Source organism: Candidatus Chlorohelix allophototropha, assembly GCF_030389965.1.
In the GTDB taxonomy this organism is placed as follows: Bacteria; Chloroflexota; Chloroflexia; order Chloroheliales; family Chloroheliaceae; genus Chlorohelix; species Chlorohelix allophototropha.
In genome coordinates, this window is the sequence record NZ_CP128399.1 from 1,499,459 (window position 1) to 1,556,620 (window position 57,162).

General features: G+C 47.9%; 58 protein-coding genes (2 of these 58 only partly in view). 24 read left to right on the forward strand and 34 right to left on the reverse strand.

All coding sequences use genetic code 11. The annotated features are described in order from the left end of the window. From OZ401_RS06255 to OZ401_RS06265, 3 genes are all read left to right on the forward strand, one after another. A protein-coding gene (locus OZ401_RS06255; RefSeq protein ID WP_341467365.1) for a hypothetical protein crosses the window boundary here: on the forward strand, positions 1-764 show its 3' portion. 145 nt of this gene lie to the left of the window's left edge; the window shows 764 of its 909 coding nt (coding positions 146-909); its start codon lies off the left edge, out of view; the stop codon is at positions 762-764. A gap of 130 nt (positions 765-894) precedes the next feature. Then, positions 895-2,202 carry a M23 family metallopeptidase gene (locus tag OZ401_RS06260; protein WP_341467366.1) on the forward strand — a complete coding sequence of 436 codons (1,308 nt, stop codon included), beginning with the start codon at positions 895-897 and terminating at the stop codon, positions 2,200-2,202. A gap of 99 nt (positions 2,203-2,301) precedes the next feature. After that, on the forward strand, positions 2,302-2,748 hold the full coding sequence (locus OZ401_RS06265; protein ID WP_341467367.1) for a bactofilin family protein: 447 nt from the start codon (positions 2,302-2,304) through the stop codon (positions 2,746-2,748). 145 nt (positions 2,749-2,893) lie between these two features. On the opposite strand, the gene OZ401_RS06270 is transcribed toward OZ401_RS06265, so the two are convergent. From OZ401_RS06270 to gyrA, 4 genes are all read right to left on the reverse strand, one after another. Continuing rightward, the gene (locus OZ401_RS06270; protein WP_341467368.1) at positions 2,894-3,340 is read right to left on the reverse strand and encodes a hypothetical protein; all 447 of its coding nucleotides are present in this window, start codon (positions 3,338-3,340) and stop codon (positions 2,894-2,896) included. A gap of 162 nt (positions 3,341-3,502) precedes the next feature. Beyond that, positions 3,503-4,396, reverse strand: coding sequence for a bifunctional DNA-formamidopyrimidine glycosylase/DNA-(apurinic or apyrimidinic site) lyase (mutM, locus tag OZ401_RS06275; protein WP_341467369.1), 894 nt, complete (start codon positions 4,394-4,396; stop codon positions 3,503-3,505). 2 nt (positions 4,397-4,398) lie between these two features. Then, positions 4,399-5,412, reverse strand: coding sequence for a GDP-mannose 4,6-dehydratase (locus OZ401_RS06280; RefSeq protein ID WP_341467370.1), 1,014 nt, complete (start codon positions 5,410-5,412; stop codon positions 4,399-4,401). A gap of 203 nt (positions 5,413-5,615) precedes the next feature. Further along, complete coding sequence (gene gyrA / locus OZ401_RS06285) at positions 5,616-8,177, reverse strand: DNA gyrase subunit A (RefSeq protein ID WP_341467371.1); 2,562 nt, start codon at positions 8,175-8,177, stop codon at positions 5,616-5,618. A gap of 343 nt (positions 8,178-8,520) precedes the next feature. Between gyrA and OZ401_RS06290 the strand changes: the two genes are divergently transcribed. The 3 genes from OZ401_RS06290 (at position 8,521) to OZ401_RS06300 (ending at position 10,539) form a co-directional block, all read left to right on the forward strand. Continuing rightward, a complete protein-coding gene (locus OZ401_RS06290) occupies positions 8,521-8,979 on the forward strand; it encodes a TM2 domain-containing protein (protein ID WP_341467372.1) in 459 nt (152 codons plus the stop codon). Positions 8,980-9,098: 119 nt separating this feature from the next. Further along, entirely contained in the window at positions 9,099-9,545 is a 447-nt protein-coding gene (locus tag OZ401_RS06295; RefSeq protein ID WP_341467373.1) for a DUF2752 domain-containing protein, read from the forward strand. Positions 9,546-9,612: 67 nt separating this feature from the next. After that, on the forward strand, positions 9,613-10,539 hold the full coding sequence (locus OZ401_RS06300; protein WP_341467374.1) for a cytidylate kinase-like family protein: 927 nt from the start codon (positions 9,613-9,615) through the stop codon (positions 10,537-10,539). Between the two features lie 89 nt (positions 10,540-10,628). Here the strand turns inward: OZ401_RS06300 and OZ401_RS06305 are convergent, their stop codons facing one another. Then, a complete protein-coding gene (locus tag OZ401_RS06305; protein WP_341467375.1) occupies positions 10,629-10,916 on the reverse strand; it encodes a DUF1330 domain-containing protein in 288 nt (95 codons plus the stop codon). A gap of 228 nt (positions 10,917-11,144) precedes the next feature. Here OZ401_RS06305 and OZ401_RS06310 point away from each other — a divergent pair, with 228 nt between their 5' ends. From OZ401_RS06310 to OZ401_RS06355, 10 genes are all read left to right on the forward strand, one after another. Beyond that, positions 11,145-12,356 (forward strand): aminotransferase-like domain-containing protein, encoded by a 1,212-nt coding sequence (locus tag OZ401_RS06310; protein WP_341467376.1) that lies wholly within the window; start codon positions 11,145-11,147, stop codon positions 12,354-12,356. A gap of 147 nt (positions 12,357-12,503) precedes the next feature. Next, positions 12,504-13,055: a LabA-like NYN domain-containing protein gene (locus tag OZ401_RS06315; protein WP_341467377.1), complete on the forward strand. Its 552-nt coding sequence runs from the start codon at positions 12,504-12,506 to the stop codon at positions 13,053-13,055. Beyond that, positions 13,056-14,162 (forward strand): lipid II:glycine glycyltransferase FemX, encoded by a 1,107-nt coding sequence (locus tag OZ401_RS06320; RefSeq protein ID WP_341467378.1) that lies wholly within the window; start codon positions 13,056-13,058, stop codon positions 14,160-14,162. 23 nt (positions 14,163-14,185) lie between these two features. Continuing rightward, positions 14,186-14,692: a GrpB family protein gene (locus tag OZ401_RS06325; protein ID WP_341467379.1), complete on the forward strand. Its 507-nt coding sequence runs from the start codon at positions 14,186-14,188 to the stop codon at positions 14,690-14,692. Positions 14,693-14,794: 102 nt separating this feature from the next. Continuing rightward, positions 14,795-15,715 (forward strand): DNA-methyltransferase, encoded by a 921-nt coding sequence (locus tag OZ401_RS06330; RefSeq protein WP_341467380.1) that lies wholly within the window; start codon positions 14,795-14,797, stop codon positions 15,713-15,715. Between the two features lie 8 nt (positions 15,716-15,723). Next, the gene (locus OZ401_RS06335) at positions 15,724-16,527 is read left to right on the forward strand and encodes a PmeII family type II restriction endonuclease (RefSeq protein WP_341467381.1); all 804 of its coding nucleotides are present in this window, start codon (positions 15,724-15,726) and stop codon (positions 16,525-16,527) included. A 46-nt stretch (positions 16,528-16,573) separates the two neighbouring features. Further along, positions 16,574-17,425, forward strand: coding sequence for a hypothetical protein (locus OZ401_RS06340; protein WP_341467382.1), 852 nt, complete (start codon positions 16,574-16,576; stop codon positions 17,423-17,425). Between the two features lie 279 nt (positions 17,426-17,704). Continuing rightward, positions 17,705-18,703 (forward strand): transposase, encoded by a 999-nt coding sequence (locus tag OZ401_RS06345; RefSeq protein ID WP_341467383.1) that lies wholly within the window; start codon positions 17,705-17,707, stop codon positions 18,701-18,703. Positions 18,704-19,009: 306 nt separating this feature from the next. Then, positions 19,010-19,453, forward strand: coding sequence for a response regulator (locus tag OZ401_RS06350; protein WP_341467384.1), 444 nt, complete (start codon positions 19,010-19,012; stop codon positions 19,451-19,453). Between the two features lie 229 nt (positions 19,454-19,682). Continuing rightward, positions 19,683-20,495: a hypothetical protein gene (locus OZ401_RS06355; RefSeq protein WP_341467385.1), complete on the forward strand. Its 813-nt coding sequence runs from the start codon at positions 19,683-19,685 to the stop codon at positions 20,493-20,495. On the opposite strand, the gene OZ401_RS06360 is transcribed toward OZ401_RS06355, so the two are convergent. Further along, on the reverse strand, positions 20,487-21,056 hold the full coding sequence (locus OZ401_RS06360) for a cysteine hydrolase family protein (protein ID WP_341467386.1): 570 nt from the start codon (positions 21,054-21,056) through the stop codon (positions 20,487-20,489). The two genes, OZ401_RS06355 and OZ401_RS06360, sit on opposite strands and share 9 nt — an antisense overlap. Positions 21,057-21,250: 194 nt before the next feature. Between OZ401_RS06360 and OZ401_RS06365 the strand changes: the two genes are divergently transcribed. Then, on the forward strand, positions 21,251-21,709 hold the full coding sequence (locus tag OZ401_RS06365) for a hypothetical protein (protein WP_341467387.1): 459 nt from the start codon (positions 21,251-21,253) through the stop codon (positions 21,707-21,709). A gap of 14 nt (positions 21,710-21,723) precedes the next feature. Here the strand turns inward: OZ401_RS06365 and OZ401_RS06370 are convergent, their stop codons facing one another. From OZ401_RS06370 to OZ401_RS06385, 4 genes are all read right to left on the reverse strand, one after another. Beyond that, positions 21,724-23,019, reverse strand: coding sequence for a hypothetical protein (locus OZ401_RS06370; protein ID WP_341467388.1), 1,296 nt, complete (start codon positions 23,017-23,019; stop codon positions 21,724-21,726). Between the two features lie 2 nt (positions 23,020-23,021). Continuing rightward, positions 23,022-24,485, reverse strand: a complete 1,464-nt coding sequence (locus OZ401_RS06375) for an MFS transporter (protein ID WP_341467389.1) — start codon at positions 24,483-24,485, stop codon at positions 23,022-23,024. A 12-nt stretch (positions 24,486-24,497) separates the two neighbouring features. Next, positions 24,498-24,737 (reverse strand): DUF951 domain-containing protein, encoded by a 240-nt coding sequence (locus tag OZ401_RS06380; RefSeq protein ID WP_341467390.1) that lies wholly within the window; start codon positions 24,735-24,737, stop codon positions 24,498-24,500. Between the two features lie 165 nt (positions 24,738-24,902). Continuing rightward, positions 24,903-27,143, reverse strand: coding sequence for a GAF domain-containing hybrid sensor histidine kinase/response regulator (locus OZ401_RS06385; RefSeq protein ID WP_341467391.1), 2,241 nt, complete (start codon positions 27,141-27,143; stop codon positions 24,903-24,905). Positions 27,144-27,429: 286 nt separating this feature from the next. Here OZ401_RS06385 and OZ401_RS06390 point away from each other — a divergent pair, with 286 nt between their 5' ends. Further along, complete coding sequence (locus OZ401_RS06390; protein ID WP_341469856.1) at positions 27,430-28,743, forward strand: replication-associated recombination protein A; 1,314 nt, start codon at positions 27,430-27,432, stop codon at positions 28,741-28,743. 25 nt (positions 28,744-28,768) lie between these two features. On the opposite strand, the gene OZ401_RS06395 is transcribed toward OZ401_RS06390, so the two are convergent. The 14 genes from OZ401_RS06395 to hisB all read right to left on the reverse strand — a co-directional run bounded on the left by OZ401_RS06395 (position 28,769) and on the right by hisB (position 38,172). Continuing rightward, positions 28,769-29,113: a hypothetical protein gene (locus OZ401_RS06395; RefSeq protein ID WP_341467392.1), complete on the reverse strand. Its 345-nt coding sequence runs from the start codon at positions 29,111-29,113 to the stop codon at positions 28,769-28,771. A gap of 24 nt (positions 29,114-29,137) precedes the next feature. Next, positions 29,138-30,169 (reverse strand): phospholipase D-like domain-containing protein, encoded by a 1,032-nt coding sequence (locus OZ401_RS06400; protein ID WP_341467393.1) that lies wholly within the window; start codon positions 30,167-30,169, stop codon positions 29,138-29,140. 21 nt (positions 30,170-30,190) lie between these two features. Beyond that, positions 30,191-30,991, reverse strand: coding sequence for a hypothetical protein (locus OZ401_RS06405; RefSeq protein WP_341467394.1), 801 nt, complete (start codon positions 30,989-30,991; stop codon positions 30,191-30,193). Between the two features lie 100 nt (positions 30,992-31,091). Continuing rightward, complete coding sequence (locus OZ401_RS06410; protein ID WP_341467395.1) at positions 31,092-31,703, reverse strand: DUF2721 domain-containing protein; 612 nt, start codon at positions 31,701-31,703, stop codon at positions 31,092-31,094. Then, entirely contained in the window at positions 31,595-32,122 is a 528-nt protein-coding gene (locus tag OZ401_RS06415; protein ID WP_341467396.1) for a hypothetical protein, read from the reverse strand. Before OZ401_RS06415 ends, OZ401_RS06410 begins: the two co-directional genes overlap by 109 nt. A 66-nt stretch (positions 32,123-32,188) precedes the next feature. Further along, on the reverse strand, positions 32,189-32,818 hold the full coding sequence (locus tag OZ401_RS06420; RefSeq protein WP_341467397.1) for a class I SAM-dependent methyltransferase: 630 nt from the start codon (positions 32,816-32,818) through the stop codon (positions 32,189-32,191). Then, the gene (gene hisI / locus OZ401_RS06425) at positions 32,815-33,201 is read right to left on the reverse strand and encodes a phosphoribosyl-AMP cyclohydrolase (RefSeq protein ID WP_341467398.1); all 387 of its coding nucleotides are present in this window, start codon (positions 33,199-33,201) and stop codon (positions 32,815-32,817) included. The genes OZ401_RS06420 and hisI overlap by 4 nt, the downstream gene beginning before the upstream one ends. Continuing rightward, positions 33,198-33,584: a hypothetical protein gene (locus OZ401_RS06430; RefSeq protein WP_341467399.1), complete on the reverse strand. Its 387-nt coding sequence runs from the start codon at positions 33,582-33,584 to the stop codon at positions 33,198-33,200. Before OZ401_RS06430 ends, hisI begins: the two co-directional genes overlap by 4 nt. 68 nt (positions 33,585-33,652) lie before the next feature. Then, complete coding sequence (gene hisF / locus OZ401_RS06435; protein WP_341467400.1) at positions 33,653-34,411, reverse strand: imidazole glycerol phosphate synthase subunit HisF; 759 nt, start codon at positions 34,409-34,411, stop codon at positions 33,653-33,655. Between the two features lie 17 nt (positions 34,412-34,428). Continuing rightward, positions 34,429-35,130, reverse strand: coding sequence for a 1-(5-phosphoribosyl)-5-[(5-phosphoribosylamino)methylideneamino]imidazole-4-carboxamide isomerase (gene hisA / locus OZ401_RS06440; protein WP_341467401.1), 702 nt, complete (start codon positions 35,128-35,130; stop codon positions 34,429-34,431). Further along, the gene (hisH, locus tag OZ401_RS06445; RefSeq protein WP_341467402.1) at positions 35,124-35,771 is read right to left on the reverse strand and encodes an imidazole glycerol phosphate synthase subunit HisH; all 648 of its coding nucleotides are present in this window, start codon (positions 35,769-35,771) and stop codon (positions 35,124-35,126) included. The genes hisA and hisH overlap by 7 nt, the downstream gene beginning before the upstream one ends. A gap of 103 nt (positions 35,772-35,874) precedes the next feature. Beyond that, positions 35,875-36,288 carry a RidA family protein gene (locus OZ401_RS06450; protein WP_341467403.1) on the reverse strand — a complete coding sequence of 138 codons (414 nt, stop codon included), beginning with the start codon at positions 36,286-36,288 and terminating at the stop codon, positions 35,875-35,877. Positions 36,289-36,336: 48 nt separating this feature from the next. Further along, entirely contained in the window at positions 36,337-37,509 is a 1,173-nt protein-coding gene (locus OZ401_RS06455; RefSeq protein WP_341467404.1) for a hypothetical protein, read from the reverse strand. Positions 37,510-37,569: 60 nt separating this feature from the next. Beyond that, positions 37,570-38,172 carry an imidazoleglycerol-phosphate dehydratase HisB gene (hisB, locus tag OZ401_RS06460; protein WP_341467405.1) on the reverse strand — a complete coding sequence of 201 codons (603 nt, stop codon included), beginning with the start codon at positions 38,170-38,172 and terminating at the stop codon, positions 37,570-37,572. Between the two features lie 143 nt (positions 38,173-38,315). Between hisB and OZ401_RS06465 the strand changes: the two genes are divergently transcribed. Continuing rightward, positions 38,316-38,744 (forward strand): response regulator, encoded by a 429-nt coding sequence (locus tag OZ401_RS06465; protein ID WP_341467406.1) that lies wholly within the window; start codon positions 38,316-38,318, stop codon positions 38,742-38,744. 60 nt (positions 38,745-38,804) lie between these two features. On the opposite strand, the gene OZ401_RS06470 is transcribed toward OZ401_RS06465, so the two are convergent. From OZ401_RS06470 to OZ401_RS06505, 8 genes are all read right to left on the reverse strand, one after another. Continuing rightward, complete coding sequence (locus OZ401_RS06470; RefSeq protein WP_341467407.1) at positions 38,805-39,515, reverse strand: pentapeptide repeat-containing protein; 711 nt, start codon at positions 39,513-39,515, stop codon at positions 38,805-38,807. 34 nt (positions 39,516-39,549) lie between these two features. Further along, the gene (locus OZ401_RS06475) at positions 39,550-39,996 is read right to left on the reverse strand and encodes a PaaI family thioesterase (protein ID WP_341467408.1); all 447 of its coding nucleotides are present in this window, start codon (positions 39,994-39,996) and stop codon (positions 39,550-39,552) included. 59 nt (positions 39,997-40,055) lie between these two features. Next, positions 40,056-41,171, reverse strand: coding sequence for a histidinol-phosphate transaminase (hisC, locus tag OZ401_RS06480; RefSeq protein ID WP_341467409.1), 1,116 nt, complete (start codon positions 41,169-41,171; stop codon positions 40,056-40,058). Between the two features lie 52 nt (positions 41,172-41,223). Then, the gene (locus OZ401_RS06485; protein ID WP_341467410.1) at positions 41,224-41,997 is read right to left on the reverse strand and encodes a class I SAM-dependent methyltransferase; all 774 of its coding nucleotides are present in this window, start codon (positions 41,995-41,997) and stop codon (positions 41,224-41,226) included. Then, a complete protein-coding gene (gene hisD, locus OZ401_RS06490) occupies positions 41,997-43,304 on the reverse strand; it encodes a histidinol dehydrogenase (RefSeq protein WP_341467411.1) in 1,308 nt (435 codons plus the stop codon). Before hisD ends, OZ401_RS06485 begins: the two co-directional genes overlap by 1 nt. Positions 43,305-43,378: 74 nt before the next feature. Continuing rightward, on the reverse strand, positions 43,379-43,894 hold the full coding sequence (locus tag OZ401_RS06495) for a hypothetical protein (protein ID WP_341467412.1): 516 nt from the start codon (positions 43,892-43,894) through the stop codon (positions 43,379-43,381). Between the two features lie 10 nt (positions 43,895-43,904). Beyond that, positions 43,905-44,870 carry an ATP phosphoribosyltransferase gene (gene hisG / locus OZ401_RS06500; protein WP_341467413.1) on the reverse strand — a complete coding sequence of 322 codons (966 nt, stop codon included), beginning with the start codon at positions 44,868-44,870 and terminating at the stop codon, positions 43,905-43,907. A 151-nt stretch (positions 44,871-45,021) separates the two neighbouring features. Then, positions 45,022-45,825 carry a DUF169 domain-containing protein gene (locus OZ401_RS06505; RefSeq protein ID WP_341467414.1) on the reverse strand — a complete coding sequence of 268 codons (804 nt, stop codon included), beginning with the start codon at positions 45,823-45,825 and terminating at the stop codon, positions 45,022-45,024. Between the two features lie 198 nt (positions 45,826-46,023). On the opposite strand from OZ401_RS06505, the gene pgi reads away from it, so the two are divergent. The 4 genes from pgi to OZ401_RS06525 all read left to right on the forward strand — a co-directional run bounded on the left by pgi (position 46,024) and on the right by OZ401_RS06525 (position 53,604). Beyond that, on the forward strand, positions 46,024-47,652 hold the full coding sequence (gene pgi, locus OZ401_RS06510; RefSeq protein ID WP_341467415.1) for a glucose-6-phosphate isomerase: 1,629 nt from the start codon (positions 46,024-46,026) through the stop codon (positions 47,650-47,652). A 252-nt stretch (positions 47,653-47,904) separates the two neighbouring features. After that, the gene (locus OZ401_RS06515; RefSeq protein WP_341467416.1) at positions 47,905-49,878 is read left to right on the forward strand and encodes a Vgb family protein; all 1,974 of its coding nucleotides are present in this window, start codon (positions 47,905-47,907) and stop codon (positions 49,876-49,878) included. 263 nt (positions 49,879-50,141) lie between these two features. Further along, a complete protein-coding gene (locus OZ401_RS06520; protein WP_341467417.1) occupies positions 50,142-51,860 on the forward strand; it encodes a Vgb family protein in 1,719 nt (572 codons plus the stop codon). Between the two features lie 175 nt (positions 51,861-52,035). Further along, complete coding sequence (locus OZ401_RS06525) at positions 52,036-53,604, forward strand: YifB family Mg chelatase-like AAA ATPase (protein ID WP_341467418.1); 1,569 nt, start codon at positions 52,036-52,038, stop codon at positions 53,602-53,604. 629 nt (positions 53,605-54,233) lie between these two features. Here OZ401_RS06525 and OZ401_RS06530 read toward each other — a convergent pair. Both OZ401_RS06530 and OZ401_RS06535 read right to left on the reverse strand, forming a co-directional pair. Next, on the reverse strand, positions 54,234-55,976 hold the full coding sequence (locus OZ401_RS06530) for an MDR family MFS transporter (RefSeq protein ID WP_341467419.1): 1,743 nt from the start codon (positions 55,974-55,976) through the stop codon (positions 54,234-54,236). Between the two features lie 17 nt (positions 55,977-55,993). Further along, complete coding sequence (locus OZ401_RS06535; protein ID WP_341467420.1) at positions 55,994-56,476, reverse strand: MarR family winged helix-turn-helix transcriptional regulator; 483 nt, start codon at positions 56,474-56,476, stop codon at positions 55,994-55,996. A 269-nt stretch (positions 56,477-56,745) separates the two neighbouring features. On the opposite strand from OZ401_RS06535, the gene OZ401_RS06540 reads away from it, so the two are divergent. Next, on the forward strand, positions 56,746-57,162 hold the 5' portion of the coding sequence (locus OZ401_RS06540; protein WP_341467421.1) for a hypothetical protein. The gene runs 36 nt beyond the window's last position; 417 of the gene's 453 nt are visible here — the first part of the coding sequence; the start codon lies at positions 56,746-56,748; the stop codon falls past the right edge of the window.

The window sequence follows — 57,162 nt, forward strand, 5'->3', positions numbered from 1 at the left end:
CGACCAGCGTTACACTAGCACAAAGCATGCTTGACAGGGTTGCACAGGTAGAGCCGTCTAACTCCAACCTAGCAGGCGCGCGTAGTTGGTTGCACTCGCTTGAGGCTGCCACAAATGCTGCAACTAGCGCAGTGGCAGTGGTTCAAGCTGAGCCAGTTGCGCCCGAGCCAGAAGCAAAATCGGAGACTGATGTTGTTGCAACAGCGCATGTTCCGACTAAGGTTACGGAGCCTGAAGGAAAAAAGAAAGCAAATCTTCTTTTCAGCACTGCTTTTATCATTATTGTGGTAGCGCTGGTCGGTGTAGTGCTGGTTGTCCTCTTTACTTTCTTTATCGGAGACCGCCTTGCCGCGCAGGGATTGCCGGTTTACGGCAATGCTACCCGCCTTGATTTGAAATCCAACGACCGTGATGTATTAGATGGCAGCATCAAGGTTTTAACCAGCATGACCAACGGTGCTATTAACAATGTCCAAGTTGAGGTGTACCGAATCAAACGCTCCGAACTTAACACTGCTTTGAAATATTACGAAACTGAACTGAAAAAGAACGGCTGGACTTCTACCACGGCTAACCGGGCTATTAACAGTAGTGGATATGCCTACACCAAAGACAATAACAAGATGTTTACCGTTTCCTCCGGCTCTGCCGTTCCAACTTTCAGTATTAGTTCCGATAATTACAATATCAAGTCGGATGAAGCGGTACTGACGGTTATGTATATGGAATTAGACATGGGCAAAATAACGTCGTTGGGCAAATAACGCTCTGAAAGGCAATACAAACACTGGGGATACAAGCCGAACGGTACTATTGACAGTACCGGCTTTATCCCCTATATTCTATTTATGTGAAGTAGGCGGGGACATTTAGTTGCCAAAGTGGGAGTAAATTGTGTCGGAGACTTCAAAAAATAAAGCGTCCGAAACTCAAACTACCTCAAACAGCCGAAATAAACCTTCTAATGGGCGTGCCATCGAACTGGTACGCGCTAATCCACCTGCGCCTCGCCCGGAAGTGATGATTGGGGAAGAAGAAGTGCGCCGGGGGTCACGTCGTGTCCCGTTGACTACTACTTCTGCACCGCTTCGTACCTCTCGCCGTGATTGGTTTTCCATTTCAATTGCCACTTCCCCCGATAAACCACCCTTGCGTCTGCGTCTCGGCAAAATAACAGGCACCTTGTTTTTATTAGTCGTTCTGACCCTATTGACAGGGGCTGCCTTTGGCATTTTCTCGGCGGTATCCGGCACTATCACGGACAATGGAGATAGCCTCGCTTGGCAAAATAGCGCTTCGGTACGTGAACAGCAACGCCAGCGGGTAATTGATTTGCAGGAACGCCGCTTGAACGATTTGCAGGAAGAAAATCAGAAACGGCTGATTGAAATTGGTCAGCTTGAAGGACAACTTCAGGATTTGGGAGATAGCATTAATAGCCTCAAAACAGTGGCGCGTCAATTGCAAGACCTGTTAGGTTTGTCGAGCAGTAGTCAGATTCCTTTAGTACCTTCTACCGTTCGTCCGCAAGGTAGCGATAGTTCCCAATATATTCCTCCTGTTCGCCTTAATGGCGGATATCTTGACCCTGTACAAGGACAGCAATACCTTGCCCAATTTAACGGTTTGTTGAGCAAGCTCGATTCCTTCAGCCAACTTCTGCAAAATCGCAAGCAAAGCCTGACCGATTACACTCTCACTTTGAATAATTACAGGCAAGACCTGTCGCAACAACGCGCCGATCTTAATTCGGCTTCTGCCAGCCTGTCACAGTTAAGTAAATTGGGCGATACCGATGCTGCCCCCGATGTTTTACCTTGGTACGGGCAAATTACCAGCCCCTACGGTTGGCGCATGAGTCCTTTCCGTCCCGGTGTAAGGGAATTTCACTATGGGCTGGATATTAACGCCAGCGAAGGTACTCCGGTTCAGGTGACTAAATCGGGTATTGTAACTTACATCGGCTACGACTCCAGCTACGGCAATATGGTTGAAGTAACCCATGCGGGTGGTTGGCTCACCAGATATGCGCATAATTCCAAAATACTGGTAAAATTGGGACAAACCGTGCGGCGTGGTGATATTCTTGCCCTGTCCGGCAATACCGGCGCTAGTACCGGACCTCACATTCATTATGAAGTCCATCGCAACGGTATGCCGATTGACCCCGCTACCCTTGTACCAACTTTGACACGTCGCTAACTAAAGAAATTTGCAGTTTTAGTCGTATTTCTGTTATGATGCATACAAGCGATTTTTTCGCAACCCTTTTTTCGTTAGTGAAGGAGTCAATTTAATACAATGGCTAGGATGTTTGGTGGTAATCAATCGCGCACAGGGAATGAACTTTCCGTTCCGCAAGGTAGCAATATCAAACCTGATGAGCATATCGAAACCTCGATTGGTTCCACTGCCAGTCTCAAAGGTGAGCTAAAAGCCGAAGGTTCTATCCGTATTGACGGGTTTTTCGAAGGACATATCGAAACTGCCGCAAACGTTATTATCGGACCTACCGGCAAGGTAATGGCTGATATTAAAGCCCGCAATGTGCTGGTAGCTGGTCGTATAAAAGGTAATATCGAGGCGTTGGAGCGCGTAGAAGTGCTTAACGCGGGCGGTGTATTGGGTGATATTGATTGCCCAAAGGTTTTTCTGGAAGAAGGCGCGATATTCAAGGGGCAGGTACGTATGCCTCAAATACCCGACGAGGAAGAAGCGCGTTTCTTGTTAGAAAGTCCTAACGAGTAACAACAAACTGAAAATGATGCTTAAACGACGGCTAACAGCCGTCTTTTTATTATTTATTTCCAAAATAAAATGCGACATCCTCACAAGGAATGCCGCAATAAGCGATGAAACAGAAGGGTTGGCAGGTAATTTCGTCCAAAACTTATTAAAGGCTGGGAGTCTCCCAAATGGTTTTGTACATCACGCTTTGTCCTTTAATAAGATCTGCCCATTGATTGCGTTCTATTTCTTGAAGTTTATTGAAAGCTTCTTCGCAAACCTGTTTCGACTCAAAAGGTTGTAAACCGGAGAGTTGCAGCCTTTTTTCAAGCCTACTTATAATTTCATTTTCTTTTAAAGAACGGATAGACTTTGTCCAAGGAATACCCGCAATACTACGCACTCGACCAAGAGTAGGGCGCATTTTTTCAAGGATGCCCATACGCTCTTCCATCGAATTTACTTGGTTCATAACCCGAACCAATGGTTTGTCACTCAATCCCACTCGTGTATCTACTACTAAAGCTTTAGACAGATTTGGGAAGAAGATAGTCATAACTTCTGCTTCATCTATAGTAGAAAGAACTTGGGATATAAACTCATCCCGTTCCACTGTTTTACTTCCTCCTGCCCCGACAAGTTTGAAATTTATAGATGGGCATAAAATTCTTGTATAAGAAATGTGAAATTCCAATTTAAACTTTGTACTATTCTATGATAGCATAAAAAAAAGTAGCTTAAATTTCGGAAAAGAGAATTATTTGGATATGCTGTGTTAAGGAGTGGGATGGTTGTTCCGGTGAGTGCGTAATTTGTTTGGGAGTCGCATTATCACGCCGGGAGGGGTAGGCTGACAATTAAAGCACAGGTAAGTACCGCGCTGCCCAACGAAAATATAGTTAATTAGCTGTCCGCAATTCGGGCAGGCTTTGCCCTCACGTTCATGTACAAATAATAAATCTTGATTGCGTCCGCGCTGTCCTTCCCCGTCAAGATAATCGCTGAGGGTTGTGCCTCGATTTTCCACCGCTTTTGCCAGCACTTCGCGGATGGCGTGGTAAAGCCGCTTGCGTTCTTCAGCGGTTAGGCTTTCGGCGCGGCGTTGCGGGTGAAGGCGGCTGACCCATAACGCCTCGTTTACATAGATATTTCCAAGCCCTACTAACACACTTTGATTTAAGAGTAGCGGTTTCAACATGCCTTTGCGTTTAGCCAATAAGCTCTCGAATACTTCCTCAGTAAAACTATCCGTTAGCGGCTCAGGTCCTAGATGGGCAAGATACTGCTGTAATTCTTCATCGCTGGTAAATAAATAAATCCTACCGAATTTACGCAAATCGGCAAAACGCAATTCTGTATCATCCTCGAAGGCGATGATAAAGCGGGTATAGCGGTCGGTAAGGTCATTACCTGCCCGGAAGAATAGATTGCCGGTCATCTTGCGGTGAAAGACCAGATGCTTTGAGTTGGTAAGCGCCACCAGCACGTACTTAGCGCGGCGGCTCACTTCGATAACCTTCTCGCCTGCAATAAGCTGGCTTAGTACCGTCACTGGATGAGTTTGCACCATTCGTTCCCAATCTGCGTAAGTTACTGCACGAATGGTTTTGCCGGGCAATACCCGTTGTAAATCGCGTACTGTTGTTTCTACTTCGGGTAATTCGGGCATTGCTAGTCCTTAACCTCGTTTCGCCAGTAATTCAGCAAATCCTCGATGCTTTGCTCTAGTGGGATTTGCGGTTGCCAGCCTGTTGCTTCCCTAAAACGGCTAGAGTCCCCGCGTACCGCCGGGACATCGCTAGGACGCATACGAGTGGGATCGCTTTCCACTTTTATGGGGCACTTGGCATGCTCCACCAGCATCTGTAACACGTAGCTTATTTTCCAGTCCTTACCGCTACAGATATTGTACGGCTTACCCGGCTCGCATTTGCTGCTGTTCAGTGCCATCCAGTAGCCTCTTACCATATCACGCACGTCGGTATAATCCCGGCTGCTGTCCAGATTTCCTACCCGCAAAGGGGCTATAGCCTGCCCATGTTGGTGGGCGAGTTCCAATAGTGCGATCTGGTGCGCAAAAGCGGCAGTTGCCAATTCTGGGTTCTGGCGAGGACCTAGCTGGTTAAAGGCACGGGTATTAAAAATGCGCAAGCCGAAACTGCGCCAGTATTGGTAGCCTAGCATCTCCTGCGTAATTTTACTGACCGCATAAGGGCTTCCCGGTCTGAAGGGTTGACTCTCCTGCACCGGCAATTCTTCCGGTAGAATAAAGCCATATTGGTCGCCTGAGCCGGTATTCAGGATTGCGGGATTGTAACCATCCTGCTGATTGAGCCGCTTGACTGTCTCGAACAGATTCAGGGTAGCGGTTAGGTTATTTTGTAGGGTTTCGGCGGGGTTGGCAAAACTGGGCGCAATATGGCTGCGTGCCGCCAGATGAAAGATATAATCCGGACGTATTTCCGAAACGAGTTTCGATAGTGCCTCTATTTCGGACAAATCCAATTCATACAACTTGAGTTGTTTATTACCTTCAAGGTGCGCTAGATTCGGTTGTGCCTGTGTATTTGGGTCTGAAATTACGATTCCATGTATGGTGTAGCTGCCCGGTTGTGTCAGTATCAGGTCTGCCAGATGGCTACCAACAAATCCGGCGACACCTGTAATAATAATATTTTGTGTCATTTGACTTTGATTAAACGCCTAGCCTCGTTAAACGAGTATTTATTTTAGCTTACCCACTCGATCAGCGTAAGCTGCCCTTGAAGCTACTGCTATGATATTAGCTTAGCTTATGCCTGTCAATTTAATTGTTCCCTGACTAAAATTAAAGTATGAAAAAAGACCCTTGCCGCTACTGGAAGGGTCTTTTTATTTTTGATCAGGTCTTAATTCTTATGACCGTTGCCGTTATGATTCTCTGGTTCTTCGGGATTAACCTCCCCGTCCAGCAGTTGGAGCGCCCCGTTACCGTTGCCTCCCTTCAATTCATTAATGTTCTCATCCTGCCGGAAGCGGGTTCTCTCCTCGGTAACTACCGCAACCGAAGCGATTGAATCTCCTGCTCTACCGAGGCTCATCACGGTGACACCCTGAGCAGCGCGACCCTGCCGGGATATTTCGCGCACTGGAATGCGTACTAGCATTCCGCTGGTAGTCATCAGCATCACATCATCGCTTTCGCTTACAACGCGGGTTGCCACGATTCGCCCGGTTTTAGGAGTTAGACGCATAGCGATAACGCCCTGACCGTAGCGCCCATGCACCGGAAATTCATCCATCGGGGTACGTTTGCCAAAGCCATGTGAGGTGATGATTAACAAGTCGGCTTCCAGATCAACCAAATCCATCCCCACCACGTAATCGCCCTCATTTACCAACTTGATTGCGTTTACGCCCATTGCATCGCGCCCGATAGGACGCACCTCTTCTTCTTTAAACCGGATGGCTTTACCTTCGGCGGTAGTCAAAATGACCTCGCCCAACCCATTGCTAATCCAAACGAAACCTAGTTCGTCTTTTTCCTCTAGGCGAATCGCGATAAGCCCGTTGCTACGCACGCTTGAGAACTCACTCAGGTTGGTGCGTTTGATTTTGCCCTGTCGGGTAGCCATAACAAGGTATTTGGCGTTTTCGAAATTATTAATGGCGATAACCGAAGTTACCTGCTCATTCTGGTCTATCGAGATTAGGTTGATGAGCGGCAAGCCCTTAGCGGTGCGTCCGGCATCTGGCACTTCATGGACTTTAAGCTGGAAAACGCGCCCTTTATTGGTAAAGAAGAGCAGGCTATCCATCGTATTGCAGATAATGGTATGCTGTACCACATCCTGCTCACGGGTAGTCATTCCGTTAACGCCCTTGCCGCCGCGCCGTTGGGTTTTGTAGGTATCGTGGGGGAGGCGCTTGACATAGCCTTTGTTGGTAATCGAAACTAGCACCACCTCATCCGGTATCAGGTCTTCCACCGAGAGGTCACCATCGGCATCCTCGATAATTAGGGTGCGGCGCACATCTCCGTATTTTTCCTTGAGGAATTGCAGATCTTTTTTAATTATTCCCAGAATTTTCTTGGGGTGGTCGAGGAGGTCTTGCAAAGCGGCAATGGTCTTTTGCAGTTCATTGAACTCGTCCTCAATTCGCTGTCGTTCCAACGCTGCCAGCCTGCCGAGTTGCATATCCAGAATTGCTTGCGCTTGCTCCGCGCTTAACTGGAAAGTTTCAATCAGGGAGGTTTTAGCAGCATCCCTGTTTTTGGATTCGCGGATAGTCTGGATTACTTTGTCGATATTGGCAATCGCTTTCAGTAAACCTTCGAGGATATGGGCGCGTTGCTGTGCTTTGTTCAGGTCATAGCGGGTGCGTCGGGTAATTACTTCCTGCCGCCACTCGATGTAAGATTGCAGGATGCGCCTTAAGGGCAACACTCTCGGAACAAGCCCGTTTTCAACCAACGCCAGCATATTGATGCTAAAGCTCGTTTGAAGCTGCGTATATTTGAAAAGCTGGTTCATAATCTTTTGGGGCTGTGCATCGCGCTTGAGATCGACTACTAGGCGAATACCGTTGCGATCGCTCTCGTCATTCATGTCCGAGATACCGTCAATTTTGCCGTCCTTGACCAGTTCGGCGATGCGTTCTTGGAGGGTACGTTTGTTGCACATATAGGGCAGTTCGGTCACAATTATGCTGAAACGCCCTTTATTTTCTTCCACATGAGCTTTGGCGCGAATAATCATTCTGCCGCGTCCGGTGGCGTAAGCTTCTCGGATTCCGGCTTTTCCTAGAATGATGCCTCCGGTGGGGAAATCGGGTCCCACTAATCTTTCAGAGAGGTCTTCGGTGCTGGCTTCCGGGTTATCAACTAGGTAGATAATTGCGTCGGCAAGCTCGTTGAGGTTGTGTGGCGGGATATTGGTTGCCATACCAACAGCGATACCCTGCACTCCGTTCAGCAGCAAGTTGGGCAGTTTGGCGGGCAGTACTTTCGGCTCAAGTTCTAGCCCGTCATAGTTTGGCTGAAACTCGACCGTATCTTTATCAATATCCTGCAATAGCTCATCGGCAATACCTGCCATACGGGCTTCGGTATAGCGCATTGCAGCGGGTGGGTCACCGTCAACCGAGCCAAAGTTACCCTGACCATCGATAAGCATGTAGCGCATGCTGAAGTCCTGCCCGAAGCGCACCAGCGTTTCGTATACCGCATCCTGCCCGTGTGGATGGTATTTACCTAACACATCACCGACAATACGGGCGCATTTCTTGTAAGGCGTAGTGGAACGAATCCCGTTTTCGTTCATTGAGTGCAAGATGCGCCGATGCACCGGCTTAAGCCCGTCACGCACGTCGGGCAAAGCGCGCTGTACGATTACGCTCATGGCGTAATCAAGGTAGGCGGTACGCATCTCATCTTCGATGTTTATCGAGCGAACGTTTCCAATTTCCATTCGGGGATTATCTCCATATTGCCTTGAGAACTACTATTGTCAACCTATATATTATAGACCTTTTGAGGCTGAAAGTCAATTTATTAGAACATGCGCTAATATGAAAATATCCTATTGCAAAGCCATAAACATAAATAATACCGAGCGGTTTAGTTCTAAACATATTGAAATCAACTTTAAAATCAAGCGGTTGATTTAATTACTCTATCTTCAGAGATATTGCTATAGAGTTGAACCTAACCTATAATTGCTCTAGCATTTTACTTATTCGCGTTTGTGTTTAACTTACCTTCATTGAACTAAGTGTTGGCATTTTTATTTAGCGACTGAGAGGAAAGCCTGAATGAGCAATCCACAGAATCCTAACCCTTGGGATAATCCCAATCAACCCCCTCCGGGCAACCAACCCCCTCCGGGCTATGGTGCGCCCCCTCCGGGTTATGGCGCGCCTCCCCCCCCTCCGGGCTATGGCGCTCCCCCTCCGGATGCTTACGGTGCGCCTCCTCCGGGTTATGGTGCGCCTCCCCCTCCGGGAATGTACGGCGCTCCACCTCCGGGCTATTATCCCGGTGCGCCGATGTACGCCGGACCTGTTTCCGATAAGGAATGGATGGTGGCTTTAATCCTGAGCATTTTCCTAGGTGGTCTTGGTGTTGACCGTTTCTATCTGGGTTATACCGGCTTGGGTATTGTGAAGCTGTTAACCTGTGGGGGTTTAGGTATCTGGTCGTTGATAGATATTATTCTGATCGCTACCAAGAAACTGCCTGATTCTAACGGCTTGCCGCTACGAGCAAACTAATCCTGTTCAAATGGTGGTTGTAGGACTTCCGCTTAAAACAGTAGAAATGAGCCTGCAATAGAGACAAGGGGTTTAAACCCCTTGTCTGAATTTCTCCGAAGCGAAAGCCCTAAAATAATATGCAGTTCAGCTTTTTTCAAAAACTTGAGCGTTTGGTAAAAAAAGAGAAGTTGAAACTTGCAACTGTGGCGGGTGTTGCTTCTGTCGCCTTACCTGTGCTGTATTTTGCCGACCCTGCCAGCGCACACTTTTACCCGCGCTGCCCCTTTCACTTGCTGACGGGCTTATATTGCCCTGCTTGTGGTTCAACCCGCGCTGCTTACCACTTGCTACATGGGAATTTCAAATCGGCTATAAAGCTGAATGCTCTGTTTGTGCTTGGCGCGCCTGTGTTGGTTCTGCCCGCTTATCGCTATCTTCAACAATCTCTCGAAAAAGGTCGCCTCGAACCGGATTTCAAACTAGACTCGCGCTGGCAGAAAGCAATTATCGCTATCGCCTTCGGGTTTGCCTTCTTGCGAAACCTGCCCTTCGCTCCTTTCACGCGACTTTCTCCGAGGTCTTGATACCTTGCCCTAACAGTTGTACACTAGAATTAAGGTGAAACAACCAATTGTAGAAGGGAGGCTCACTATGACAGTGACCCGAATGGTTATCACCATTTCCCATGAAGAAGGTAGTGGTGGAAGGGCGATTGCTCAAGAATTAGCAAAAACCTTAAAACTTTCTTATGTGGATAGTCATGCTATTAAAACCGCTGCTACCCATCTCCAAATCCCCGAAGAAGATTTAGCCGAGTTCGATGAAAAAATCTTGCCTCGTATGAAAGAGTTACGTAAGCTTATCGTTAAAGGTGACGTACCACTCAGCAAGGTACTTGCGCCGGATCGTGATTCTTTTGGACTGGTTCAAGAAGAAAAGCCTATTCTTGAAAACCTTTCAATGGTTGAAGAGGATAAGCGAATGAAAATCCTAAGTGGCTATCATGTGCTGGTTGAGCGATTGATAAAAGAAGCCGCCACTGCCGGACATGTGGTCATTATGGGGCGGGGCGCAAACTTTATTCTTAAAGACTGGAAAGGTGTGACCAATATTCACCTTCATGCGCCTTTACAGGATAGAATCGAGCGTATCGCTTTCCTGCACCACATTGATAAAGATATTGCCGCTCAGGAGATTGCCCGTGAAGATGGAATGCGCTTCCAGTACATACGCCAGTATTTTAATGCCGATTGGCTCGACCCGGATAATTATCATCTCGTGATTAACACTGCCGGAATGTCGCTTTCGGCGGCGGCTACTACTATCGCGCAATTTGTCAAAGAGTCGCAGCAAACTCAGGTAAACGATCCGTTGCAAATTCATCGCACCTACGACCGCTTAAAAGATCAGGAAAGCTATAGCTTGAAAGAAGCTGCTGAGGTGTTGTTAACCGACCCCGACCTGTTGCAGCAAGCGGTATATCGTGGCGAACTCAAGGCTACAGTTATGAACCATAACGTAACTCGCATCAGTCGCGAGGCGTTGGCAGACTGGTCACGGCGTTATCGCGCAAGCTGACGTTTGCTTTGTACCCTTAAAACTTGCTTGATTTTGAACCTGACTAGGTGAAGAGTGCCGCTCTGGGTCAGGTTCTTTTATTGCTACACTCAGACTCCATTCAATATGATCAAGTTTGTAATTGCGGATCGGTGGCGAATTGCCATTTGTTCGGCGTATTCGGGCGAGTCATACCAGAGTTTGGCTTGCTCGTAACTTTCAAATTCCAGCACTACAACACGTTTTGGTTGCCAATTGCCCTCCAATGTTTCGGAATTACCCCCGCGCACAATATATTTGCCGCCGTATTTTTCAATGGTGGCGGGCACTACCCGACGATATTCCTCATAAAGCTCAGGGTCTGTAATTTCAAGGTCAACAATCACATATGCAGCCATCTATTTAAAACCTCCCACACTACTATAAATGTTGCTTTATTCCACATGACAAGACAGGCTGAATTAATAAAAAAGGACATGTTAGCATTTTAGCACCATCCTGAAATAGCGGTGGGCAAAAATGCAATTTGAAGGATAGGCGAAAAGACGGTTGTACTCTACCTGCCTCATTAGCATAATGAAGCAAAATAAAACAACACCCATATTTAAAATGAGGAGGTCTCTCGCGTGACCGATACAACAATCAAACAGGCTTCTTTCGCCTCATCCTTGCTGGCAAACCGCGCTGCGCAACTTAAAGCCGGTGCGGCACCTGCGGCAGCTCGTGATATGATTGCTTTTACCTATGGCTTGCCAGCCGAGGAAAGCTTTCCGGCTAAGGAAATTGCCGAAGCAACTGCTTGGGTAATGCAGCATCAGGCGGCTTCTGCGCTTCAATACAACAGCCCTGAACCCCTCAGCGAATTTCTGATTGACTACATTCGCAAAGAACAGGGGATAGAATTAGCCACCCAAAATTTGCTGGTAACTGCCGGTTCCGGTCAGGCGCTCAGTTTGGTGTGCCGTTTGTTGATAGACAAGGGTGATTATATCGTGGTAGAAGCGCCCACCTTCCTCGGAGCGGTCACCACCTTCCGCAAAGCTGAAGCGGAAATCGTAGAGGTGCCGCTGGACGAGAATGGCATGGATATTGACGCGCTGGATAAAACCCTTACGGACTTACGCACACAGGGCAAGTCCGTCAAATTTATTTACACCATCCCAACCTTCCAAAATCCTACCGGGGTTACCATGAGCCTCGAACGGCGCAAACACTTGCTGGAAGTGGCGGAACGACATCAAGTGCTGGTATTAGAGGATGATGCTTATCACGGTTTGCTATTCGAAGGTGAAGTGCCACCTTGGCTGTGGACGTTGGATGATAAAGGTATCGTGCTGCATTGCGGAACTTTCTCCAAAACCCTTGCGGCGGGAATGCGTTTGGGTTGGCTTGGCGGTTCTGCTGATTTGGTATCTCGCACCGCTGGTTTGAAGGATGAAGGCGGTACAAACCCCTTTGCCGGATATATCGCCGCTAAATTTGCTGAGAACGGGCGGCTGGAACGCCACACCAACGAACTTTCCAATCTCTATCGCCGCAAACGCGATCGCATGCTGTCAGGGTTGGAACGTTATATGCCCGATGGCGCACGCTGGAATATACCGCATGGCGGTTTCTTCATCTGGGTAGAATTGCCAGAAGGATTAGATACTGTTAAAATGTTGAGTAAAGCTGTAAAATCAGGCGTAAATTATTTACCTGGAACTGCTTGCTTTGCCAGTGGCAAGGGCAATAACACGCTCCGCTTGGCTTTTAGCTTTGTGAAACTCGACCAGATTGAGCAAGGGATGCGCATTCTAGGCGAAATCATCAGGGAAGAGATGGAATCGGACGCTTAGTCGTCACTTTTCAAATTAGGAAACAAAAAGGACGCTCCCCGTTCGGGCAATTATAACCGGGCGGGGCGCTTATAAAAACAAATCTCGGCGCAAATTTCATTAAATAACATTACATTATATTCGGTTACAGTAAAGGGAGTAAGTAGTATGTCTGCAAATGTGGGCGTTTTCGTGGACGTATCTAATCTGTTTTATAGCGCCAAAAGCGCCGGCGTGGAAGTAAACTATTGCCGCTTGCTGGAATTTGCCAGCAGAGGGCGCACTCTTATCCGCTCAATCGCTTACACCGGAATTGACCCTGAAAATAACAGCCAACGCAAGTTCATAGATTTTCTCGCTTCCAACGGATACAAGGTAGTCTGCAAGGACATCCACAAATACGATACTGGGCGTATCAAAGCTAATCTCGATATTGAGATAGCGGTGGATATGATGCTCATGGCACAAAATCTTGATATTGTGGTGCTGGTCAGCGGGGATGGCGATTTTGCGCGTTTGGTCAAAGCCATACAGGATAAAGGAGTGCGCTTCGAGGTAATCAGCTTTGGCATTAGCACCTCAAATGAACTTATTACCCTAGTGGATCGCTTTACCGAGATTTCCAGTATTCCGGATATTTTCAGGAACGGTGGTTGCGGCGGGAGTGTAATGGCTGCTCATCCCGGCGCTGCGCTTGGCACAAACGATTACCGCAACTAGATGCTGAAAGAAGCCTCATTACAAAACCTTTATCTGGTAGGTCCGACACAGCGCCGCCGTTGGGATGAATTTGTGGCGGCTCATCCTACTGGACATTTATTGCAATGCTACAGTTGGGGCGAGTTCAAAAAACTGCACCAGTGGCAACCCCTACGTGTAGCTATTACCGAAGAGGGTAGCGAGCGTATTCTTGCAGGCGCACAAATTTTGTTCCGCCAGATGGCTGGACTCTCGGTGGCTTACATTCCCAGAGGTCCGGTGGTAGATTGGTCGGACAAGCGGTTGGTGAACGCGCTGCTCGAATTGCTGCGAAAGGCTGCTCGTCGCCGTCGTGCCATTTACCTAAAAATCGAGCCAAATCTTTTTGATAACGCTACGTTGGATAAATATCTTACCACCGAATTAAGCTTTCGTCCTTCTTCTGAACCGGTGCAACCTGCTGCTACTATTCGTCTCGACCTCTCGCAAACACCTGCTCAATTGCTAGAGCGCATGAAGCCCAAGACTCGCTATAATATTCGTTTGGCAGAGCGTCGGGGCGTAACCTGTCGCCTCGCTGACCCCACTAACCCTGCTGATTTCGAGGCTTTCTATCGGCTGATGGAAGCTACCGGGCAACGCGATAGCTTTGGCATCCACTCCTCTAGCTACTACCTTGATGCTTGGCGCATTTTTCAAGAAGCCTCACCGGAGGGTGGGAAGGGTGCGTTGTGGCTGGCAGAGTTCGGGGGCGAAATCGTTGCCGGAGTTATGGTATTCGTTTTCGGGGCGGAATCGGCTTATTTCTACGGGGCAAGCAGTAACGAGCATCGCCGCGAAATGCCCACCTACCTGCTGCAATGGCGTGCCATCCAATGGGCGCAGCAACAGGGCGCACTCTGGTACGATTTCTGGGGTATCCCCGAAAACATCGGTGAAGACAGCGATGAGCGCGAAGAGCTTGAGCAAAAGAATGTGCGCGATGGGTTGTGGGGTGTGTATCGCTTCAAGCTCGGCTTCGGTGGCGATGTAGTGCGCTATCCCGGCGCATATGACCTAGTTTACAATCGCCCCATGTATCTCATCTGGCAACGCATGCGCCGTTATCGCGGTGGCATCGGGGGGTAAACTTCAACTCCAGTTCAAAAGCTATGGAAGAACCGATTGTAATTGAAGAATACGACCCCACTTGGTCAGCCAAATTTGAAGCCGAGAAGCATGCGTTGAAACAAGCTCTGACAGGTCGTTTTGTTGCTATCGAGCATATCGGTAGCACGGCAGTGCCGGGACTGCCCTCCAAGCCTATTATTGACATTATGGTGGCAGTGACTCAACTCGAAGCGGGAGAGCTTTACGCCCGGTTGCTAGAACCCCTCGGCTATTTGTACAAGCCCGATTCTTCTAATGAGCAATCCGATCGCTTATTTCTCCGCAAAGGCACGCCCCGGAGTCACCACCTGCATATAGTCATAAAGGGTAGCGCAGAGCAAAAACGCCATCTAGCCTTTCGCGATTATCTGCTTGCTCACCCGGAGACGGTGACAGAATATGCTGCGCTCAAGCTCGAACTGGCGCAAAAATATCGCCTTGACCGCGAAGCCTACACCAACGCCAAAACTGCTTTTATTACCGACATCGAGCGCAAAGCTGGAGAGTAGTATCGACTCACTACCTTTTAAAACTAGAACCTATGTTATAATATGTTTGGATTTCACCCTCACTTCAAAAGAAATGTACTCAAAATAAGGCGTATAGTATAAATGACCAGTGACGCAGATTGGCAAAATAAAATCTATCAAGGAGACTCTTTAACTCTGCTTCCTACTCTTCCCGATAATAGCATTGATTTGATTGTCACTTCTCCTCCTTATGCTGACCAGCGTAGCAATACCTATGGTGGCATACATCCTGACAAATATGTGGAATGGTTTCTGCCGATTGCTGCACAATTAAAGCGTGTCCTGAAGCCTGAAGGCTCATTTATTTTGAATATCAAAGAGCGGGTAGTTGATGGCGAACGCCATACCTATGTTCTGGAATTGATAATCGCGCTACGCAAGCAAGGTTGGTTCTGGACTGAGGAATATATGTGGCACAAAAAGAACAGCTATCCAGGCAAATGGCCAAATCGCTTTCGGGATGGGTGGGAACGCTGTTTGCATTTCACAAAATCGAAGCACTTTAAAATGTATCAGGATGCTGTTCGAGTACCGATGGGAGATTGGGCGCAAAGTCGCTTAAAAAAGCTCAGTGAAACCGACAAGATACGCGATGAATCTCGCGTGAACAGTGGTTTTGGCAAGAATATTTCCAAATGGATTGACCGTGATATGGCTTATCCTGACAATGTTTTACACTTAGCTACTGAATGCGGAAACAAGAGCCACAGCGCGGTCTTTCCGCTAGAATTACCAAGTTGGTTTATTAAGCTATTTACACAGCCGGGAGATGTGGTGTTAGACCCATTTCTTGGCTCTGGTACATCTGCGGTTGCTGCCATACAACTTGGTCGCTCTTATGTAGGTCTAGAAGTAAAAAGCGAATATGTTGAAATTGCTAACCAACGGGTGAAAAGTACCAAGTTGCCTGTATCTGCTATCCAACCGACTTTGTTCCTATTAGACGATGACAATTTGACCAGTGAGTCGGATGGTGAAAAAGAACAAAAGCTGTTCGGATAAATAATACTATGGTAGGCTCAATCACTTATGATGAAATCGCTGCATTTGTTGAAAACAACATCAGCATTTTCCACGACAAACAATTAGAAGACCTGAAAAGATTATCATTGGTGGCGGTTCTCGGTAGGAAGAACCCTTATTTGTTTAGGGCTAAAAACTTGAATGTTGCAGGTGATTTAGTCAAATATGTATTGGATGCTTTTCTTATCTCTCAAGAAGAAACCAACTTTGGGGAATTTCTGGAACGGCTCGCAATTTTCATAAATAGCAAAGTTTATGGTGGTTGGAAATCTACCAACACGGGTATGGATTTAGAATTCGTTAGGGACGGTGTATATTACATAGTCTCTATCAAATCCGGTCCGAATTGGGGTAATAGCGACCAACAAAATCGAATGTATCTCAATTTTGAACATCTTATCAAAGCTCTAACCGAGAAAACACCGGGCTTGCTTGTTATACCGGTCAATGGTTGTTGCTATGGTAAAGACCAAAAACCAAAGAAATATGCCAAAATCAAGATTAACAAGGAAGTTGTTAGTGCAGTGGTATTTTATAAACTCTGTGGGCAACGTTTCTGGGAATTTATTTCAGGCAATCCGGCTCTGTATATTGATATTGTTGAGCCGCTTGGACACCAAGCTAAAGAAAAAAATGAATTATTCTTGGAAGAGTATGCCAAGATTATCAACCTTTTCACCCTACAATTTGGCAAAGAATTTTGTGACCCTACAACTGGCGCAATTCGTTGGGAGGAAATAGTAAAGCTTTCATCAGCGGCAAGCGGGAGTGGAAGTCAGGATTTATCGTGAATACCTCGGCATAAAACCACTAGCAGATAGGGGAAGCAAACTATAAATGAAACTAATCGTAATCGGGGGTGGTTGTTACGGCATCTACCATAGTGAGCAGCTTTACAAGGCTATTCTCAAAGGCAAACTACCCGCCGATACTCGGCTTATTATCGTAGATCGCAATGCCCGCCCGCCCGCGTTGGAAAAGTTTGGAAACGCGCCCCAATTTGAGTTTGTGCAAAGCGATTGGCAAGAATATTTGCAAAAATTCTTCGCCGACTCCCAAAATTACAGTCCCGAAATCCACGCCGACTCGGTTCAAATAGTGCCTGCCCCCTTTGCGCCACATCTGCTGTTCGACTGGCTGCAATTCGCCACTACCCAACGTTTGCTGGAACTTGGTCACCCCGGAATTGTCATAGAGCGCAATGGCTTTGAAGAGCGCACTATGCTGCCCTACGAATATTTCGACCCCAAAAGTGGCAATCGTTATATTAGTCGCGCCGGGTGGAAATGCCCGACTGCCTGTATCGAGCCGCACAAATGCCCTGCCATCAAAGATGTACGTGATTGGGATTTGGAAGAAGATGTGAAGCGGGCGGCGAGCGGAAAATTGCCTGTGCCTTCATCTACTGCTGCCCAACGTCTGAACGCAGAAAACAAACCTAATTGTCAGCCCTTACCTAATACCGCTTCTAATCCGCTCACTTTTGATGCGGCAATAACCTTCACTTGCCGCCACTTTTCGCATGGTATCGGCACAACCCCGGCTCATCAGTTGTTTGAGGCACGTAAGCGAGCGGTAGCCTTGGCTCTTTCCCTTACCGCTGAACATCCGGTTGCTCACCTTGCCATTGCCACTGTCTCGCACTGTCATGGGGTGCTAGCTACTCTGAAAATCAGTTTCCACGCCTGATCGAGAACCCTTTTCACATAAGTGCATATTCTCGGTGGTTTATTACGATTCGAATCACACTCCTAATAGTTAATTAATTATCAAAAAAACTCCCGCTACTTTTAACTCTCTACGGAGTTATGATATATATACAAGAAAATTTACAGCCCGTATTCGATTCCGGATTCTTATTTATACTCGAGTTAGAACCTGATAGTTAGCAAGAATACTTTTGTTGATTGCTAGTTTACAAGTAGAAAAACAGGTTACTTCTATTTACTTCACAATAGGAGCCATTGTATGTCCTTTCTAGCCCAGCCAATTAGCACAATCCCGGAATTGACTGATCAGGTTACTAAACAGGCTTTTCCTGAAGGCAATCTTTACATGCGTATTCGCAATGAACTGGGCTGTATTTACTCCGAACGGGACTTTGCTACTTTATTTCCTCCTCGTGCGCGACTCTCTTTTGCGGCTTGGCGACTGGTTTTGATTACTATCATGCAATATATTGAAAATCTTACCGATCGCCAAGCTGCTGAGATGGTGCGTGGACGAATTGACTGGAAATACGTTTTAGGGCTGGAACTTACCGACAGTGGCTTCGATTCCCATGTTCTGTCAGAATTTCGTACTCGCTTACTCGAAGGTAGCCCTGAAAAACGTTTATTTGAACTGGTACTGGAACGCCTCAAGCAATGCAGGTTGTTAATGAGCGGGGCTAAACAGCATACCGACTCTTCCTATGTACTGGCAACGTTACGCTCCCTCAATCGAACCGAAAAGGTCGCCGAAATGTTGCGTGCCACTATTCATGCTCTTGCTATAGTAGCTCCCACTTGGTTGCGTCAGCACCTGACTCCCGAATGGTTCGAGCGTTACTTCCCTCAGATTGAAGAATACCGTGTTCCCAAAACCGAAGAAGCTCGCAATACCTACATCGAAACGGTAGGAACCGATGGTATCAAGTTACTTCAAGCGATCTATGCTGAAACTACCCCACCGGGAGAAACGTTAAGAGCAGTTGAAGAGGTCGAGACTTTAAAACAGCTTTGGGTGCAACATTTTTACTTTGAAGCGGGTCAGCTATGCTGGCGCGAGGTCAAAGATATTCCGACTGTGCCCTTGCGTCACAACTTACCTTGTGCTGGCGAAGCGTGCTACGTTGAGAAACGGGGCATCAAAAAACAAGGCTATGAGGAGCATATGTCCGAAGGCTATACACAGCAGCAGGTACGCTTACTTACTCATGAATTAATTAAAAACTCCACAAAAGTTTGTTCGCTTCAATTTAAGTGATTCTAAGATGCTTTCCGCAACGTTTGGGATTCTAGTTATCCTCAAAACCGCGCTTCCCAAGACCTCATAATATTCAATCACAATTAATAAAAAATTCGATTAAATAGTGAGAAAATGCCCGCTACTTTTGGCAATTGCTGGTGTTCTATTAGTTATACAGGGAGAATCACAGCACAAATCCAATTCTGGATTTTCGCTTATTACTGGTTTAGAACTTAATATTCAGCAAGGGTTTGAAACCCGCGTTCTTGCAGCGTTTCTAAGCCAAAGTTCTATTTGTTTGTAGTTATGCCGGGAGGGTATTCAATGCTCACTGAGGATGAATTCAATAATGACAAGATTCGGGTGCTATTAGTAGAAGAAAGTCCTTCTTACAAGTTAGAATTGCGCCTAACCCTAAGCAACCAGCCTGATTTTGAGGTAGTAGCCGAAGCAACTGCCGGGTGGCAGGCACTCGATTTGGTAAAGTTGCACCAACCCGCTCTGGTTTTATGCTGCCTCACGCTGCCCGATCAATATGGAATTAGCCTTACCCGCCAACTTGTCCACCAAAATTCTGGTTTGCAAGTAATCATTCTTGGCGACAATGATGATTATGAATTCGTAAGCAGCGCTTTTCAGGCGCATGCTGCTGCCTATTGTTCAAGGTCGGCTGGAATCGAGAAAATTCTGGCGATGCTACGATTAGTGGCGCAAAAACCTTATGGTAGGGTTTCTTCTATCAAGAATAAAATCCTTGCCAACAAATAAGTTACAGCTATACAAATTTGTAATCAAAAATCGGGGCAGTTAAAGCAGAAAATTAATACAAAGGTGTTATTTATATACATGTAAAATATCCGTAGCTCTCATAATTGCGGAAAATGTAAAGTTGGAGTTCCCCGTATTATTAATCAGGGTCTGAAAGCGGTGCAAGGTCGTTTGCTCACGATATGCTTGCCATTACGTTCGCTGAATAGCCCTGCTGGACTGAGGTATTATGCTTAAAGATAGCGAAGTAATGGATTGGTGCCAAGAATTAGTTGAAAAAGGTCGATTCCGCCAAGAGTATCACCAGTTGCGGAAAATAGCCTCCGGTCAACATGTCGATATAAACCGCGTGAACGATACACATGTGAGTTTTAGTTTTGTTACCCAAGCCCCTATTCCTCGCAAAGCGATTATTCTGGTAGATGCCCTTTATCCCGATACGCCCCCACAGCTTTTTTTGCAGGATGGCGAAGATTTTAAGCGCATTGATGTTCTAAAACGTTGGGAATGGCATTCCTACTATTACTTGAGCGAATTAGTGCAGGGTATTATCACATCCACCAAACGTAAAATCGTTACAATAGCTGTTGGTTTAACTTGGGCTGCGCTCCTCTTGTTGGTTTCTCTGATAATACTTATACCACCGATGTTCCAATCACCTGCCGTGCTTGTTTCGGAGTCTAGCCCTTCATCTGTTACCCAGACTCTGGATAATCGTAGCCAATCTCTGTCGGATCATATTGCCTATCTAGAAGAATTAATTAAAACTCACCCACTTGATCTGGCAATTAGCCTTGAGCTTACCAGTAGCAAGTTGGCGCAAGTGCAGCTTGATCTAGAAAAAACGATAATTCAACAAAATTCTGAAGATAATATTACTAGCGGGGCTGATACTACTGCTCCACTACTGGCGCAGGTAGTAACCACTAATCCGGTGAAAGCTATTACGACAATTGCCACTACTACCCCCCCACCCGACAGTAATAATGATGCTACTCAGCAATATGTCGAATTAGCGAAAACTCCTGCGCCTTCAAATTAACCCGGTTTCGGAGTTATCTAGGCTTGCCAGCCACTCTGCGGTGGTTAGTACCTTACTGAAGCGCATAGCCTGAGTTACCAGAATAGCGCGGTGCAATTCCTCATCTGTCACCGCGCCAGCCCCGTTCTTAATACTTAGCGTGCCGGTAGCGTCAGAGAGAAATTCCACGTTTAAACCCATGTGCATTGCCTGTCGCGCCGTAGTGTCACAACACATTTGGGTCATATAACCGCTGATGGTTAGTGTATCCACTCCGTGTTCTGTCAGCCATTCCTCTAGAGTAGTACCCGTAAAACTCCCCGGCAAATTTTTTTCAATTAGGGTAGCACGCGGACGACTCGCTACTTCGGAGTGTAATTCCCATTCATGACTGCCCTTGCGAAAAGTGGCTGAGTTAGGTTGTGGGGCAGTGTGCTGAATAACCACTACTACCACCCCGTGAGCATTAGCCTCATCCATCGCTTTCAGTATATTTTCAAAACTGCCGGGCGGATAAGTGACCGGTAACTTACCTGTAAAATATTCATATTGCACATCAATCACCAGCAAGGCTCTTTTCATCAGTAACACCTCAATACATTTTTTTAATAAACTTGTATAATAATTTCAATAATCTTTTATCAGGAAACGGTATTATCTAGAATACACAGATAAGATATAATTGTAAAATAACGTACATCTCGTCGCCGCTCAAGTGTTACACATACAATAAAGCTACGCTTCAGGGATACTACTATAGAAGTAGAGGTTCTAAAATGTTCAATCAATTATCCCGGTTGATAAAAAGAATAGTTTTGTTTTGGCTGGCGTTTGTACTTACGATTATCTGGTTTGGAATCTCTGCCATAGGTAATTGGTATCCCACCGATCCAAATTACGAAGACAGGTTTTTATATCTAAATGTAGCGATAGCGGTCGGTGTCATCTGGTTAGTTTTTTTGACCAGTTTTCTAACGACAAGAGCCGAATCATTCAAACATTGGTTTGGCATAATACCCGGTTTAGTATTCGGTATTATCCTTACCGTTTTTACTTTTATTTCCGCCGAATGTGCCATGCTTATCTACATGACTACCCGCAAAGATATCCTGACTATAACTCAGGCGGAATTTTGGTTTGGGTCGGCGATTGCCAGCGGGCTATTGGGTTTGCCGGTGCTTTTCAGCGTGGCAATACTAAGTATTAAAGGGTTGGTCAATTTGGTAATTGCATAACGCCGCCAAATTTTTTACTTGCCCCATGCCGTATAATCGGCAAACCAGCGCCGCATTTGTCCATTCCGCTCTATTCCAACCGCTTCCTGAAAATAGCCGTTAGAAGCTGCCAACCACACCGCTATCGCATGTGCCGCGCCTGGTGTATCATAAGCCGCGCCCGAACACTGTTCTATAAAGTAGCGCACCTCTTGCTCGAAGCGCACCCCTTCAATTGTATCATCCTGTGTGGGCGAGGCAACCGGGATAGGACCGAGCCAACTCCAGATAGGACCACGCCATAACTGATAAAGCTGTTGCTGTTCTTCGGTAAGAACAGGATTCATAACGCCGGGTGTCCAACCGCTTTCGGTGATAACGGAAAACAACGTGCTGGATACAATCGCCTGTTTCAGCCAATCGGGGAAGTGCACAATAGCGCGATCTTCCCAAGCGTGTCCCGGTCGCCAGTAATTGTGCCAGCTAAAGCCCGGAAAACGCTCAATTGCCGGGCGCAACCGATCATATTTGTTTCCGGTGGGCTTTCCGTTGTCGTAAAAATAGAAACCGCCGAAATAATCGGGATGCCCATCTTGCCCCAAGGGCGGGAAGTATAGTTGCACGTCCCTAAACGGCGCAGCATCGGGTTGGCTCAAGCGTTGTTCCCAAACATCATACAGTTGCAAATAAAAGCGATTGATGGCATCGTATTTGGTGGGGTCATCGTTGCTTTGCCACGATAGCACGTTTTGGTAATATGTGCCATTGCTCCATTCTAGGTTAGGCTCGTTGCCCGGAATCAGGCGGGTTAAATGTCTACCCAACCGCGCCTGTTGCCCCTTCAGCACATTTATCATATCTTCTACTGCATCTTTAGGCTCACCGCTGATGGTATTCCTTTCGCCGCCGAATGGCTCGGTCAAACCGCCGGGAAATCGTTGCGGATAAATACGCAGGTAAATTTCGCTGCCCTGCTTTTGAAATGCCAGCAAATCCTGTTCCATGCTCACCCCCGCGCTGTTCCCGGCGGCTTCAAGGTCGGCGCTGAGCGCTAGAATCATACCCGGTGGGCGATTCAACCCGTTTATATCGCGGAAGGATTGGAAAGAGCTTCGGTCGGTATCTGTCCAGTGAAACCCTACCGGAGCATGAATACCTCGTTGTGGGTTGAGTCGGGCGCGCGGAATTGCTGAATTGACCCTTTCAATATTCTTAATGAGGGATTGCAAAGGAGGCTGCGGCGGTTCGTTCGATCCGGTCAGTAGTAGAAATAGCTCTAACGCCAATATTGGAACCAGCAGCAAAGGGAGGAATTTTAGGTATTTTCGCAAGCCTATACCTTAGCGCGTCTGTGTCCGTAAAATGCTACCAGCACAACGCAAGCGCCGAAGAGGAAGAATACCGGCACAATGCCATTGCCTACACCCAGAACCGCTCCAAAAATGTCGCCCAATGCACCTGCAAAGAGAATCGGTATAATTGAAACGGCATTGGCAAAAGTGAAATACGCTGCGAATACACGCCCTACCAACTCTTTAGGAGAGCGTTCCTGTAGAATTGTCAGCGCGGGGATATTCAATAGACCGATAGCAAAGCCAAAGGGTATAGATAGGGACACCAGCAAGAGAATAAGTCCCGGGCCACCGAGCGGTACACCCGGTGCGGTTATCAGCACCCACAGGTCGGCAATCGGTTTTACAAGACCGACTAATGCCAGAATAATACCCAATGCGCCACAGGCATACTTGAGAGCAGTCAGGCGGTTGGCAGGGGTTACAACCCGATTGACCAGCACAACCGCAACGCCAAGTCCAATCGAAAGCGGGGCAAGTACGAAAATAATGCTATTACTCGATTGCTTCAACCCCTTCTCGCCGACAAAAGGGATACCGATTGCGGTCATAGTGAACAGGGCGGTTTGCACGGTAGAGAGATAAACTATCGCCAGCCATATCTGGGTATCTTTGCGAATAAATTGCCACGCCTCGTACACACCAAGAAATATATCCTTAATAGTCTGCCAAATAGTTTTATCACCCGGTCGTTTGTGAACTTGTTCGCTTTTTGGCAATGCCCACACCAGCCATATACAAATGAAATATAGAATCCCAATTACCAGAAAAACCTTGTCGGGACCGATTAGGTCGGGCAGAAGTGGACCTAGCAGCGAAGTACCAAGAAAGAGGGTGGCGAAAAGGGTTATCTGGAAGAGCGAATTGGCTTTGGTAAGTTGGTGAGGCTTGACCAATAGCGGAATCGCGGCAGCTTCTGCCGGATTAAAAAACTGGCTGATGGTCGAAAAGATAATGGTTATCAAATAAATGATAGGTAACGCCAACCCCAAAGGCAAGGCAGTCATGAAAAAGAGCCAGGGAACCAGTAAAGCGCGAGTGATGTTAGTAACAAGCAGGGTAGTGCGCTTGCGAAACCAATCTACAAATACTCCGGCAATTGCGCTGAAGAAAACACCCGGCAGCAAGAAACAAGCGGTAACAATAGAAGTTTGGGTGGGCGAGTCTTTGGTGAGTTTACCTACGTACACTATCAGCGAAATATTCAGAGTGTGTTGCGCGGTTTGGGAGAGGGCTTGCGCAATCCACAGGTACATAAAGTAGCGATTACGCCAGACCGGAATATTGTCTGTCCCATTTGGATCAAGCTTCCGCGCTTCCTCATTCGAGGCTTCAACCTCAGAATAATCGTAGGCTAGTGCGAATTCTTTATCAGCCACATTTTTATGATATTTTTCCGCCTGTCCCGCCGGATTGTGTTCATCTTCGCGTGGACTAATCGACATCTTACCTCAGTATCAGGGCTGACGGTTAATAAATGCCTTGAAACGCCGCTCAAATTCACTGCGGGGTAATAACACCCTACGATCACAGCCGAGACAACGCATACCGATATCTGCACCTACTCGTACCACCCTCCAGTCGTAACTACCGCATGGGTGAGGTTTGCGTAAGCGTACCTCATGCCCTACTTCTACCTCGCGGGCAGGGTTTGACTTGGGAGGTTGGGGAGAAACCGAGTCCGGTTGTTCTGGCATTGCTATAAACCGCTAAAATATTTAGAAAGATGATCCCTTAAAATGCTACTCGTCCCTAATAGCAAGAAAACCCCACTCTAGGGTTATATTATTATATCTGGCGCATTATAGCATAGATACGTAGTAAGCGATAACTTCAACAGCCAGTGGCGAACTGGAGGAGGTTTATTTATTATCCAGAATTTGCCTTACCTTTTCGCTCAAACTTTGGATATTATACGGTTTTTCGAGGAAGTTAATTTCGATGACGGGCGTTTGTTCTTTAAAGATAGTGGTTTGTGTGTAACCGGAAGTATAAAGCACCTTAATATTCGGTCTGTCTTTTAGCAAAAGTTGGCTGAATTCCCACCCGTTCATTTCCGGCATTAACATGTCGGTTATTAACAGGTGAATCGGGGCATTGTAGTCCTTTGCTAATATTAATGCTTCTTGCGGATTTGAGGCCTCCAACACATTATAACCCTTTTTACACAAAATCCGACCAGTCAATTTTCGAATGGTATTATCATCTTCTGCCAGTAATATTGTTTCAACTCCTTTTGTATGGGTCAATGTAACGCTTTTATCTTGGGTTAAAACACCGATTTTCTCGTTTGAGACTGGCAGGTATATTCTAAAAGTAGTGCCATACCCAAGGCTGGTTTCCAGTGCAATATGACCTCCAGTCTGTTTGACAATACCATAGACTGTAGATAAACCCAGTCCTGTACCTTGCCCTTTGTCTTTGGTAGTAAAGAAAGGTTCAAAAATTTTTGATTTTATTTCCTCACTAATACCTTGTCCCGTATCGCTAACTGCCAGCATAATATAAGAACCGGGGATAACTTCAGGATGTGTCTGGCAATATTTTTCATCCAATTCCAACTGAGCGGTTTCGAGACTCAAGCTTCCACCGTTTGGCATAGCATCGCGAGAATTTACTACCAGATTCATAATCACCTGTTCAATCTGGTTTGGGTCGGCTAATACCGCTTCAAGGTTACTTTCAAGTTTAGTGCTGAGTTTAATATTCTCTCCAATCAAGCGGAGAAGCATTTTTTCGATTTCCGCTACCACCTTGTTCAAATCTAGTGGTCGAGGTTCAATAACCTTATGACGGCTTAGAGTCAGCAATTGCCGAGTCAGACTGGTGGCGGATTCTGCTACTTTGCGAATCCCTTCTACTTCAGACCTGATGGAGTTGCCGGGATTTAGTTCCTCCAGCGCCAAATCAGTATGACCAATTATAGCGGTCAGCAGGTTGTTAAAATCGTGCGCTACTCCACCGGCTAAACGACCTATAGCTTCCATTTTTTGCGCTTGCCGAAATTGCTCTTCCACTTGATGCAGCGCTTCTTCCGCTTGCTTGCGGCTTGTAATATCCACCGTTACTCCGATAAAGTACGCGGGATTTCCTGCCGAATCTCGCACCAGTGCCGGATTCAGGCTCACCCAGATTATCGAACCGTCTTTTTTGATGTACCGTTTCTCAAGATAATTTTGCTGAAACTCGCCGATTTGCAGTTTTCTTAACATTTCACGATTGATTTTGTCATCGTCAGGGTGAGTAATGTCGTAAGTGGTAAGCTGGAGAAATTCTTCTTCAGTATAGCCAAGTATTTTACATATTTGCGGGTTTGCTTGCAGATACTGTCCGTCCAGACTCAGCAGAGTGATACCGACTGCCGCTTGTTCGAAAATAGCCCGAAAGCGTTCCTCGCTATTGAAAAGTCGTTCCAAAACGGCAGCGCGTTGTTTTTTCATTAGGAAATTATCTAGCGCAAAAGAAATATCTTGTGCCATTTCTTCAATTAAATTAATTATGTCAGGGTCAAAATAGTGTGGTTTGCTCGAATAAAGGGTTATCAGCCCGACTACGCACCCTTGTTCCAGCAATGGAAAAGCGGCAGAGGAAGCAAACCCATAATATTTGGCGGAATCTCGCCACGGCAAAGTAACGGGGTCGGCAAAGAAGTCGTTACACACATAGCGTCGGTTCTCCCGAAAGGCAGTGCCAGAAGGTCCCCTTCCTTCCGGTACATCAGCGCTAGTTGATATTTTGACACCTTTAAGGTAATCTTGCCCCTCTCCGTAACAGGCTACATTGATGAAGAGGTTAGTAACCGGGTCAGGAATTCCAATCCATGCCATTCTCAGCCCGCCGTAATCCACGGCAACTCGGCAGATTTCATGGAATAATTGGTTGCGGTCTTTTATTCTTACAATAGCATGGTTGGTGTAGCTTAAGGCGCTATATAGGTTGGTTAAGTTTAAGACACGTTGTTCTGCGTGTTCCAATTCAGAGATTCTGGAAGTCGCCTCAAGCGTTTGCAGTTTCTGTTTTTCTAATTGGTTCTCTAACTCTCTAATACGCCGGGATAGCGTTTCAGTTTCGAGGCTTTCAAGTTGACTAAGTTCATCCGGCATATATAACTCCGTTTTGGAACAATTCAGATATATATAAATTATTACACCTTTATATTTTACACTTTTATTCAATGGTTGGAAACGAATAAAAATTCACCTTGTATGAAAATGTTTAAAAAATACAATTAAAATTAGAACGGCGGTTTTTACAACCTTGCCGCACTTGTGTTGAAGTGTTACCATACGGGCAATGATTAGCGATTTGAAAGGTGGATTTATGACCCAGGCTTCTTTCTTCGGCGAGGAGACACCCGAACATAAAAATGACTTGCCGCAGGATGCGGCTATGCCCTTGGCAGCCCAGATGCGCCCGATGGATTTTGACCAGTTTGTAGGTCAAAAACACCTGACCGAGCCGGATGCCGCGCTGCGCCGCGCCGTGGAAAACGACCGCTTTGGTTCAATCATCCTGTGGGGTCCTCCCGGTGTAGGCAAAACCACGCTGGCGGAGATTATCGCCCGCCGCACCCACGCCCATTTTACCCGCGTAAGTGCCACCAGCGCGGGGGTTGCCGATCTCCGCAAGGTAGTTGAGGAAGCGCGCCAACGTCGCAAAGCCTACAAGCAGAAAACTATCCTTTTTATTGACGAGATTCACCGCTTTAACAAGGCACAGCAGGACGCGATTCTGCCGGTGGTAGAAAACGGTACCATTACCCTGATCGGTGCGACCACCGAAAACCCCTCTTTTGAAGTGAACGCCGCTTTGCTTTCTCGCGCCCGCGTCTTTACGATGTATGCCTTGACTGATGAGGAAATCAAACTGGTATTGCATCGGGCTATAGCCGATCCCGAACGTGGGTTGGGCAAACTGAATATTAAACTGACTCCCGAAGTGGAAGAAAACATTGCCAATTATGCCAACGGGGATGCGCGTTCGGCGTTGAATATTCTTGAACTGGCAGTTTCTATTGTTATGAAGAATGAAACCGATCAGATTTTAATCGACCTACCTTTGCTGGAAAGCGCGGTTCAACGGCGCGCTCTGCTGTATGACAAGGGTGGCGAGCAGCATTATGATTTGATTTCGGCGCTGCACAAAACCATTCGGGGCAGTGACCCAGATGCCGCGCTTTATTGGCTTGCCCGAATGTTGGAGAGCGGGGAAGACCCCCTTTTTATCGTGCGGCGGTTGGTGCGGGCTGCCAGCGAGGATGTGGGTATGGCTGACCCGCAAGCGTTGGTGGTGGCAATGTCGGCACAGCAGGCGGTACATTTCATCGGGATGCCCGAAGGGGCATTGGCGTTGGCGCAATGCGTGGTATATCTCGCTACCGCTCCCAAGAGCAACCGATTGTACGGGGCTTATAAGCAAGTTCAGGCAGATGTGCTGCTTTCCCGCAATGAGCCTGTGCCACTACACCTACGCAATGCTCCCACTCAGCTAATGAAAGATTTAGGCTACGGTGAGGGTTATCGCTATGCGCATGATCATGAAAGCGGTTTTGTGTACCAGCAAAACCTCCCCGATGCGCTAGAAGGTCGCCGTTATTACGAGCCGACCGCTCACGGCTTTGAAATTACCATCGGTGATCGCCTCGCTTACTGGCGTAAAATTGGTGAAGAGGAAAGAGAGAAGCGCAAAGGCAGCAAAGCTTAGTCCGGTTTTTCAGCTATTACAAGGGCTAACCATCTAACGCTTCATCCATTTCTTTGATGAGCTTTTGAAAGTTTGAAAGATCGGCGGTAGTTAACTGATGGTTGGTGGTAAGTTTTATCTCCTCTTGTCGCACTACTTCAAACGTGTAATCTCCTTTATGTGCTGTTTTCTGCTCTGGATTACTGGCATAGGTGCGTGTGCAGCGCATATACCCCCCCGCGTCTACTAGAAATACAGCTATATTTTTTCCGTGAGAGCGGCGAGCTTGCAAGATATTTGGTTCTTGCTCATCGTTAATAATGTCAAAACCGGCGTGCTCAAGCTCTTTTATCAGTATCGGGCGAGCGGTTGTTAAGTCAAAATCTGCCATTCCTCAACTCCTTTAATTGTTTATTCAGGAAAGAGCGGTACCGCTTGCCCAATCTTTTTCAAATGTCGCGCTCACGTTCTTTATGATATTCGTATCAGTAAGGATAATGCCCAATTCCCGATTGCTATCTAACGATCCGGTTGAAACATTTTCAGAACCGATAAATAATTGGGCATTATCCACCAGATAAATTTTAGCGTGCATATATGGCTTGCTGATAAGCCTGACCTGTCCACCGCCATCCTTGATTTGCTTTTCCCCGGCGTAGCTCTTGTCGGTTTGCCCGTTTACCTGCGGGGCTGCTACCAGCACCAGCACCTGCACTTTGTTCTTCACTGCGTTGACCAGATGCTGCTGGATTTTTGGGTCTTGTATTTCTTCCTGCTGCATCGCGATAGAGCTTTTGGCGCTGTCTATTAATGCCAGAATCTTTTGACGACTGTTGCTGTTGCTCCATACCAATGACGAGTTGGCAGGTGGAACAAAACCGGTGCGATTCCAATCCGCGTTAAAACAATCTAGCACTTCTTTAACTTCACTTTGGTTAGTGGTAATGATGCCGTATTCGCGGTTGTTTTTAAACGCAGAACTGGTCATGTTCAGAGTCATGATAAAAGCGGCTTTACCGTCTACCACAAACGATTTTTCATGCGAATAGATAAACACAGGGTTAGTCCACTTTACCTGAATACCGGCAGCCTGCAATGCTTTGAAAGCCGAGTCGTTTCCGGTGCCGCCCCCATAAGGATGCTGTTCCAGCATAACTCGCACTTTCACACTCGGTCTTTTTGCAGCCTGTATCAGATGATTGATTATATCCTGAGATATAAGCAGGTACATTTTCAAGTCGATGCTGCTTTGTGCAGTGTCGAGCGCGTTGAGAATCACCTTTTCGCCGTCATCGGGTTCAGTAAACAACGTGTGTGTGGCTATTTTGGTATTGGAGGCGGTATCCAAAGTGGCAAGTCTTTGTTTTGAGGGAATAACATTCCTGCCAAAACCGGGCATACTTAATATAGGTGCAAGCAACATTGCCAGCAAGGTGTTTTTGAACATATTTATGTTAAATCCTTACTACTAAAGACAACTATTGGCTTTGTTTGACCACTCAAGTTGGACGGTATAATCTCCCAGTTTTTTGGTTTTCCAGGCGCAAATATCCCCGATCTCACCGTGAGTATCGTCGTACCAGCCCTGCCCCGGTACTGGATCGGTAATTGCTTCGCATAGTTCGTGCGAACTGGTAGAGGTGAGAGCATCAAGAGTAGCAAGGCTTCCGGTGCAGCCGGTACAATTTGGATAGGGCATTACAGCGTAGAAAATCTGGTTATTGATACCGTTGTGGTATCCGCAAAACGCCTGACACGAACTTGAGCCGCCCTGTATAACTTTAACACCCGGTGGCATATAGATGAAATAAAGGGTATTAGGGTCGGGCGAAGGAAATGTTGAATTTGAAGTAATCTGTAGTTGCAAATAATGTTGTATGGCGCTATCGGTTAGGCTGCGTTTCGTAGCGGCAGTGGGTAGAACCGCGCTGCCTACATGTTTGCCATGCCCTATTTTGTACGCCGCTACGCTATATTCGGCTAATTGGTCGAGAAGTGGGCTGCTCAAAATATAATCGAAGAAGCCGTTGAGGTTTTGCGCCATCGCGCTACCGGCGGTAGTTTTCCAGTAGCCACCCCAATAAACGGTAAAGACTTCTACTGAAGCCAGCAGTGGTCCGTTGCGATAGGTAAGATGGGGGGGTGTAGCAGCGATACCCGCTTCTTCTATGGGTTTGTTAACTTCTTCAGGAATATATAAGGGTACAACACGGACTGAATCTGTATGGTGAGGTAAAATATCTCGGTCATCAAGTGCTTTATGTGCCATATTTCGCTCCTGTAATACTAATAAGCGCTAATAGGTCTTTTAGTAAGTATAGCACATAATGTAGAAATATTAATATAAGATTAATAAGGAAATTTGAGAATTACTCTGGCTTTTTTGTTTTCAGGCTAAAAGGTTTTAGGCTGGTAACGCGCTTTACCTCGTAGGTAACTGAAGAAAGAGAAATAAAGATTTCCCGCAAAGTAAGGGATACGCCGTAAATCACCGCGCAGATACCACCCAAAAAGACCAGCAATGCCAACGTAGCCAGCCATCCCTCATTTATGAAAAGTGCCAGCGCAATCACAAACATATCTCCGAGGAATATTACCATCGCGCTATAAACCCCGAAAACCGCATCATGACCGAGTTTGTGGCGCTGTAACACTCTCGGTATTTGCTCGTCTATTTCGGCGATGCGTTCGATAGCGAATCCATCAGAATCAGGGGTACGCAACAATTCGAGCCGTTCGTGGGTCATGCTTCGCAAACGCTCGTTGATGGTGGCAAATCGGGTGAGCAATCCGTTCAGAATCACGGCGCAAGCGGTAACCATTACCACCGGGGCAATTATTAGTTGGATTGTGTTTATTACCGTCTGGGTGTTCATGGTTTCATAAAGTTGTTCCAGTAAGGTTGCAAGTAATTTTTTTCGCGCATTTCGGATAGGTCGCGCTCTAGCAGTTGGGCGGGGGATAGGTTGGCGAATTTGCATGCACGCCCTACCAATGCCAATGCCTGCCTGATTCCGCTACTATCTCTCGAAACTGTCTGCTCGAACAGCAAGGCTAACTCCTCTGCCGGAAGTGTAGGCGCGTCAAAGCCTTCTAGCAAGGCAATATCCGGTTCTACTTCGCCATAACTGATTCCGCTCGATACTGCGTAACACACTGCCCAGTAGAATACCTCGTAGCCTTCCAGCACTACATCTTGCGGGAAGCCTTCATGCACATGTGTTCCTAGAACTACCCCTTTGAGTTCTTCCAATTCTTCCAGCATACGCGCATGCTGCTTGTCTGAATTTCCGGCACGTATGCGTTTGCTCGTTCCGCTCTGTTCCGAAAAGTCGTTATCTCTCAAAAATTCGTAAACGCCCCAAGCAGCGCGACACATTTCCGCCAGATTATTTAGCACGACATATCCCCAATAATTATTAAATGGATTAACACAGATAGGCAGCAGATTAGTTGGATAAGAGTTTTAACTACTGATGGCTGTCCCGGTGATAAAAGGAAATATTGTCACTCGCATCACGCGCGAGGGACTAAAACCATTAGTGCGAAAGCCCGCCTTTTCGATAGCGGCATAGGTATCTCGGTTTAGGTGGCAACCCACCGCGCACACTTTCCAGAGCGGGGTGATGATGGTTTGTAGCCCTACTGAAATCCGCCCTTCCGCCCGCACGTGCTCAAAGAAACGCAGCTCTCCGCCCGGTTTCAGCACCCGCCGCACTTCCGCTAGGCTCTTTGCTAAATCGCCCACACTACACAGCACTAGCGTAGTTACCACATAATCAAACGAAGCGTTAGGGAAAGGCAAATTCTCTGCCCCTACTTGCAAGTATTCGAGCGGTAGGCGGTAGCGCCCGGTTTTCTGGCTCAGCTTTTGCAACATAAACTCGTCCGGTTCGGTCAGTACCAACTTCTGCAACAATTTCGGTTGGTAGTAGGGCAGGTTTGCACCTGTGCCTGCGCCCAACTCCAGTACAGTGCCACTAACCGTCTCTACCACTTTGCGTCGCTGCTCTTGGAAATATTTATTCTCTGCGCCTTCTAACGAACGGTCGTAAAGATGTGCCACTAGGGCGCGATATTTAGCGGATAGTTTCATATTATTTGAGGCGGCTTCCAATCCGCGCGGCGATAATAGCAGCTTTTGTGTCCGGTGTGACAAGCGATTCCGCCCGCCAGATTCACTTTCAGCAAGAGGCTGTTTTCCTCACAATTGATAAAGAACTCCTGCACCAGCAGAAATTGTCCGCTGGTTTCGCCCTTGAGCCACAGGGTATGGCGGCTGCGACTCCAGAAATGCGCTTTTCCGGTTTGCAACGTGCGCTCGAAAGCCTCGCGGTTCATAAAAGCTACTAGCAGCACTTCGCCACTGTCCGCTTCTTGCACAATCGCCGGAATGAGATTCTGCCCGTCCCCTCCAAAATCGAGGCTAACCGTTTCTGTTCCTTCCGCACTCAGTGTTTCCAACGCTATTTTGCTCATTTTTGCTCTTGTTCTTTGATACTGCCCCGAATCAGGAATTCAACCAACAGTACCGGGGGAATCATGTAACCAATCCGGCGTGAGGTGGGCTGAATAAAAACGCCCTTGCCGAACATGTGCATAGCAAAATCGCTCATTTCGGCGAGCATGCGGATTAGAATCCCCTGCTTTAATCTTTGCGAATCCTTTGCTCGCACGATGAAACTGCCGATAATTACCTCCCGCAATGCCAGTATCCGCACCAGAACCAAACCGGAACGTTTTTTTGTATCTACCCCTAGCAAAGAGCCAAGTTGACGCGGCCATGCCTGCAATAACCCGCCCAGTATCAGGAAGCCCCAGCCCATCAAGCGGGGAAGTATTTTTATAAATTGTGAAATCAAACGGTGATAGCCTTTCAATATTGTGTGCTTGAGTTGGTACGTATTATCGGTTTACAAGGGGCTTTCTTTCACAATCTCATCGGCAAGCCCTTGTCGTGTAGGTACTCTTTAGCCTGCCGTATGGAGTATTCACCGTAATGAAAGATACTTGCCGCTAGTACTGCATCGGCTTTGCCCTGCTCTACAGCTTCATACAGGTGTTGCAGGTTGCCTGCCCCACCGCTGGCAATTACCGGCACGCTTACACTTTCCGAAATAGCGCGGGTGAGCGGAAGGTCGTAGCCGTTTTTAGTGCCGTCCGCATCCATGCTGGTAAGCAGAATTTCGCCTGCGCCTAGTTCCACCCCGCGTTTTGCCCATTCTATCGCGTCAAGTCCGGTAGGGGTGCGTCCGCCATGTAGGAACACTTCCCAACCGCCATGTTCACGCTTCTTGGCATCAATTGCCAGTACGATACATTGGCTGCCGAAGTGGTTTGCCCCTTCCGCGATAAGCGCCGGATTTTGCACTGCCGCTGTATTGACTGAAACCTTATCCGCGCCCGCGTCCAGCATTCGCAGCATATCGTTAAGGGTGCGGATACCCCCGCCGATGGTGAAAGGGATAAAAACCTGCGAGGCAGTATGCCGCACCATTTCTACTACTGTCTCGCGCCCGTCGCTGCTGGCGGTAATGTCGAGGAACACCAGTTCATCCGCGCCTTCTGCGTCATAGAAAGCCGCCAGTTCTACCGCGTCACCGGCATCGCGCAAGTTCACAAAGTTAGTGCCTTTTACCACGCGCCCCTCTTTTACATCGAGGCAGGGAATAATACGTTTGGTCAGCAAGATAAATACCTCTGGTTTTACAAAATTTCAGACAGTTTCAGGTCATTGGTGTAGAGCGCCTTGCCGATGATGACCCCTTCCGCGCCGGTCTCGCGCAGTTTCGCTATATGCTCGGCTTTGGCTACTCCACCACTGGCAATAACCGGCTTTTGCGCCGCTGCCATAAAATCGCGCAATGCCTCATAATTCGGTTCGGTCAACGTACCATCGCGGCTGATGTCGGTATAGATAAAACGGGCTGCGCCACGCCGCGCCATTTCAGTTGCCAGCAGGGTTGCCGCTACATCTGAAGTTTCAGTCCAACCTTCCACTGCTACCAGACCGTTGCGCGCGTCAATGCCGATCACGATGCGTTCACCCCATCGTCTGCACAATCGCTCTGCTAGTTCGGTATTGCGCAGGGCTACAGTACCCAACACCACCCGCTCAACGCCTGCGCCTAACACTTCTTCCACGATTGCTTCATCGCGGATACCGCCACCCAATTCCACCGGCAAACCGCTTGCTGCAATTATGCGCTCCACTATCGGCAGATTGACGGGCTTGCCCGCTTTTGCACCGTCCAAATCTACCAGATGCAGGTATTGTGCGCCCTGTTCGCGCCACTGTACCGCCACTTCCACCGGGTCATCGTTGAATACTGTTACTTGACTATAATCGCCTTGATACAAGCGTACACACTTGCCATCCTTTAAATCTATTGCGGGAATTATTAACATTGGGCTGCATACCTCAAAAAGTTAGAATAGAGTTGTAAACCAACCGGACCGCTTTTTTCCGGGTGAAACTGCACGCCAAACCAGTTGTCCTGTCCTGCTGCGCTGCAAAAGTTTACCCCATAATCGGTGATTGCCATGGTGTAAGGGCTATCCACCCCTCCGTTTGGGTCACAGTAATAGCTGTGAACAAAGTAGAAATAGCTACCGTCCGGCACATTCTCCCACAGCGGCGAGGGGCGAATTTGTTGCACCCGGTTCCAGCCGATTTGCGGAATTTTCAGTCCGCTTGATTCAGGAAAACGCCGCACCTCGCCCGGTAGCACGTTCAAACCCGCCGTATCGTTTTCTTCCATATGGGTAAACATTAGCTGAAAGCCGACGCACACTCCCAGAAAAGGGCGACCGCTGGCAACCCGCTCTTTTACCACATTATCTAGATGCGTAGAGAGCAAATTGCCCATGCATTGCCCCGCTGCACCTTGTCCCGGAAAGACTACTGCCGCTGCCTCGCGGATGTAGTTCGCGTCGCCTGTAATATCAACCGCCGCGTCCTCGAACCCTGCTAATTGCGCCGCTCGCTGCAAGGCGCGTTGTACGCTGCGCACGTTCCCCGAATTGTAATCAATTATTGCGATTTTCATCTGTGATCATTTTCTATTTAATTATGCTTTTCGCTTCAGGCAAGGGGCTTAAGCCCCTTGTCTCTATGCTAGGTTCTTTCTGTTCCAAGCGAAAGTCCTGTTATTAATTCGGTAACAGGGCGATTGCCTCAATCTCGATCATAAAAGACGGACTAGCCAACTTCGTTATCTCTATTGTAGTAATGGCGGGTGGTTTTTCCATATTGATATACTGATTGCGAATATCGCGTAGTATCGCTAGGTGCGACATGTACAGTAAGTAAATATTGAGCTTGACCACCTCGTTAAAGGTTGCGCCTACCGATTCCAGCGCTACTCTCAGGTTATTAAAAACCTGATGAGCCTGTAGCGCGAAATTTGAACCCCCCACTAATTCACCGTTCCAGTTTACCGGAACTTGCCCTGAAATATATACCGGACGACCGCTTAAAACCTCTACCACATGCGAATATCCTAATGGTTTGGAGAGACCGGATGGGTTGATAAACCGCGCTTCCGGCGGTAGTTTGTCAATCATTGTAAATCTCATTTCTATTTATTTAAGCGGCACATTTTGCAATCCGCTTTATTTATCTTCACCCAACTGCTGTTTGAGTTTGACCAACTGTTCTGTAGAAAGCCGATCCAATCTCACACTGAAAAGCTCAATAAAGCTGTCAAGACTGTAGCCTACCAGAAAAGCCGTCACCGGGGAAATGCTCTCGACTCCCACCGTAAACGCCATTCCGAAAAGCCCTACCAATATGATAAGATACTTGAGCATTATCATACCGAATTTGACATCAATCAAAGTACCAAGTGTACCGAAAGATAATACCGAAGGCAACTCAACATTGCGTTGGCTCTCTTTGTAAACCGAAATCAAAAGATGTACTAGCACCCCCGCGCCAATCGATCCCCAACCGGTTAAAAAGGTTATTAGGTTAGCGGGTTGGAAAGGCCAGTTGGGAAGAGCGACAAATTGAGCGGCGATGCACAGTATAAAGATAAAGGCTAATGATATTGCGGGTACTACCGGGAAAACAAAGCCCCATTTTGCCAACCTGTCGGATTTTTTGCTGCAACGGTACACTAACCCTTTTGCGGTTTCAAACCACGCATCCGGGAGTATATCGGGTTGCAATGCAAAGAGGGTAATTAATTTATTGCGGTCTTCGGCGTAAGGTACTTCATCCTCGAAAACTCGGTGAAACGGCACATAATATTCGGCTTTGGTTCGACCTAACCACTTCGCAAGGCGAGTCGGAATGGTCTGATATCCTATCAGAAATTCTACTGAGCGGGTAATTCGCTCAATTTGGTTCAGGCATTTTAATTGCTCTTGCGCTTCCAGCTTTCCGTCTGGTTTTGCCAGAACCGGATTATATTTTAGCTGTTCCCACAAGTTTAAAAGTTTGCGGATGCTCTCTACCTGATCCGCTTCTGCTAATAATTCTTGCTGTTCTAGGTCGGCAGTTATTTTATTCAGGTTGTCATAGGTCAATTTCAGATAGGTAGCCTGTGTATCGAGCGATTCTTCTCCTTTGCGAACCACCTCTAACGCAGTGCGCATATCCTGAACTTCCGCCCGGTACTGGTACAACAACTTGATAAGCGCTTCGTTGAACTGATAATTATTTGAAGGTAGCCTATTGCCTTGTTGGTTGCCATCAATGGGCGTTGCCATGAGCGAAGTAGCAACAGCCGATTTTGGAATACTACCTATTGGTGGCTGGTTAGGAGTTATACCTATAGACATTTTACCTGACATCCTCTCACAAGAGTTTTGAAATATTTATTTTCGAATGTCCCGGATTTACTACTCGATAACGCCTTTGGTACTGGGCAGCGAGTCGCTGACAATGCGCGCCGATTCTCGCAGCGCTTGGGCGAAACTCTTGAAAACTGCTTCAAGGATATGGTGCGCGTTTTTGCCGCGTATTTTATCAATGTGCAACGTTAAACCGGAATTGAACGCGACCGCTCGGCAAAACTCCTCAATTAGCTGGCAATCGAACTGCCCCACTTTATCCGGCAAGCCCTCTATCTCATACACCAGAAAGGGGCGACCGGATACATCCAGCGCGGTACGTACCAACGTTTCATCCATCGGTACATATGCATGTCCGTATCGCTGAATACCTACCTTATCACCAAAAGCCTGTTTGAGCGCCTGTCCTAGCGCAATACCCACATCTTCAACCGTATGATGGTCATCAATCCAAGTATCCCCTTTAGCTTTGATGTTTAAAGTGAGGTTGGCGTGCTTGGCGAACAGCGTTAGCATATGGTCAAAGAAACCAACTCCGGTGGTAACAGTACATTTACCGTCACCGTCTAGGTTCAATTCTACCAAAATGCTGGTTTCCAGTGTATCGCGCTGTATCCGTCCGCAGCGTCCCGCCTCTATCCTCGGTTCCAATGTTACATTCTCCTTACAAAGGTCTTGAACCTCTTTTATTTATAATTGAGTCATAGTTATAATTTACATTAAGGAGCAGATAAATTGCTCTACAGGGTTATAGTAAAAGTTACAGACAAGTCATAACAGAAAAAGGTACCGAAATGTCAAAACCGTCGAAGCAACTCTATACTACCACAATTTTATTGATTGAAAACGATACTAGCTCTCGCGCTGTGATGCACACCTTAATGCAAAAACTGGCAGGGCAACCTGTTCAAATTTACGACACCAGCGACGGGGACGAAGCTTTGAAACTCTTTCGAGAGAAGCAACCCCAACTTGTTTTCACCGATTTAATTCACCCCGGTCTTGATGGTTGCCGTTTAATTGAAAGAATGCGACATTTAAATCCTTATGTATTTATCGTGGTTTGTAGCAGTGTAGAATTAATCGGGGAAGTGCGCGGCTATAATTTCTTCCTAGAAAAGCCTTTTGCCACCGCCGATTTCCAGCGTGTTATCCGCGCTGGGTTAGCACATGCTGAAGATTTGCTGTTACAATCCGCAAATAAACAATTAAAGGCTGTATAAATAAAAAAATAGGAACCGCCGGAGTACAATTCCGGTGGTTCCCCTCCTGTCTTTTTCCAATTAGTAGTATGTTCTCTTCAGATTTATATCTTTCGCGCCTTTGGCTCTGGTAAAATTAACGCTGTGCATTTGGGCATGCTCGAAAGATGCGCCCGTGACATCTGAGCCGAAGAAATCCACCCCCCGTGCTTTAACCCGATCGAGATTGGCATTTACCAATTTGGCGTTAAAGAAGCGCGAGCCATGTATATCCGCGCCGGTAAAAACAGCTTCGGTAAAGTCAACGCCGGCTGCGTAAACTCCTACCAACGAAGCAGATTTGAAGCTTGCCCCGATTGCCTTTGCGCTATGCAAATCGCAACCGTGCAAATCCGAGTCATCAAAGATTGCGCCGCACAAGTTAGCCCCAATGAAATTTGAACCCATCAATTTGCATCCGCTCAAGTTGGCGTTGCTCAAATCAGCTTGCCGGAAGCTGACAGCGTGCAAATCAAGTCCGCTCAGGTCTGCGCCGCTCAAATCAACTCGCGAGAAATTGCCGCGCCAAAATAGCCCGAAGTTGAAGTTGATACCCCGCAACGCCTTGATTACGCTATTGCGATCAAATCTCTTGCGTGCGGAGTTGGCAACTGGAATATCCTCTACCACTTCATCCCTATTTCCGACCTTTAGCTCTTCATACTCTCCGGCATCCTCAACTGTTAACACTTCAAATTCTTCAGCTTCTTCAACTATCGGAATCCTGTTTGCCTTGCCGAATTGATTGCTCATATTAGTTACCCCTTTTAAATTGCTATAAAGGTGTTTACTCTGCGCTACTTGCTTTTATCTCTGCTTTACTGGGTCGCATGTAGGTGAGGGTGTGGTGTGTGAGAAGAGTGCCGCTTGCCGATACACACTCTGCTACGCCGTAAATCGCGCGCCTACCTGCCTTCAGAACTTTGGCGGTGCAGTAAATATCTTCATGCTTAGCCCCGGTCAGGAAGTTGGTTTTCATTTCAAGGGTCAGAGTCATACGGGCTTCGTCATAGCCTGTGCTGGTAGCGATTGCGATCCACATTGCCACATCTGCTACCGCCATATAGACAGGACCTGCCACGTAGCCGCCCGGTCTTTCAAGACCGGAATGGAACGGCACTAATATTGTACACTCGCCCTCACCCAGTTTGTGTAGTTTGAATCCATACAGGTTGGTGAAGGATGCTTCCGACAGCATCTCCTGCATTTTTTCAAAGTCAACCGCGTTTTGCATCTGAATCTTCCCTTTCCGGAGGCGACTAAAAGCATAGGCAGTTACGTTGCCCGTTCCGGTTATTGAGTATATATAATTTGCTTCAGATGCTCAATGAAAATGTCGGTTTGCTCCGGACGACCAACGCTTACCCTGAAAGCATTTTCCAACAACGGCTTATTATAGTGGCGTACCAGCACTCCCCGCTTTTCCAGTTCACTTTTGATTAGCTTCGCGCTGCCCTGTTTCAAGCGACAGAAAATAAAGTTTGAGCTACTAGGTAAAGCTTCAAAATAGTCGCTGAATTCCTGCAATAGACCGTAGAGCCGTTCGCGCTCTGCTACGATTTTTTCAACATGCTCGGCAATCCAGTTGCCTTCGCGCAAACTGGCGCGTGCCGCTTCTTGCCCTGCCACCGTCACATTATAAGGCTGTTTGATTTTCCACAATTGACGCGCAATTATTTCAGGTACGATGCCGTAACCCACCCGCAAGCCTGCAAGCCCGCTCAACTTGCTAAAGGTGCGCAACACAATTAGGTTTTCGTATTCGTCAGTCAGTTTGATAAAGCTATGCCCGGCGAAATCGTGGTATGCCTCGTCCACCACCACGATTTTGCCTGTATCTAGCAATGCTCGCACCACACTTTCCGGGGCGCTATTACCGGTGGGGTTATTGGGGGTGCAGATGAAAATGAGCTTGGTGTGTTCGTCCACAGCTGCCAACGCTGCTTCTACATCAATGCTGTAATCCTTAATATGGCGTGGTACGCTACGGATTTGGGCGCGATATAGCTCGCCCAGAAAAGAATACATCCCAAAGGTAGGGGCAAAATCCAGAATATTGTCGCCGGGTGAGATGAATAGCCGAATCAACAATTCCAGCAACTCGTCCGAACCGCTACCCACAAAAATGCGCTCTTTGCTTACACCTGTATATTTTCCCAGTTCTTCGCGCAAGTTTAGTGCGCTTGGGTCGGGGTAGATATGATAATATTGCTGGTTTTTGAGGGCTTCCAGCGCGGCGGGTGATGCCCCATAGGGATTCTCGTTCGCGTCTAGTTTCACGAGTTGCTCGATGGGAATACCCAATCGCACGCTCAGACGGTCGAGTGGCTCAACCGGAGTATATTCTTCTAGTTCTAGCAGGTCGGGGCGCATCATCGCTTCCAAATCGAGGCGCTTTTCGGTAGTCATTGGTATCTTTTCCTGTTTAATTTTTGGCGGTACACGAACCACTTTTACTACATTACGATTGTTTTACGGCACGGGTAGCGAAATAATTCGGTATATATTCGCCGATGCGTTCGCCCGGTTGAATATCCTCATAGAAGGCTGACAGCAGGAAACCCACTTCGAGTTGTCCGCCAATTAACGATTCGTAGGTGTGGCTAAATTCCAGTGGCGCATCTTCGGGTAATTGCTGCTTGCGCTCTTCTGCGCTCAGGTTGTGCAAATCCGAATAAGGTAGCGCGTGTCTAACCTGAAAAATCCCCTGCTTGTAGAGCGTATAGTCGAAAGTAAATAACACCGGATTCATAAAGCCGGATAGTAACACCCCACCTTTGCGCAACACTCGATAAGCTTCTTTCCAAACCGGGCGTACATCCGGCACGAATACGTTCGAAACCGGATGGAAAACCAGCTCGAAACTTCCGTCCGTGAAAGCGGAGAGGTCAGCCATATCGCCCTGCACCGTAACGATTTCCAACCCCTCACGTTCGGCTACCTCACGATCGCGTGCCAGTTGGGCAGGTGAGTTGTCGAATACGGTCACTTTTGCGCCCGCCGCCGCTAAAATCGGCGCTTGTTGTCCCCCACCTGCCGCAAGGCATAGTACTTCGACTCCTTCCAGCTTTTCGGGAAACCAGTTTCGGGGTACAGCCTTTCCTGCTGTCAGTACCACCGACCACTCACCTCGGCGCGCTGCCGCAATTATTTCTGGGCTTACTGGTACTGTCCACGGGTTACCCGTTTCGACCTGTTTATCCCATGCCTTGCGATTGTACTCAACAACATCCATTAATGCTGTTCGTCCTCAAAGCGAATGTTGATGGCGCGACCATGCGCGGGCAAGCCTTCTGCTGCTGCCATCACTTCTGCCGCTTTACGTAGATTCGCCAGCCCTTCGGCGGTCATGCGCTGCATTTGCATTTTCTTGCCAAAGCTCTCTACCGAGAGTGGACCAAACATTTTGGTATTTGCGCCGGTGGGCAGCACATGATTTAAGCCACTCACGTAATCGCCACTCGGTTCGGGCGTGAAATTGCCTACAAAAATCGTTCCTGCATTGCGCAACTTTGGTAACACTTCGTCCACATTTTCGGTGCAAACTTCGAGATGTTCGGGCGCGTAGTCGTTGGCGAACTCGATTGCTTGCTCAATTGTCTCTACAATACCAATCATGCCATACTGTTCCAAAGAATTAGAAGCCCGGTCGGCAGTGCTAAGCAATGGCAACTGGCGGCGCACCTCGGCGGCAACCGCTATTGCCAATTTGGGTGAAGTGGTGAGCAACACCGCCGAACTATCATCTGCGTGTTCTGCCTGTGAGAGAAAATCGGCAGCAACATAGGCAGGGTTGGCGCTAGCATCGGCGATAATCAGCACTTCGCTTGGACCGGCTGGCATGTCGATACTCACCATACCTTCGCTGAACGCCAGCACTTTAGCGGCGGTGACATAGGGGTTGCCCGCCCCGAAGATTTTATAAGTTTTGGGGATGCTTTCCGTGCCGTAAGCCATTGCCGCGATTGCATGCGCCCCACCCACTTTGAACAAGCGCAGGTTTGGCAGATTCAATACCGCAACTGCCGCCAGAATCGAATAGTGTATCTTGCCTTCCTTGTTAGGGGGTGTACACACGATGATTTCATCGCATCCGGCTATTTCGGCTGGTATGGCGGTCATGAGCAGCGAAGATGGCAATGGCGCTCTACCACCCGGCACATATAGCCCTACCCTTTCGATGGAACGCCACACCCGCCACACTTCTACGCCCGGCACCGTTTCGACATGCTCTTCCTCCGCTGTCACATGGGTGCGGTGGAATTTGCGAATATTGTCAATGGCGAATTTGAAAGCCTCAACCAGTTCTGGAGAGGCTTCGCGCAAGCCTTGTTCTATTTCTTCTCTGGATACTTCAAGACTCTCAAGCTGAACCCCGTCGAAACGGGCGGTGAAATCTCGCAACGCGGCATCGCCTCGCTCCCGCACTTCCTGCATAATGGCGCGCGCTTGCTCACTCACTTTTCCGAACTCACCGGCGGCGCGTTGCTTGATGCGCTTCAGGGTTTCGGGATCAACTTCGCTCAACCTGACAGGTTGCATGGCTCACTCCTTTAACTAAATAGGGCGCATTGCGCTGCGCCCCGTTACATTCGCTACGTGGTGGCAGATTCAATTTATTCAATCATTTGTTTTCGATGCTCTTTTCCCTTTTCAGGGCTGCCTCCCTTGCTTTCACCAGCGCCACCGGCACGTTTCATCGCTTCTTTGAACTCATCAGCGGAAGGCTTGGAAACTGCTTTGCTGTCACCCGCCGGACGTTTCGGGGCTTCTTTCGAGCCACCCGCCGGAGGTTTTGGGGCTTTCTGGCTACCACCCTTTGCCGCTACCGCTTTCGGGGCTTTGGGAGTGCGTCGCCAGAAAAATATCAGGGCGAGCAGGTACATAGTTAGTATCGCGAAATAAACCACCAGTCCTGCTGTACCGCCAAAAATAGTGCCGAATATTCCCGGAATACCAGACAAAGGCAATACAAACAAACCCCCTCGGCGATGGTGATCCATTGCTCCCATAATTTCTACAAAAGTTACCAGTGCCCACAACGACGCAAACACTACCAGTGCGGTAGTGCCACCCGCCAACGAGGTGAGCGCACCCAGTATCAGTAGAATTGTACCCCAGAAAAGATGCATTTTTACTACCTTATATCAAGATTTTCTCGACTGGTACTACCAAAATACCACCTGCGCCCGCTTCTTTCAGCCGTTCCATCACTTCCCAGAAGGCTTCTTCGGTAACCGCTACGTGTACTGCCACCCAATCCGGGTCGTCTAGCGGCACAATGGTGGGGCTTTTCAAGCCCGGCACAGCTCTTTTGATATTTTCCAGTGCGGCTCTAGGGGCATTCATCACCACATATTTGTACTCTTTACCTGCCAGCGCGGCTTTAATACGCACCTGTAAGCGGTTGATATTGCGCGCTTTGTAGGGATGCGCCAGCGATTCTCTGTTGGCTGCCAGCACCGCCTCGCTTTGCAGTATTTCCTCAATCGCGACTAGGTCGTTGAGAATAAGGCTGCTGCCGGTAGCGGTAATTTCCACAATCGCGTTTGCCAACCCCAGATTTGGGGCAAGTTCCACCGCACCGCTCAAGGTTATAATTTCCGCCTCAATGCCGTACTGTCGCAGCAACTTGTGGGCGGATTTGGGATAGCTGGTGGCAATTTTCTTGCCGTGAAGCTGTTGCACATCGGTGATGCCGCTCTCTTTGGGAACTGCTACTACCAGTGAGCAATGCCCGAAGCCCATCGGTAGCACCTGTTCCACATCTACGCCCTCTTCGTAGAGTAGGTTTTGCCCCACCACGCCGATGTCGGCAGTACCAGTGGCAACATACTCCGGGATGTCATCATCGCGGGTGTACATAATGTCCAGTTCAAAATTACTGACGGTGCTGAACAGACGCTGCTTGTAGCTATCAAATTCTAACCCGATACTCCGCAAAAGCGATAGAGTATGCTCGGTCAGGCGACCTTCTTTCTGGATGGCAAGGCGCAGGCGCGGTTTTTCTTGGTTATTCGAGTTTGAGGCTAACTTCACTTTGGCACTCCCGTTCAACATGGTCAGGTTGAGGGGCTTGTTCCTTAAACCCGCTTGCAGCTCAACCATTTTTGTTATCACTCCCGGCGAAATAATATTGTTTGTACTACCCTAACACCTGAGCAATTTTACACTAATGGTAGCACTGCTTCAAGCCAGCCTCAACCACGATTATGAAATAAAACAAGGGGCGTAGGTGATGCCCCTTGTCCTAAAAAATCTAAGAATTTTGGCTTACACCCGGCGGAGGACCGGCATGGCGCATACGGGCGTACACACCGGGCATGACTTCTTTGCGCATATCTACCGCGTTTATCGCAAAGTTCTCGATCATCTCGATGATGTATTTCATATCTTTAGCTGGTACTACGGCGAAAAGCTCGCTTGGCTTCAGGCTGTTGTGGATGCGTCCGCCGCCATCCCCAATGGTAAAGATGCTACGGCGATTGTGGAAGGGCAGCGCGTAGAGCGAACTACATACCGACCATCCTACCTCGCCAAAGGGCAAACTACCGGCACGGGCTAACGCTGCCCCCGAAATCATCATAGCGCGTTGTGGGTCGCAAATCACCACCAGCAGATGCACTGGCACACCCTCCGGCACTTCGTTCAGGGGTGCTGCGGCAATCGCTTTGTACTGTCCTTGCGGCAGATTGGGGGTAGTCTCTTTGTTGATACGCGCCCCTTCTGCCGTGAACATGCCCTGCGACATGGTGAGATAACTGCCATCCTTAATCATGTCCATGCCGGGGTGCATACCGGTGTGGTACAAGCCCACAAAGCAGGCGTTGTTGCTGCTATCCACATATACCTTGCGTCCGCTTGAGCCTTCCTTAATCAGGGTACAGGCGGGTTCGTTCAGAGCCTCGTAACCCTCTGGTGGTGCATCCTCGCAGAAGGTGATGGCAACCGGGCGACGTTCCACCTTCATCTTATCCATTATAATGTCATAGACGTACTTAAGGCTCACCGTTTCGCGATCCAACGCTTCGTAGGGCGCAGGCGTAGTATTTTCGACCCCCATTATCTATATCCTTTCTTTACCATCGGGTGAAAATAAATTCGATAGTAGGGAAATGCTAATCCCATAGAGTAGCACGGTCAGTAGCAAGGACTACGGATTTGAAGTCGAATCGATTTTCCGCCCGAAGTCTGATAAACTCTGAGGCTGAATGTTATATAATGCTTCAGGGCTTATAAATGGAACGAAAGGATACTGGAAATGAGCACTAATCTAACTCAAACCCCTGCCTGGAAAGCGCTCGAAGCCCATTACAGGCAGATAAAAGACACTCACCTGCGCGATTTTTTTGCCATTGACCCCTCACGCGGTTCTACCCTCACTGTTGAGGCTGAAGATATATATTTAGATTATTCCAAAAACCGCCTGAACGCTCAAACTATCAAACTGTTGCTGCAATTAGCCGAAGATTCGGGCTTGAAAAAGCGCATCGAAGAAATGTTTACCGGCGAAAAAATCAATGTTACCGAGAAAAGAGCGGTACTGCATGTAGCATTGCGCGCGCCTCGCAATGCCACTGTGCTGGTGGATGGTGAAAATGTGGTGCCGCAAGTACATGCGGTGCTGGATAAAATGGCGGCTTTTTCAGAGCGAGTACGTAGTGGGGAATGGAAAGGTTTTACCGGTAAACCTGTTCGTAATGTGGTTAATATCGGTATCGGTGGCTCAGATCTAGGACCTGTAATGGCTTACGATGCTTTACGCCACTACAGCGCGCGCCATCTCAATGTCCGTTTCGTTTCCAATATTGATGGTACTGATTTCGCGGAAGCTACTCATGATCTTGACCCTGCCGAAACGCTGTTCATTATATCTTCCAAGACTTTCACCACCGTTGAATCTCTCACAAACGCGCATACCGCTCGCGACTGGGCGTTGAGAACGCTCGGTGACGAAAAGGCGGTGGCAAGCCATTTTGTGGCGGTTTCTACCAACGCGGCGGAAGTTGCCAAATTCGGGATAGATACCGCCAATATGTTCGGTTTCTGGGATTGGGTTGGTGGGCGCTATTCCTATGACTCGGCAATCGGGCTTTCGCTAATGATTGCGATTGGAGCGGATAACTTCCGCCGTATGCTGGCGGGCTTCCACGCGATGGATACCCATTTCCGTACTACGCCATTTGAAAAGAATATGCCGGTGCTATTGGCTCTGATTGGTGTTTGGTATAACAACTTCTTCGGTGCGGAAACGGTGGCGATTTTACCCTACGACCATTATCTTGGTCGTCTAAGCGCGTATCTACAGCAACTTGATATGGAGAGCAACGGCAAGAGCGTTGACTTGGATGGAAACCGTGTTACTTACCAGACGGGTCCAATTATCTGGGGGCAGCCCGGAACCAATGGGCAGCATGCTTATTACCAGCTTATCCATCAAGGCACTAAGTTAATCCCCGCCGATTTCATCGGTTTCTCCCAATCATTGAATCCGATGGGCAATCACCACGACCTGCTGATGTCTAACTACTTCGCGCAGACCGAGGCGCTGGCTTTTGGCAAAACCGCCAGTGAGGTACATACTGAAGGTGTGCCAGCTTATCAAGAACCGCATCGCATTTTCGAGGGCAACCATCCTACCAATTCGCTGTTGCTGCCGCGCCTGACTCCGGAGGCGTTGGGTGAATTGGTAGCGCTTTACGAGCACAAGGTGTTTGTGCAAGGCACTATCTGGCGCATCAACTCTTTCGACCAATGGGGTGTGGAACTGGGCAAAGCGCTGGCAAGCCGCATTATCTCGCAACTCACCAGTGTCGAAGAGCCGGAACTGCCACATGATAGCTCTACTAATACTCTGATTCGGCGCTACCGCGTACAAAAAAGGGTCTAACCTTCCTCTGAAATTTATATACTGCTCCTTGATTCCCGGTGACACCACCGGGAATTTTTTTACTGCCCAACTATTTCACATTATTAGTTAAACACGTATTAAAACAGGCATATAAGCTATCACTATTAATAAACATTAATAGTACAGTAATGAATTTTGTAATACTGGTTTAATAGAATTAGAAAGGTTAAAAGATTTGCTCATATTAACACCTTGATCAAAGTGCAATCAGAGCTGAAAGGAATTATGGCGATGCTAGGCAGTAAATATCTGTCTCAGAGAAACGCTCTAGCAATAGCAATGGCGTTTCTACTAATGCTCACGACATTTATGTCATGTTTTATCACTCCTGCTCGTGCTGAGAATTTGTACACCATCACCGAATACCGCACTCCCACCTCTATCTCTAGCCCTGAGTTCATCACGGCAGGTACGGACGGGGCGATGTGGTTCACCGAGTATGAAGGTAACAAGATCGGCAGAGTTACTAATTCTGGTAATATTTTTGAATATGACATCCCGACCGCAGGTTCTGAGCCTGAGGGTATCATAGCCGGACCGGACGGGAATCTGTGGTTTACCGAGTATGGTACTGCCCAAATCGGCAAGATTACGATAACCGGGGTCATTTCAGAATTCGCCCTTCCCACCACAGCCTCTGGTCCTTATGGCATCACTGTTGGGTCGGATAATAATCTATGGTTTACTGAGTATGATGCTAATAAGATTGGCAAAATTACTACCACGGGCGACATCACCGAATATGATGCTCCCGCAGGTTCCGGTCCAACTAGAATTGTCGCTGGACCGGATGGGAATCTGTGGTTCGCTGAATATACCGCTGGTAAAATCGGTCAGATTTCGACTTCCGGCGTAGTCCTCAACGAATACATCATCCCCACTCCGAACTCCAACCCTGAGGGCATTACTGTTGGGATGGATGGGAATCTGTGGTTCACTGAGTTTGCGGGTAACAAAATCGGTATGATTACGCCCTACGGCGACATCACCGAATACAATATTCCTACTTTAAACTCAGGTCCTTATGGTATTAGCAAAGGACCTGATGGCAATGTGTGGTTCACCGAGGGTAGTAGTAACAAAATTGCGATGGTAGCCGCTACCGGCGACATCACCGAATACAACGTTCCCACTGCGGCTTCGTGGCCTTATAGCATTGCTGCCGGTTCGGATGGGTACGTTTGGTTCACCGAAGCAGATGCTAGCCAAGTTAGTAAAATGAGGGTAATTCCGAAGAAATTTACTACCGCCGAAATCGTGCCGACCTTATCGCTTACTCCCGACCGCGTAGCCGGAACGGGTGTGGATAATCGCCTTACCCTGAGTATCAAGCTTAAGAATCTTGGACCGGGTGGGGCAGGCTACGCTTGGTTTGAAGTACCAATCGAACCTACTTACCTACTCGATTACGCTAACTTCGGAAATAGCGGGTTGTGGGTTTCAAAGATTTCAGCCACCTCTGTTCGTGTAGAGTTACGGCAATTGGATTTTGGTGCAAGCGTACTAGGTAGCCTAGTGTTGAAACCGAATCCGGAAAACCCGCCGATAGCAGGAACGGAACTGAGTTTCAAAATTCAGGTCAACTACTCGGATGAGGTGCAATACGAACATAGCTTCAGCAACAAGGTGAGCGTAACCTTTGGGGAAAGCGACCTTGATGTGAACAAAGATACCCTTCAAACCCTTGCACCGATAACGGTCAATGTGGGGGAGAAAGCAGCGATCAGCGCGGATGTGTTCCTCCCGAACGAGAAAGTAACAATGTGGTACACCAGTCCCGACGGCAATAGTGTGGATCTAGGTTACGTATGGGCGGATGAGAACGGTAAGATTGCCACTAACTTTGATACCACCGGGTTTGTGAGCGGTTCTTACTCGTTTGTGGCGCATGGGCTGAAAAGTGAGGTACGCTCATGTACTATTGTCACCATCACTGGACAAACCCTTACGTCTGTAACAGCAAAAGCGGGATATAAGGTAGCGATCAGCGCAAATGTGTTCCTACCCAGTGAAAAAGTACCGTTGTGGTACACTGGACCGGATGGCAAGAGCGTGGATTTGGGCTACGTCTGGTCGGATGAGCACGGCAAACTCGTAACCAATTTTGATACTACCGGGCTGGCAAGCGGGTCGTACTCGTTTGTAGCGCAGGGGCAACGCAGTAACATTCAGGCTTGTACTATCGTGATTGTCACTGCCGAATAGCTTAATAATAATCTGGTTCTTCAAGAATCCCGGTAGCAATGCCGGGGTTCTTTTTTTGTGACAAATTTACCAACTCAAGACTAGAAAGATTAAACCTAAATTAATAAAAAACAAAAACCACAACTATTAATGCCAGTTAATTAATAAACATTAATAGAGAGGTAATGGAATTAGTAATGTTGGTTTAATAAAATTAATGAGGCTTCATTTGTGCTCAAATCTAAAATGCTTTGGTCATAGTGAGATCAGAGCAGAAGGGAGTTATGGCTATGCAGAGCAGTAAATCCTTGTCCCAACGAAACGCTCTAGCAATAGGAACTGTGTTGCTATTGCTACTAACTGCCCTAATGGCATGTTTTGCCACCCTCCGCACCGCCCGTGCCGAAAGTCTCTACACCATCACCGAATACGATGTCCCAACAGCGGTTTCTGGTTCTGAAACCATCACACAGGGACCGGATGGAGCGATGTGGTTCGCAGTTTGTGACGACAACAAGGTCGTCAGGATTACTAATTCTGGCGTAATCACTGAATACGATATGCCAGCAGGCTCGTGTCCTGACGCTATCACGGCTGGACCTGACGGGAATATTTGGCTCGTCGAGTATGACGCCAACAAAATCGCCAAGATGTCAACGGCGGGGGTTGTGCTCGCCGAATATGACATCCCAACTTCGGGGGCTAATGTTTATGCCATCACGGCGGGACCGGATGGGGCTCTGTGGTTCACAGAACATGAGGCCAACAAGATCGGCAGAATTACCACTTCGGGCGCATTCAGCGAATATAATGTCCCATCTTCGGGGGCATTACCTTATGGCATCACCAAGGGACCGGATGGGGCGCTGTGGTTCGGAGAATATGATTACTCGAAGATTGGCAGGATTACCACCTCCGGCGATATCACCGAATATCCGCTTCCATCAGGTTCATATGCTATATTTCTTGTGACAGGTCCGGACGGGAATATCTGGTACAGCGACTATTACTATGGGGTGGCGAAGGTTAACCCTTACACCCACGAAGTCACCAAATATGATATCCCCGATGTGGATTCTGACACGTTTGGGCAAATCACGGTAGGGGCAGATGGGAATTTGTGGTTTCCAGATTATTACGGCAACAAGATTTGGAGCATTACCACCGCCGGTGTTCTCAACTCATACGATATCCCCACCAAAAAATTTTCACCTTGGGGGATGGCGGCGGGTTCGGATGGCTACATCTGGTTCCCCTCGTATAATAGCGGTAAGGTTGACAAAATGCGGGTGGCAGAGGCAATACCTACCACCGCCGAAATCGTGCCGACCTTGTCACTTACCCCTGACCATGTAGCGGGGATAAGCGCGGATACTCGCTTGAACTTGAGTATCAAGCTGAAAAACTTTGGACCGGGCGGAGCAGGTTTCGTCTCGTTTGAAGTGCCAATCGAACCGACAATCTTGCTGGATTACGCCAACTTCGGCAATAGCGGGATGTGGGTCACAAAGGTCACTCCTACCTCGGTGAGAGTAGAGTTGCGACAATTGGACAATGGGTCGAGCGTATCGGGTAGCCTTGTGTTGAAACCAAACCCGGATAATCTGCCAACCGCAGGAACGGAACTGAGTTTCAGAATACAGGTGACTTATGCTGACGAAGTGAGAGGAGAGCAAGCTACCAGCAACAAGGTGAGCGTAATCTTCGGGGAAAGCAACCTAGATGTGAACGAAGACACGATTCAGACGCTTACGCCTGCAACTGCAAAAGCAGGAGATAAGGTAGCGGTCAACGCGGAACTGTTCATCCCGAACGAGAAGGTAGTGCTATGGTACACGGGACCGGATGAAAAGAGTGCAGATTTAGGCTACGTGTGGGCGGATGAGAACGGGAAGATTTCTGCCAGCTTTGACACAACAGGGTTGGCGAGCGGATCGTACTCGTTTGTGGCGCACGGGCTAAAGAGCGAAGTACGCGCTTGTACCATCGTGACCGTTTCCTAGTTTGGAGTAAGCAACTCAACTAGGTGTTAAGGCAAGGGGTTGCGCCCCTTGTCTTTATTTCAAACGCAACCCCTGAAATAGCTGTTTGTTAAAATAGATTGCAACACCCTAAACCCCGTGCTAAGATTGAATCAACCTAACCAAAAAAATTGAGAAGAAACGGAAGAATAGCCGTATGCTTGCCAAAGTTTACACCTGCGCCTTGCTCGGTTTGGAAGGCATTCTGGTAGAAGTGGAAGTGGATACCGCTAACGGTAACCCCTTCTTTGCCATGGTAGGTTTGCCTGATACGGCAGTGCAAGAAGCACGCGAACGGGTGCGGGCTGCTATCAAGAATAGCGGTGGCTATTTTCCCGGCAACAAACGGGTAGTGGTAAACCTTGCACCTGCCGATGTTCGCAAGGAAGGTCCCGCTTACGACCTGCCCATCGCGGTGGGTATTTTGCTTTCTGCCACCGAAGGCGCCTATGGCGACCTTTCCGATGCTATTTTTCTGGGAGAATTGAGTCTTGACGGGTCGCTGCGCCACAGCGACGGCGTGTTGCCGATGGTATCGGTGGCGAAGGGACACGGTATCCGGCGTATCTTTGTGCCTGCGGTAGATGCAAAAGAAGCAGCATTGGTGGAGGGCGTAGCGGTTTACCCGGTGGCGACTCTAAGCGAACTGGCGGCGCATCTCGAAGGGCGGCATGCTATCATCCCACTCAAGAGTGACTTCACTCTGCTGCAAAAAAATCATGAAGAGGATTCACGCTACGATTTCAGCCTCATCAAAGGGCAAGAACACGCTAAACGTGCGTTGGAAATTGCAGCATCCGGTGCACATAATGTTTTTATGTCAGGACCTCCCGGTTCAGGCAAAACGCTGTTGGCACGTACTATGGTCACAATCTTGCCACCTATGACCATTGATGAGGCGCTGGAAGTGACCAAAATCTACAGCGTTTCCGGGTTATTGCCTTCTGATATGCCATTGGTGATACAGCGCCCTTTCCGCTCACCGCATCACTCGATTTCCTCGGCGGGTTTGGTGGGAGGGGGTCGCTTCCCGCGTCCGGGTGAAATCAGTCTGGCTCATCGCGGTGTGCTGTTTCTGGACGAATTACCGGAATTCGGACAGCAAATGCTCGACCAGTTACGGCAACCGTTGGAAGATGACCGCACCTTGGTGCTATCCCGTGCCTCTGGCAGCGTCAAATATCCGGCTAACTTCATTCTAATTGGTGCGATGAATCCATGTCCTTGCGGTTTTCTTGGAGATTCGCAAAAAGCATGCGTCTGTCCGCCCGCTCGTATCCAGAATTACCAAAAACGTCTGAGTGGTCCGCTACTTGACCGTATTGATATTCACATCGAAGTGCCGAGAGTGGAATATGAGAAACTTGCTGATGCCCGCCTCGGCGAACCATCTACTCGCATACGTGCACGGGTAGCCCGCGCTCGCGAAATTCAACTACAACGCTTCGAAAGCTATCGTTCTCCTGCAATCGAGGAAGGCAAATCGCCACGTCGACTTTTTACTAACTCCGAGATGGGACCGGGCGAGGTGCGGGCGTTTTGCAAGACCGATGCTGCCGCCGAAAGTTTGCTTAAAGCGGCAACCCGCCAAATGGCGTTGTCTGCTCGCGCCTACCATCGTATCCTGAAATTGGCGCGTACTATCGCTGATCTCTCCGAAAGTGAAGCGATACAGGCGGCTCACATCGCCGAAGCTATTCAGTACCGCCGCAAAGAGCAAGTGTAACTGCTTCTTTTGCTACTCAATAGTGGAGTGCTAAAAAAAGCCCGGTATATTTTACCGGACCTTGCATATCTAATATTTTAATTTATCTGGATTACTATTACACTATTGAAATTAACTACCCTTATAACCTGGTCTCCTAAAGAATGATAGGAAAGTTCGGAATATTCCCCGGTAGATATTGAGGAACCCGTTTACCACACCCTTGATTAGCTCACCTATTGTATTCCGCATATTACTCCCTCCTTTTGGATTGAATAAGTTTATCTACAATCTGAAAGAATCTCAAAAGAAAAACAAAGAGAATTGCTTCACTTTGTTATAATTTTTAAGTTGAAAGGATCAACTAACGGTATTATTATACCACTGCTTGTAAAAGCCACATCGACCAATTCAACAAAGGTCAGGTTAAGTTCTGTAATTTTTGTTAAGCACCCTTTTATTAGCTGCTTTCTAACAGTACTGGTTGTCTACTATTCTTGTTGTAACTGGAATAGAAGAACTCCATTCACAGGTTGTCTCAAATTGGGGGTTTGCGATACTTTGTCACCTAATCTGTGTTTGGCTGCCTTATCGCGGTTGGTAAAGTCGCCTCACCCCCATTTATCTCCGTTGTAACAACTCAGCTCAAATCAGGAAAGTCCGGGCGAGACTTCTGCTTTATCCTCTGCTTCAGCAGTTATCGGTTGATTTTGACCGGAACGGGGCGCTTCTTTGAATAAGAAACAAATCAAGATTGTCGCCACGCTTATAATCAAAACCGCAAAAAAACCTTGCTGTAATGCTCCGGCAAAGGATGTTTTAACCGAAGCAAAAACCTGATTTAGTAGGTCAAGGCTTTGCTGCGTGTTTGGACCCGCAGAGCTTTTGACCATTTGTATAACCTTATCCTGTGCGGCAGGATTAACCAGTACCTGCGGATTGGTGGCAAATTGCAAAGCCTGCGCTGGCAAATAACGCACTGCATCTGCCGGGAGATTGTTGGTTAAATTACTGGACATGGTGTTATTTACCACCGTTCCGACAATTGCAATTCCTAGCACTCCGCCTAGTTGCCCGAAGAATCGCACTGCTCCAGTACCCACGCCCAATTGCGAACGCGGCAACGAATTCTGTACCGATAGCGTCAGGATACTCCAGAACGGTCCCATTCCCAACCCCGCAATTATCATAAAGAATACAGCTTCGATTATTGCGGTGGTGGGCGACATCTGCGCGATCAGGAACACACCTAACGCCATAATCAGCCCAGCGATAATCGTTATTACCACGTAACGCCCTAGGCGGCTCACCAACATACCCGCTACCATTGCGCCCACCACCGAACTTAGTGTCAGGGGCGTAATCAACTCTCCCGCGTTAGTAGCGGATTCCCCCAAAATGCCCTGTAGAAAGAGCGGTAGGTAAATAATCAAGCCGATTACTACCATCATCTGCAACATCGAGAGCAGTGAGGCTACGGTGAAAATGCGGTTGCGTAGAAGGTTTAGCGGTAAAATTGGGTCTGGCACGAATCGTTCTGCCACCACAAACAGCAAGTAAAGTACCCCGGCGGCTATCAAAATGCCTACCACTTGTACTGAACCCCACTCAAAAGTTTGGTTGCTACCCCATGTTAGCCCTAGCAACAAACAGGTTGTAGCTGCTGCCACCAGAATTGCCCCTAGAAAGTCGATGCGGCGAATTGCTGCCCAACCCGTGTGGATGGCGCTGCGTTCGGACAGATTTCCCGGTAGATAAAGCAACAGTCCTAGTAGGGCAAAGAATCCGATCGGCATGTTAATATAGAAAACCCAGCGCCAGCGGGTAGTTTCTGTTACCAAATCGCCCATAAGTAGTCCGTTATCGGTGAGCCAGCCACCTAGGGTAGGTCCAATCAGGTTGGCGATACCGTAAACCGAGCCGAATAGCCCTTGCCACTTGCCGCGTTCTGATGGCGGGAAAATATCGCCTACCACCGTAAAGACCAGCGCAATACCTGTGCCTGCTCCGAAGCCCTGCAAGGCTCGGAAGACGATGAATTGATCCATTGTCTGCGCTGCTCCGGATAGCACCGAACCTAGCAAGAATATCAACGAGCCGATTATTAGAAACCATTTGCGTCCGAATTGGTCTGAGAGCTTGCCTACGATCGGTATCACGGTGACAGATGCCAGCGCGTAAGCCGTTAACGACCACGTGTAGCGGTCAAAACCTTGTAGGGTACTGATAATTCTAGGTAATGCGGTGCTGATAATAGTTTGATCTAGCGCCTCCAACAAGAGGGTCAGCAGCAATGCGCCAAGAACACTGAACAGTGCAAAACCATGCAACCGCCGCCCGATTCCGTCCGGGTGGACGGCTACTACAGCCCCTTTTGAGGTTGATTGTTCCATTAGATTTCAGAATCCTTTCAAGTTGTTTTATGATGTTCCGCCAAAGCATCGGCGTGTGGAGCATGGGTATCGGCTAAACGCACCAGCAGTTCATGAAAAAATCGCAGCTCTTCCGGGTTGAACACTCCAAAGTATTGGGCAGAGAAACACTTGACTACCTCTTCGGAGCGTTGCAACATCTCTTTTCCGGCTTCGGTAAGATGCACCAGCACTGCCCGCCGATCCTGTGGATGTGGCAATCGCTGCACCAGTCCCCGCTCTTCCAATTCATTTACAATCCCCACCATTTTAGCCTTATCAATACGAAGCGGCGGGCTGAGGTGTGCCTGAACCTGCGGACCAAAACTTTCCAACACTCCTAGCACTCCCAGTTGTTGTTCATTAATTCCTAGCGGCGTAATTGCATCGGAAAAAAGGGTGCGTCCAATTTCTGCTACCTGATACAGGACAAAACCGGTAGAGCGCATTATAAAATCTGGCAGGTAATGGTTTCCTTCCAATTTTATTCTCCTGTTTTTTGTTTGCCGAGCCGAAAACGTTTGAACTAAAAACATTATTAATAAAAACGTTTCTGTAAAAAATGCTATCATAAAAAACGATTCTGTCAATTCTCATTTTATCGAGTGGTTATCTTAATCGGAGAATAAAGGTCTTGAAAATTCGCGATTTAAATCCTAAACTACTTCTATTCTTTTGGTTTGTTAAACAATCACAGCGCTTCGATTGTTTCATCGTTTGTACTTGCTCCTGTAGTGAAAGGAGGATAGTAATGAAAAAAATTAGAACTCTCTTGATTGTGCTTCCAATTTTGATGCTCTTGCTGGTTGCCTGTGGCAATGAGAATGTCAATAGAGCCGTTCCGGCAGGGCTGGAAATCGTTAATAAATATCAGACCTTGTTTAATCAAGGAGATGTGGTGGGCGTTACTTCCCTTTTTGATGAGCGTTCTTACGTTTCGGTCAAAAATCGCTATGAGCCTGAAACCGGTGCGCTTTCTGATGGTAGTTGGAATGTGTACATTGACATAGATAGCTGGATTCAGCAGCAGGTAAAAGATAATATGCAAATCGCCTTGTCTGATTGCAGCCTTGCTACCAACCTGATTACCTGCAAGATTACGATGGATGCCGACAACCATGAGGTCGAAGGCGTACAGGAAATTGTGGTGATTGATAACAAGATCAAG

Excerpts from the sequence above, each read along its gene's own strand:
- OZ401_RS06265 (WP_341467367.1), top strand. The coding sequence starts at position 2,302 with ATGGCTAGGATGTTTGGTGGTAATCAATCGCGCACAGGGAATGAACTT.
- mutM (WP_341467369.1), bottom strand. The coding sequence starts at position 4,396 with ATGCCCGAATTACCCGAAGTAGAAACAACAGTACGCGATTTACAACGG.
- OZ401_RS06280 (WP_341467370.1), bottom strand. The coding sequence starts at position 5,412 with ATGACACAAAATATTATTATTACAGGTGTCGCCGGATTTGTTGGTAGC.
- gyrA (WP_341467371.1), bottom strand. The coding sequence starts at position 8,177 with ATGGAAATTGGAAACGTTCGCTCGATAAACATCGAAGATGAGATGCGT.
- OZ401_RS06290 (WP_341467372.1), top strand. The coding sequence starts at position 8,521 with ATGAGCAATCCACAGAATCCTAACCCTTGGGATAATCCCAATCAACCC.
- OZ401_RS06295 (WP_341467373.1), top strand. The coding sequence starts at position 9,099 with ATGCAGTTCAGCTTTTTTCAAAAACTTGAGCGTTTGGTAAAAAAAGAG.
- OZ401_RS06300 (WP_341467374.1), top strand. The coding sequence starts at position 9,613 with ATGACAGTGACCCGAATGGTTATCACCATTTCCCATGAAGAAGGTAGT.
- OZ401_RS06305 (WP_341467375.1), bottom strand. The coding sequence starts at position 10,916 with ATGGCTGCATATGTGATTGTTGACCTTGAAATTACAGACCCTGAGCTT.
- OZ401_RS06315 (WP_341467377.1), top strand. The coding sequence starts at position 12,504 with ATGTCTGCAAATGTGGGCGTTTTCGTGGACGTATCTAATCTGTTTTAT.
- OZ401_RS06320 (WP_341467378.1), top strand. The coding sequence starts at position 13,056 with ATGCTGAAAGAAGCCTCATTACAAAACCTTTATCTGGTAGGTCCGACA.
- OZ401_RS06325 (WP_341467379.1), top strand. The coding sequence starts at position 14,186 with ATGGAAGAACCGATTGTAATTGAAGAATACGACCCCACTTGGTCAGCC.
- OZ401_RS06330 (WP_341467380.1), top strand. The coding sequence starts at position 14,795 with ATGACCAGTGACGCAGATTGGCAAAATAAAATCTATCAAGGAGACTCT.
- OZ401_RS06335 (WP_341467381.1), top strand. The coding sequence starts at position 15,724 with ATGGTAGGCTCAATCACTTATGATGAAATCGCTGCATTTGTTGAAAAC.
- OZ401_RS06340 (WP_341467382.1), top strand. The coding sequence starts at position 16,574 with ATGAAACTAATCGTAATCGGGGGTGGTTGTTACGGCATCTACCATAGT.
- OZ401_RS06345 (WP_341467383.1), top strand. The coding sequence starts at position 17,705 with ATGTCCTTTCTAGCCCAGCCAATTAGCACAATCCCGGAATTGACTGAT.
- OZ401_RS06350 (WP_341467384.1), top strand. The coding sequence starts at position 19,010 with ATGCTCACTGAGGATGAATTCAATAATGACAAGATTCGGGTGCTATTA.
- OZ401_RS06355 (WP_341467385.1), top strand. The coding sequence starts at position 19,683 with ATGCTTAAAGATAGCGAAGTAATGGATTGGTGCCAAGAATTAGTTGAA.
- OZ401_RS06360 (WP_341467386.1), bottom strand. The coding sequence starts at position 21,056 with ATGAAAAGAGCCTTGCTGGTGATTGATGTGCAATATGAATATTTTACA.
- OZ401_RS06365 (WP_341467387.1), top strand. The coding sequence starts at position 21,251 with ATGTTCAATCAATTATCCCGGTTGATAAAAAGAATAGTTTTGTTTTGG.
- OZ401_RS06375 (WP_341467389.1), bottom strand. The coding sequence starts at position 24,485 with ATGTCGATTAGTCCACGCGAAGATGAACACAATCCGGCGGGACAGGCG.
- OZ401_RS06380 (WP_341467390.1), bottom strand. The coding sequence starts at position 24,737 with ATGCCAGAACAACCGGACTCGGTTTCTCCCCAACCTCCCAAGTCAAAC.
- OZ401_RS06385 (WP_341467391.1), bottom strand. The coding sequence starts at position 27,143 with ATGCCGGATGAACTTAGTCAACTTGAAAGCCTCGAAACTGAAACGCTA.
- OZ401_RS06390 (WP_341469856.1), top strand. The coding sequence starts at position 27,430 with ATGCCCTTGGCAGCCCAGATGCGCCCGATGGATTTTGACCAGTTTGTA.
- OZ401_RS06395 (WP_341467392.1), bottom strand. The coding sequence starts at position 29,113 with ATGGCAGATTTTGACTTAACAACCGCTCGCCCGATACTGATAAAAGAG.
- OZ401_RS06400 (WP_341467393.1), bottom strand. The coding sequence starts at position 30,169 with ATGTTCAAAAACACCTTGCTGGCAATGTTGCTTGCACCTATATTAAGT.
- OZ401_RS06405 (WP_341467394.1), bottom strand. The coding sequence starts at position 30,991 with ATGGCACATAAAGCACTTGATGACCGAGATATTTTACCTCACCATACA.
- OZ401_RS06410 (WP_341467395.1), bottom strand. The coding sequence starts at position 31,703 with ATGCAAATTCGCCAACCTATCCCCCGCCCAACTGCTAGAGCGCGACCT.
- OZ401_RS06420 (WP_341467397.1), bottom strand. The coding sequence starts at position 32,818 with ATGAAACTATCCGCTAAATATCGCGCCCTAGTGGCACATCTTTACGAC.
- hisI (WP_341467398.1), bottom strand. The coding sequence starts at position 33,201 with ATGAGCAAAATAGCGTTGGAAACACTGAGTGCGGAAGGAACAGAAACG.
- hisA (WP_341467401.1), bottom strand. The coding sequence starts at position 35,130 with ATGTTAATAATTCCCGCAATAGATTTAAAGGATGGCAAGTGTGTACGC.
- hisH (WP_341467402.1), bottom strand. The coding sequence starts at position 35,771 with ATGAAAATCGCAATAATTGATTACAATTCGGGGAACGTGCGCAGCGTA.
- OZ401_RS06450 (WP_341467403.1), bottom strand. The coding sequence starts at position 36,288 with ATGATTGACAAACTACCGCCGGAAGCGCGGTTTATCAACCCATCCGGT.
- OZ401_RS06455 (WP_341467404.1), bottom strand. The coding sequence starts at position 37,509 with ATGTCTATAGGTATAACTCCTAACCAGCCACCAATAGGTAGTATTCCA.
- OZ401_RS06465 (WP_341467406.1), top strand. The coding sequence starts at position 38,316 with ATGTCAAAACCGTCGAAGCAACTCTATACTACCACAATTTTATTGATT.
- OZ401_RS06470 (WP_341467407.1), bottom strand. The coding sequence starts at position 39,515 with ATGAGCAATCAATTCGGCAAGGCAAACAGGATTCCGATAGTTGAAGAA.
- OZ401_RS06475 (WP_341467408.1), bottom strand. The coding sequence starts at position 39,996 with ATGCAAAACGCGGTTGACTTTGAAAAAATGCAGGAGATGCTGTCGGAA.
- hisC (WP_341467409.1), bottom strand. The coding sequence starts at position 41,171 with ATGACTACCGAAAAGCGCCTCGATTTGGAAGCGATGATGCGCCCCGAC.
- OZ401_RS06485 (WP_341467410.1), bottom strand. The coding sequence starts at position 41,997 with ATGGATGTTGTTGAGTACAATCGCAAGGCATGGGATAAACAGGTCGAA.
- hisD (WP_341467411.1), bottom strand. The coding sequence starts at position 43,304 with ATGCAACCTGTCAGGTTGAGCGAAGTTGATCCCGAAACCCTGAAGCGC.
- OZ401_RS06495 (WP_341467412.1), bottom strand. The coding sequence starts at position 43,894 with ATGCATCTTTTCTGGGGTACAATTCTACTGATACTGGGTGCGCTCACC.
- hisG (WP_341467413.1), bottom strand. The coding sequence starts at position 44,870 with ATGGTTGAGCTGCAAGCGGGTTTAAGGAACAAGCCCCTCAACCTGACC.
- OZ401_RS06505 (WP_341467414.1), bottom strand. The coding sequence starts at position 45,825 with ATGGGGGTCGAAAATACTACGCCTGCGCCCTACGAAGCGTTGGATCGC.
- pgi (WP_341467415.1), top strand. The coding sequence starts at position 46,024 with ATGAGCACTAATCTAACTCAAACCCCTGCCTGGAAAGCGCTCGAAGCC.
- OZ401_RS06515 (WP_341467416.1), top strand. The coding sequence starts at position 47,905 with ATGCTAGGCAGTAAATATCTGTCTCAGAGAAACGCTCTAGCAATAGCA.
- OZ401_RS06520 (WP_341467417.1), top strand. The coding sequence starts at position 50,142 with ATGGCTATGCAGAGCAGTAAATCCTTGTCCCAACGAAACGCTCTAGCA.
- OZ401_RS06525 (WP_341467418.1), top strand. The coding sequence starts at position 52,036 with ATGCTTGCCAAAGTTTACACCTGCGCCTTGCTCGGTTTGGAAGGCATT.
- OZ401_RS06530 (WP_341467419.1), bottom strand. The coding sequence starts at position 55,976 with ATGGAACAATCAACCTCAAAAGGGGCTGTAGTAGCCGTCCACCCGGAC.